Source organism: Arthrobacter sp. 210 2 (genome assembly GCF_059093025.1).
On the sequence record NZ_JBNHIE010000008.1, the window covers coordinates 170019 to 227689 of the forward strand.

A 57671-nucleotide genomic window follows, 5' to 3' on the forward strand; every position below is an offset into this window, starting at 1 on the left:
TCCTGGAGGTTCCGTTGCCCTCGAGGGCGGACCAGAACCGGCGGTACATGGTCCGCAGCCTTGCGGGAAGCGTCGCCGGGGGCCGGACGGACGTGGCCGTGGACCCGGGGCCCTGTTTGCGGGCCTGCTGTTTTTCTGGCTGGGGCCGGGTGGGCGTACTGACCATTGTTACTCCTCGCCGGTCTGGGCCTGCCCTTCCACCAGCTCGCGGACAGCTTCGATGAAAGTGTCGCCACGGTGAGCATAGGAAGAGAACTGATCCATGGACGCAGCTGCCGGAGCCATCAGCACAGTGTCGCCGGGTTCGGCCACCTGGGCTGCTGACGCTACGGCCAGGGACATCACCCGTTCTCCTGATATGGAAGAACCGGCATCGACGGCGCCAGGACCTGCAGCAGTCTGCACCCCTTCAGTGTCACCCGGCAGCGCCGTGATGACCGGGACATCCGGCGCGTGTCGCTGGAGGGCACCGGCCAGCACCCCCGGGTCAGTGCCGATCAGCACGACGGCCTTGAGCCGGTGGGCATGCTCCCGCACCAGGTCGTCGTAGGTGACGCCCTTGGACAGGCCCCCGGCAATCCAGACCACATTGGTGAAGGCGGCCAGGGAGGCGGCCGCTGCATGCGGGTTGGTTGCCTTTGAGTCGTTGACCCAGAGCACGCTGTTGTGGCGCGCCACGGGCTGGATGCGGTGGTCGCCGGGAATGTAGTCCCGGATGCCCTGCCGGACCGCGGAGGCCTCCACGCCGTAGGCCCGGACCAGTCCGGCAGCAGCGAGGGCGTTCGCCACCATATGGCGTGGAGCAAAGGCGCCGAGGTCGTTCATGGCGGCGAGTTCGGCCGCGCTGTCCCTGCGCTCTTCGATGAACGCGCGGTCAACGAGGAGCCCCTCCACCACACCGAGCATGCTGATGGCGGGAGTCACCGTGGTGAACCCGACCGCACGGCATCCTTCCACGACGTCGGCGTTTTCCACCATGCGCTCGGTTTCAAACTGCTCCGCATTGTAGATGCAGGCCTTTTGGGTGCGTTCGTAGACCTTGGCCTTGTCCGCGAGGTACGACTCATAGGAGCCGTGCCAGTCAACGTGGTCCTCCGCGACGTTCAGGCAGACACTCGCCACCGGTGACAGGGATTCCGCCCAGTGCAGCTGGAAGCTGGAGAGCTCCACCGCGAAGACGTCGTACTCCACGGGATCCCGGATCGCATCCAGAATCGGCGTGCCCACGTTTCCAACCGCGATGGCTTTCAGGCCGGCAGCGCGGAGCATGGATTCGGTGAGGCCCACGGTAGTGGTTTTTCCGTTCGTGCCGGTAATGGCCAGCCAATCGGCGGTTTTCCGGCCTTCCCTGGTCCGCACCCGCCAGGCCAGTTCAACATCGCCCCACACCGGGATGTGGGCACGGGCGGCGGCGGCGAGGAGTGCCTGGTCGGGGCGCCAGCCGGGGGACGTGACGATCAGTTCCGGCAGTTCGCCGTCGATCCGGGGTATCCGGGCCACGGCGTCCTCCCCCAGCAGGACGTCTGCGGCGCCCACGATCTTCAGCGTGTCCGCGTGCGCCCTCGCGGTGTCGCTGGTGGCGGCGTCGACGACCACCACGCGCGCACCCAGTTCGATCAGAGTGTCTGCCGCGGCGAAGCCGGACACGCCGATGCCGGTGACTGCCACGCGCAGCCCTGCCCAGTCGGAGTCCCAGGAGACAAGGTTCTTGAGGCGGGGGGAAACGGTCACAGCAGCACAACCCATTCAGCGTAGAAAATGCCCAGGCCCACGGCCACGAAAAGTCCGCCCAGGATCCAGAACCGGACCACCACGGTGACTTCAGCCCAGCCCTTCAGTTCAAAGTGGTGCTGCAGCGGCGCCATCTTGAAGACGCGTTTGCCGCCGGTGACCTTGAAGTAGCCCACCTGGATGATGACGGACAGGGTGATCAGGACAAAGAGGCCGCCGATGATTCCAAGCAGCAGTTCGGTCCTGGACAGGATGGCGAAACCGGCGATGGCACCACCGATGGCGAGGGATCCGGTGTCTCCCATGAAGATCTTGGCCGGTGAAGTGTTCCACCAGAGGAAACCCACCAGTGCGGCGCTCATGATGGCGGCCAGCAGGGCAAGGTCCAGGGGATCCCGGACGGAGTAGCACCCGCTGCCGGCTTCCCGTGGCGACCCGCAGGCCTGGTTGCTCTGCCAGATTCCCATGAGGGTGTATGCGCCGAAAACCATCACCGAGGCGCCGGCGGCGAGGCCGTCGAGGCCGTCCGTCAGGTTCACGCCGTTGGTGGCTGCAGTCACGATGAGGTTGGACCAGATGACGAACAGGATGGCGCCAAGGACGGTTCCGCCGAAGGCCAGGTCCAGCCACGGCAGGTCGCGGACCAGGGATATTTTGTAGGAGGCAGGCGTGACGCCGTCCTCGTTGGGGAAGTTCAGGGCCAGCACGGCAAAGATGATGCCCACGGCCGCCTGCAGGATGAGCTTCGCCTTGGCGTCGAGCCCCAGGCTGCGCTGCCGTGAAATCTTGATGAAGTCGTCCAGGAAGCCAACAAGCCCCATGCCCACCATCAGGAACAGCAGGATGAGCGCGGACGCGGAAGGCCCGGGCGAATCCGGGTTCATCATCAGCATGATGAGGTGCGTCAGGCCGTAGCTCAGGAGCACGGCCCCCACCACCACGGTCCCGCCCATGGTGGGCGTGCCGCGTTTGGTGTGGTGGGAGGTGGGACCATCGTCCCGGATGAACTGGCCGTAGCCGCGGCGGACCAGGAGCCGGATGAAAAGCGGGGTGCCCACCAGGGCGCACAGGAGTGCCAGCCCGGCGCCGATCAAAAGTGCAATCACAGCAGAGTGCTCCTTTCATCGGCGGGTTGCGGGGTTTGTGGGGGTAATGCTATCCGATCACCCAAATGCCGAAGTCCCACGCTGTTGGAGGACTTGAACAGCACCAGGTCTCCGGGCTGGAGTTCGGCATTGAGAAGTTCGTAAGCCTCATCGGCGGTTTCCGTGAAGATGCATTCGTCTCCCCAGGACCCTTCCTGGACGGCCGAGACGTAGAGGGCTCGGGCCTCCCGGCCTACCACCACCAGCCGGGAAATGTTGAGGCGGACCACCTGCGTGCCCACCGCCGTGTGTTCGCGGATGGAATCTTCGCCGAGTTCCAGCATGGCGCCCAGGACAGCCCAGGTGCGCCGGCCGCGGCCCAGGTCCGCCAGGGTCCGAAGTGCGGCCCTCATGGATTCCGGGTTGGCGTTGTACGCGTCGTTGATGATGGTGACGCCGTCGGCGCGCTCGGTCCGCTCCATCCGCCAGCGGCTGGCAGCTGCCTGGCGGCCCAGGGCGGCGGCGATGTCGGCGCCGGGAACCCCGGCAGCGAAGGCAGCTGCTGCTGCCGCGAGCAGGTTGCCGGTGTGGTGGGCGCCGATGAGGCGGCTGCGGACGTGGTGGGGCCCATCCCCGCCAGGCAGCAGGAGGTCGAATTCAGGGTTTCCTTCGCCGTTGGTGTCGGCGTTGAGCGCCTGCACCGCCGCGTCGCCGCGTCCCTCCGCGGAGAATCCGAGGACCGCTGCTGTGGTGCGGCCGCGCATGGCAGCCACCCTGTCGTCGTCGTGGTTAATGATGGCTGTTCCTGTGGCGGCCAGGCCTTCCACAAGTTCGCCCTTGGCCCGGGCGATGTTTTCCACTCCCCCGAATTCGCCTGCATGGGCTGTGCCGACGGCGAGGACCACCCCGATGTCCGGTTTGACCATGTCGGCCAGGTACTTGATGTGTCCCACACCGGTGGCACCCATCTCGATCACCAGGTAACGCGTCTCCGCGTCCGCCAGGAAGACCGTGAGGGGCACCCCGACTTCGCCGTTGTACGAACCCTGCGGGGCCACGGTCTTGCCCTGGGTGGAAAATATTCCTGCCAGCAGGTCCTTGGTGGTGGTCTTGCCGGCTGAACCGGTGATGCCTACCACGGTGAGTTCCCCGCCGGTTTCTGCCCGGGCGTCGCGGATCCGGCGCACTGCCTCGGCAGCCAGCGCACCCATGGCCAGGACGGCATCAGGTACCAGGACGGACGGGTACGGCGTTCCGTCAGGTGCTGCCACCGGCCGCTCCACCAGGGCCAGGACAGCCCCGGCTGCGAAGGCAGCAGCAATGAAGTCGTGGCCGTCCGCGTGCTCGCCCGGTTTTGCGACGTAGAGCGAGCCCGGTGTGGCTTCGCGTGAATCCGTTACCACCGAAAGGGGCGTGATTCCGGGATCGGCGTCCAGGCGCCCGCTGGTGATTTCGGCGATTTCCGCCGCAGTAAGTGCAATCATCTCGGTCTAGGACTCTATCCGGTCGGCTGGGAGAACGTTGAATCCCCTGGCTGTCAAGGCGCTGCGCAGTTCCACCCTGTCATCGAGGGCAAGGTTGACCCCCTTCACTTCCTGCCAGACCTCGTGCCCCCGGCCTGCCACGAGGATGGTGTCCTTGGGCTGCGCCAGTTCCACGGCGCGGCGGATCGCTTCATCCCGGGGGAACACCTCCAGCACGTCGCAGGGAAGGGCATCCTTGTCCCGGGCTTCCTGCGCACCGGCCAGGACGTCGGCACGGATGGCGGCCGCATCCTCATCGTGGGGATCGTCGTCGGTGATGATGACGGTGTCGGCAAGGCGGGCTGCGATGGCACCCATGGCCGGCCGTTTGCCCTGGTCGCGCTGGCCCGTGGCACCAAAAACCACGATCAGCCGGGAGCCGGCCTCGGGGGAACGGACAGCCTCCAGCGCCCGGGCGAGGGCGTCGGTGTTGTGGGCGAAGTCCACCACCGCCGCGGGCTGCTCTGATACCAGTTGCATGCGTCCCGGCACGGCAACGGTGAAGGGGTCGGCGGCATCGAGTGCCTCCTGCAGGGTTGCAGCATCCACGCCGGAAACGAGCACCATGATGACTGCCAGGGCGGCATTGGCGACGTTGAAACTGCCGGGGAGGCCGGTATGGACGTTGAGTTCAGTGCCGCCAGGCCCCGTGAGCGTAAACGCCGTACCCAGCCCGCGCGGCGCCGTTGCCGTCACTGTCCAGTCCGCGCCCGTTCCCGCAGCCGTGCCGAGGGTGGTGACCGGCACGCTGCCGCTGCCGGCAAGCTTGCGGCCCCACTCGTCGTCGACCGTTACCACTGCCTTGCGCGCCCGGCCTGGCGTGAAAAGCTCGGCCTTCGTGGCGAAATATTCGTCCATGGTGTGGTGCAGGTCAAGGTGGTCCTGGGTGAGGTTGGTGAAGCCGGCGACGTCGAACATCACCCCGTCCACGCGCTGGAACGAGATGGCGTGGGAGGACACCTCCATGGCCGCCGCAGCCAGTCCCCTCTCCTTCATCAGCGCGAGCAGTCCGTGGACGTCAGGAGACTCCGGGGTGGTGAGCACGCTCGGTATGGGCTCGCCGCCGGCGAGGATTTCTATCGTGCCAATCAGTCCGGCCGGCTTGCCCAAGGCCCTCAGCAGGGAGTTGATGAAGTAGGTGGTGGTGGTTTTACCGTTGGTGCCGGTGACCCCAAACATTTGCAGTGCACCGGCACCGCTGCCGTAGACCATGGCTGACAGCGGACCCACCACGTTCCGCGGAGATTCCACAACGAGCACCGGCACGGAGGTGTCGGCCGACAATGCCAGCAGGCGGGCGCCGGCATCGTCCGTCAAAACCGCAACTGCCCCGGCCCCGATCGCCTGCGCAGCAAAATCGGCGCCGTGCCGGACGGCGCCGGGAAGGGCGACATACAGATCCCCGGGCTCCACCGTGCGGGAATTCAAGGACACCCCGGTGACCAACGCGTCCGCAGCAGCCCCGGGAACAGCGACGCCGATTGCGTCGCCAATGCTGTCCAGGCGGACCGCCTTTACGGCAGAGGGCCTGAACCGGACCTTGCTGGCAGGAGCCGCGGGCGCGGTACTGCTCTCGGACGCGTTGAATTCTGACAAGGGATCTCCGATGGTGCTAGTGAATCGTGCCCGGCATGGATAAGCGGTAACAGCAGAAGCTGTTACGCCGTTGGTGCCGGGGTGTTACTTGGCGAACTGGGGCAGCCTGGCCGGTTCGCCGGTGGACGGCTGGACGTTGTAGGTCCGCAGTGCCTGGCTCATGACCGACCGGAAGACCGGCCCCTGGGTAATCCCGTAGATGCTGCCCTTGGGCCGCTGGAGTACCACCTCCACAATAAACCGCGGATCATCCATCGGTGCCATGCCCACGATGGAGGCGGTGTACCCGCAGAAGCCTGCGCCGTCGTCGCACGGTGACTCCGAGGTGCCCGTCTTGGCGCCCACCCGGTACCCGTCAATGGCCGCGTCCTTGATCTGGCCTTCGGTGACGGCGCTTTCCAGGACGTCCTGGACCTGTTGGGCTGTGCTGTCCGAAACAACCTGCCGGGATGGTGCGGCCGGAACCTTCTCCTCGGTCCCGTCAGCGGAAATATAGGAATCGATCAGGCGCGGCTGGAGCATCACGCCGTTGTTGGCGATGGACTGGAACGCCCGCACGGTCTGGAGGGTGGACTGTGAGACGCCCTGGCCGAACAGGACCGTGTATTCCTGCCGCCCGTCCCACTGCTCCCAGGGCGTCAGGATGCCGGACGCGGTGGCCGGCAATCCGATGTCAGGGGCCTCGCCGATGCCGAATTTCTTCAGCCAGTCGTAGCGCTGTTCCTTGCTCAGCCGCTGCCCGGCCATCACCGTGCCCGTGTTCATCGAATATCCCAGGATGCCTGCGAGGGTCCGCTCCTCCGTCCCGTGGGCGAACGAGTCGCTGAAGGTCTGGCCGTCCACCGTGTAGGAAGGCCCGAGCGTGAAGGTATCGAGGGGACCTGCTTTGCCCTCTTCGATCAGGGCGGCCACCGTCATCATCTTCTGAACGGAGCCGGGCTCGTAGGCGGCGGTAACGGCACGGACGCCGCGGTCCTTGGCTGCCACCCGGCCGGGGTCGTTGGGGTCCGGTGAGTTGGTGTCTGCCATGGCAACGAGGTCGCCGGTCTTGGCATCCATGACAATGATCACGCCCCACTCGGCACCCAGTTTGTCCGACTGGCTTTGGATGGCCTGCTGCGCAAAGTACTGGAGGTCGGAGTTGATGGTGAGTTTGACGTCCTTGCCGTCTTCCGGCGGGGTCAGCTCGTCCACACCCACGGGGATCCTCAGGCCGTCGGCGCCGATCTCGAACAGCCGTTCGCCGTCCTTGCCCTTCAGGAGTTCGTCCTGTGTTTGTTCGATGCCTGCCTGGCCGGTGGTGCCATCCTTCAGGAAGCCGATGATGCCCCCGGCTACGGACCCGTTCGGGTAGACACGTTTGCTGACGCCCTCCGTGACGATGCCCGGAATCTGAAGCTTCGAAATCCTGTCCTCAACATCGGGCTTCACATCCTTGGCCACGATGTAATAGCGCGAGTCACCCGTGACGGCGTCAACGATGGCGTCCTTCTCCATGCCAAGAACCGCTGCCAGCTCCGTGAGCCCCTGGTCGCGGGAAACGTCCACCAGTTTCTCTTTGGCCTCGTCAAGGCGCTTGAACGTTTCCGTCTTGGTGTTGAGCCTCTGGTCCACCACCACGTTGTAGCGGATCACACTGTTGGCCAGGACTGTGCCGCTGGAGTCCAGGATGCTGCCGCGTTCGGCGGGCAGGACTGTCTGGGTCATACGCTTGTCCAGCGCAGCTGCCGCCATTCCTCCGACGTCCAGGCCCTGGACAAGGAACAGCTTGCCGCCCACCACCAGCAGGAGCGTGAGCATAATTCCCAGCCCCAGGCGCAACCGCTTCGTGGCGTTGGGCACCCTGCTGTTTACTGCCTTGCCGGTCCTTTGCGCCACCGTGGAATTCCTTGCTGTTCGACCCTGTTGCCTGCCAGACCTGCCTCTTACTGCCCCGGCACCTTCTGCTGGGGCACGGGAACGGTGCCGCCGTGAAGTTCAGCCGCCGGCACGTCTGCCGGAGGAGCGGCGGGTGCTGCGGCTGCCGGGGTACCGCCGGCAGGAGTGTCAGCGGCGGGAGCTCCAGCCGCCGGCGCTCCAGCAGCAGGGGCTGCGGCGGCTGCGTCCTGCGCAGGCTTGCGGTTTTCGAGCGGTTCGCCCTTACTTGCAGGCGGGACCACGATCAGCTGCCCGGCCACCGCCGGGGCAGGGATGACCGCGCCCTCGGAGCCGCCCTTAACCGCCGGCGTCGCCTTGCCAGTGACGGAAAGGGTGGACAGGTCGATCTGGCCTTTAACCGTCGATGCCACCATTCCCAGGTCCTTGGCCTTCGCGGCCAGGTTCTGCGGCGCCTCGAAGTTCTGGACCTGCTGGGTAAGGTCCTGGTTCTGCTTGGTCAAGGTGCTCTGCCGGGCGCGCAGTTCCACCAGCTGGTACTGCGCGGTGGAGACCGAGATGTTCAAGACGAGCACAGCGATCAGGGCCAGCGCCAGCATGGCGAAGCAGAGGACAACGAAGGGCGCGCGCCGCTTCTGCGGAACGCTGCGTACCACCGAGAGCGGTGTGCGGCTTTTCCGGCCTTCACCTGGTGCACCGGCAGGGAGAGTCCTGCTGGCCGCCGAACTGCCTGCAGCGACGGGAAAGGTCTTGACGGCAGCGGTGCTCATGCAGCTCTCCTGGCTCTGATTCGTTCTGCCGCACGCAGCCTGGCTGAGGCTGCGCGCGGGTTTTCGGCGATTTCGACGGCGGTGGGCACCTCGGTGCCTTTGGTCAGCGTTTTGAGTTCCGCCTTATGTTCCTCCAGCTCCACCGGGAAGCCGAGCGGGGCTGAGGACTTGGAACGGGCCTGCAGAACGCTCTTGACGATTTTGTCCTCCAGCGAGTGGTAGGACATCACCACGATGCGGCCGCCGAGTGCCATGGAGTCCACGGCTGCAGGTACTGCCCGTTCCAGCACGTCGAGTTCTTCGTTGACCTCGATCCGCAACGCCTGGAAGGTCCTCTTGGCCGGATGGCCGCCGGACTTGGCTGCTCCGGCCGGTACCACGGATCGGATCTGTTCCACCAGCTCGCCCGTGGTGGTGAAGGGCTTGACGGCCCGTGTGGCGACGATCCTGTTCGCGATGCGTCCGGCGAACTTTTCCTCGCCCCACTTGCGGATGATCCTGACCAGTTCCTCTTCGCTGTAGTTGTTCACCACGTCAGCGGCGGTCTGGCCGCGGCTGGTGTCCATGCGCATGTCAAGGGGCGCATCGAAGGAGTAGGCGAAGCCGCGTCCGCGTTCATCCAGCTGGAGCGAGGAGACACCAAGGTCCATGAGGATTCCGTGGACCTCCGGCACGCCGAGATCGGCGAGGACGTCCTCGATTTCGTCGTAGACGGCGTGGACCAGGTCGGTACGGGCACGAAAGGGCGCCAGACGTTCTCCGGCCAGCGCCAGGGCTTCCTCATCCCGGTCTATGCCGATGAGATGGAGGTCGGGGAATCGCTGGAGCATTGCTTCAGAGTGTCCGCCCATTCCCAGGGTTGCATCGATTGCCACCGGAGTTTCGCCGCGGAGCCTTGCCGCCTCGAATCCGGGGGCCAACAAATTAATGCACCGGTCCCTAAGAACCGGCACATGGCGTTCGGACGTGGGCTTTGGTTGTTCGTTCACGCCTCGTCCTTTCTCGCCGTCGTGGTGTACCGTGCATGCTTCTGGGACCAGATCCCCATCCGCGCCTATCGTCCCGCCCGCCTGGCTCCGGGGAAGTGAGCCAGGTTGGCCAGCCGATGGGCCGGCTGGAGATCTCGTCCAAGAAGCTTCCTGTTGGCCGTTCCGGCATTCAGAGAATGCCCGGAATGGGGTCATCAGTTTCCGAGAAGGCTGTTTCCTTCTCAGCAAGGTATTCCGTCCAAGCCTGGGCATCCCAGATCTCGGCCCGGGATCCTGCACCGATCACGGCCAGCTCCCTGCCGAGGCCTGCGTACTCCCGGAGCGCCGGTGGAATGGTCACGCGCCCCTGCTTGTCAGGTACCTCATCAGAGGCTCCAGAGAGAAATACGCGGATGTAGTCACGTGCCTGCTTGGAGGATATTGGTGCCTCCCGCATTTGCTCATGGACCCGTGCAAATTCCTTCTCGCTGAAGACGTAGATGCAACGTTCCTGGCCCCTCGTGAGTACCAGCCCGCTGGCAAGCTCCTCGCGGAACTTCGCGGGGAGAATGATCCGTCCCTTTTCATCCAGACGTGGCGAGTGAGTGCCCAGGAACACTGGTCCACCGCCTGTCCGCCGTCAGGAACTGCACATCCCCTAATGTTGCAACCACCCTCTTATGTCCTCCACATTACTCCACTTTCCCCCACAGTCAACGCAAAAGGCTCCTTTCCAGCGGATGACTGTGGGTGGAAATGCCTGAAAAGCCGCGGAATTGCGCTTGTGGTGGGAAGTGGAGGAGTTTGCCATGATTGGGCTCCCCGAAATCCGAATATCGCTACGCAACCAAAATGCGGCATGTTCCCGGAAGGGGTATTGCGGCAGGGCGGGGAGGAAAGTGGAGATTAAATGCGAAAAGACCCGCCGCAGCGGGTCTTTTCGTCGCGCTCCCCCATCAGGGGTGCAAAGTGGAGGGGCGGTAATGCCGCCGGGCCGTTACGGCTCGCCCCGGCGCCTCTCGTCCCAGCGCTCCTCCAGGCTGCTCATGAATGAGCTTCGCTGCTTGCCGGGCTTGCCGTTGCCGCCCTTGGCGCCAGGTTTTGACGCCGCCGAACTGCGCATCGTTGCAAAGTAGACTCCGCCACCCATCACGATGAACCCGAGTACCCCAACGAAGATGTTTTGCAGCGTCACACCAACCAATAACAGGAAGACACCCGCCAAGGCGCAGAGGACACCGATCACCACATGCCGCGTGGACCATGAACGTCCGGGATCGGACCCCATGGAATTCGCGAACTTCGGGTCGTCCTCGTGAAGCTGCTTCTCCAGCTGCTCAAGCAGCTTCTGTTCGTGCTCCGACAGCGGCATCACGACCTCCTTTTATAGGCCAACGTCCGGGCTGATTCCCAGCCACAACTTCTGCACCGTTAACGACCGTTATGCCTAAGAGGTTCCCGCCTCGCCAGCATTGGCAAAAGCTGAAACCTGGCATGCAGTCGCCGGAGCGGGAGCATGTCCAAGAGGGTCCGGCAGTAAGTCCAGTCACTCGAAACTATGTACCTCTAAGGATAGTTTGTTCAGGGCCGTTCTGAAAGACGGCAATCACGTTCGAAGAAGCCTCCAGGCCTTATGTTTTAGGGCTTACCCGGCGCCGCTTCCGGGTTCCATGAGCCGTGCCGGCAGGACGGACTTATTACCGAATTTGCGCGTGACTTCATCAAGCGCCTGCTCTGCCGCACGCCAGTTGTCGTCGCGCCTGTCGATGCTTAATTGGAGTGAGGTCCGGGCAGCGTCCTCGAGTTGCTCTGCCCTGACCCCTACCAGGCGCACCGGCATGGCACGGGCGCCCACCGAATCCAGCAACTGGAGGACCACCGCATAGATGAGCTGGGCGCTGTCCACCGGAGTCTGGACAGTCCGGCTTCGCGTGATGGTGGAAAAATCGGCAAAGCGCAGCTTCAGGGCAATGGTCCGCGCCACCATTCCCGAACTGCGCAGCCGTGTGGCCGTCCGGTGCGAGAGACGAAGCAATTCCCGGTGCAACAGGGCGTCGTCCGCCGTATCCACGGCGAAGGTCTCTTCAGCCCCGATGCTCTTCTCCAGCCGCACGGGGGTCACCGGACGCGGGTCAATGCCCCAGGAGAGCTGGTGAACGTGCTCTCCGGTAGCGCCAAGCATTTTCCGGAGGGCTGAGACCGGTGTTGCCGCTACGTCCGCCACCGTCCTGATGCCCATCTTCGCCAGGGCCTCTGCCGTTTTCGCACCGACGCCCCAGAGCGCCCCCACCGGCAGGCTGTGAAGGTAAGGCACGGTCTGGTCGGGCCCGATCATGAGCAGGCCGTCGGGCTTGCAGCGGGTGGACGCGATCTTCGCCACGAACTTCGTCTCAGCGATGCCCACAGATGCCGTGATGCCCAGTTCCGAAGCAACCCGCCGGCGGATCAGTTCACCGATTCCCCTGGGCGGACCCAGCCTCCGGATGGCGCCGCTGACGTCCAGGAACGCTTCGTCCACGCTCAGCGGTTCGACGAGTTCGGTGATCGATTCGAAAATGGCCATCAGCTGGCCGGACACCTCGTAATACAGTGAATGGCGCGGTTCGATAATGACGGCCTGGGGGCACATCCGGGTGGCAACCGCCATGGGCATAGCGGATTTGACGCCAAAAGCCCTGGCTTCGTAGGACGCGGACAACACTACGGAACGCTCTGCCGGGAACCCGACAATCACCGGTTTGCCGTGGAGTTCAGGACGCGTCCGCAGCTCCACTGAAACGAAAAAGGCATCCATGTCCACATGCATGATGCACTTGCGCCGGCGGCCCGGAAGGCGCGCTGCGGCTGGCTGGTTCGTACCGTCGGGCCCCACGGCTGCAATCCTATCCGTTGGTACTGACTAAACTGGAGGCTGAATCCGGCATCAACACCAGGAGGAAAGTCCCTGTGACGGTCTTTGGAAACCTTAAGCCTGCAGGCTTGGCCACTCTCGCTGCCGGTGCAGCCCTGGCCCTGGCTGCCTGCAGCCCCACCCCGTCACAGGCGCCCCAATCCAGCTCTTCGGCTTCCACCCCGGCAACGTCGCAGGCCACCATAACCGCGTCGGCCAGCCCCTCCGCCTCACCCAATACGTCCGCCACTGTCGGTGCCGTGGTGGAAGGCTTCCCCCAGCAGCTGCTGCCCCTCATGCCGGGAGCCACCGTAGTTTCGAGCAGCTTCGACAAAGCATCGGCGCCGGCAACGGCCGCCCTGGTGGCCACCGTGACGGCGCCCACCGCAGCCGTTGTCGATTTCTACACCGCGTCGCTTGAAGCCCAGGGGTTCAAGGCGGTTCCCGGTGAGGCGGTGGGAGCAGTGGCGTCGAAGGACTTCGTGCGGGGCGACAACGAGACAGTCAACCTCTCCGTTGTGGAAGCCGCGGGCGTGGCCACGTTCACCATCGGAGCCAACGTGGCAGCTGAGTCTGCAAAGTGACCGCCGCCGAGCAACTGAGGCACGAACAGGCAGACTTTGTGGCGGCAGTGGCCGGCGAACTGACCGGCTTCCTGACCTCACGGCAGTCCGTGATGTCTGCCATCTCCCCCGACATCGACCCCATCATGGGCTCCATCTCAAACCTTGTAACCGGAGGCAAGCGCCTCCGGGCGCTCATGTGCTACTGGGGCTGGCGCGGGGCCGGCGGCGAGCCCACGGCCACGGAGGTGGTGACTGCCGGTGCCGCCCTCGAGCTGTTCCAGGCGGCAGCCCTGATCCATGACGACATCATTGACCGCTCCGACACCAGGCGCGGAGGACCGAGCGTCCATCGCCGTTTCAGCCAGCTGCACGGTGCACAGGGCTGGGCGCTGGACAGCGAGCGGTTCGGCCAGGCGGCAGCAATCCTCGCCGGCGACCTCTGCCTGTCCTTCAGCGAAGAGGCGTTCACGGACATTGGGGAACGTGCAGCATCCGGCAGCAGGGCGCGGCTGATCTTCAACCTCATGCGGGCCGAGGTCATGGCAGGTCAATACCTGGACATCCTTGAGGAAGTCGCGGGCCCGGTCCGTGACCGGGCGGGCGCCGTCAGCCGCGCCCAGTCGATCATCCGGTTCAAAAGCGCCAAGTACTCCACCGAGCACCCGCTGGCCTTGGGCGGAGCACTGGCGGGCGCTTCGAACGAGCTCCTGCGCGGCTACTCAGCGTTCGCGCTCCCGTTGGGCGAGGCTTTCCAGCTTCGCGACGACGTGCTGGGCGTTTTCGGCGACCCGCTCACCACGGGCAAGCCTGCAGGGGACGATTTACGCGAAGGCAAGAGGACGGTATTGGTCGCCCTTGCACTGGACCAGGCCTCAGCCCCTGAATCCGCATTTATTGATTCCCGGCTGGGAAGCCCGGACCTTTCGGACGAAGACATCCTTGAGATCCGGCGGATCATTGAGGAATCCGGCGCCCTGCAGGCCACGGAGGTCCTTATTAACGGGTTCGGTTCGGCGGCCTACGAAGCCCTCGAGGCCCTTCCGCTCGATGAATTGCCAAAAACCGCCCTCCGGAGGCTGGCTGAGGCCACCGTCAGCCGAGCCTCCTAGAAGCGGCTACCAGGCCAGGGTCTGCGCCCGGCGTCGGATCTCGGTTTTGCGGCCCTCGCGCAGCGCGTCGATGGGGCGGCCGCGTAAGGATTCGTCTGCCGTAAACAGCCAGACGATAAGGTCCTCATCCGAATACCCTGCGTCCGACAGCACCACGATGGTGCCCTTAAGGCTGTCCACTACCTGGCCATCCTGAATGAATTCCGCGGGAACGGACCTGATGTTCCGCTCCCCTACCCGCAATGCCGCCAGGGCCCGTTCATCCAAAAGGCTATGAACCTTGGTGATGGAAACATCCAGGAGGCGGGCGACGTCGGGCAGGGGCAACCACTCGCCCACGAGGTTTTCTACGTTATTACTCACGGATCAAGGTTGCCATGGGGTGCGCCCCGCCGCCTAGTCGATGCAATCCCTGTGCGCAGTTGACCTGCAAACACTCCGTAAATCTTTCTTTGCCGGGAATCCCGGAATTCTTGTGCTAATCCCGAATTCGTGAGAGATTCACATTGTTCACGCTCGTAACAGTAATAACTCGAGTAACAGTAGTATCAGGAATATCAGCGGCATCCCCGTCCGCGCCCGCAGTTGAGAAGAGGATTCTTTCCATGACGATGTCCCGCTCGCCCAAGCAGCCCCCCAGGCCGAGTCTGCCGGTGCTTGCCGCCACAACCGCCGCGCTGCCGGCGGTCGTGTTGTCATCCTTGGCCCTCGCCCAGCCTGCTGCCGCAGAACAGCCGGCCCGGTCCATTCCTGCAACCCTGGCTGCGGCCATGAAGGCACAGGCTGCACAAGCGGCTCCGGCTGTCATCCCTGCATCGTCGGTATCCACCACCATTCCTGCTGCCTTCAAGCCTGCCCAGCCTTCTGCTCCCGCGGAGTACACCATCGCCCGCGGCGACACCATCAGCGGCATTGCCGGGAAGTTTGGCCTGAAGACCTCTGAAGTCCTCAAGCTGAACAACCTCCAGCCGAACACCCTCATTTATCCCGGGCAGAAGATCAAACTTTCCGGTGCCCCTGCCGCGGCGCCCGCGGCCGCACCAGCACCGGCGGCAGCACCTGCGCCTGCCGAGGGTGCAACCTACACCGTGAAGGCCGGCGACACCCTTGGAGCCATCGCGGCGCGGCACAACGTGAGCCTTGCCGATGTGTTCAGCTGGAACAACCTTTCCATGCGCTCCATCATTTATCCCGGGCAGAAGATCAAGGTGGGCGGAGGACAGGCCGCCCCCGCACCGGCTGCGGCGCCGGCCCCCGCACCAGCCCCTGCACTGGCCAACACCTCTGCCACCCCCGCACCGGCTACCGGTTCCTACACTGTCAAAGCCGGCGACACACTCTCCGCCATTGCCTCGCGCCACGGGGTCAAGCTCTCCGAGCTGCTCTCCGCCAACCGGATGAGCATGACCACGGTCATCTTCCCGGGCAACAAGCTGGTTATTCCCGGTGGCTCGGGCCAGCCGGCAGCCCCGCAGCCCGCCGCGTCCGTCACTCCGCTTGTGCCGAGTTCATTCCTCGGGTTCAGCTACCCCGCGGCCGTAGTCAGTTCCGCGAACGAGAACAAGGCCCTCCTGAACGCTGCGCCGGTTCCCTCCCGTGCAGAAATGCGGAATATCGTGGCGGACACGGCACGCCGGATGGGAGTGGATCCATCGCTTGCCCTCGCCTTTGCCCACCAGGAGTCCGGTTTCGACCAGCGCGCCGTCTCGCCGGCGAACGCCATCGGCACCATGCAGGTCATCCCGAGCTCGGGACAGTGGGCCTCGGATCTTGTGGGCCGCAAGCTGAACCTGCTGGATCCGTACGACAATGCAACCGCGGGCGTCGCTATCATCCGCCAGCTCCTGGCCACCAGCAAGGACGAGGAAACTGCGATCGCCGGCTACTACCAGGGCCAATACTCGGTGAGCAAGTACGGCATGTACGACGACACCAAGGCCTACGTTGCGGCCATCAAGGCACACCAGAAGAACTTCGGCTAGTCCCTGCGCCCTGGCTGACCGGGGCGGTGGGAACAGTCCAGAACGGGTCCGAACCGGCTACAGGTTCGGACCCGTTTCGTTGCGGGACTAGGATCGAAGGGTGCAGGAACACGTGTCTGACCCTTTTGTAGGAACGCTGGTGGACAACCGGTACGCCGTCCGCTCCCGGCTGGCACGCGGTGGTATGTCCACTGTCTACCTGGCGGTGGACCAGCGGCTGGAACGGGACGTCGCGCTGAAAGTGCTTCACCCGCACCTCTCCGCCGATGAAAATTTTATCGCCAGGCTGGGGCGCGAAGCGAAAGCCGCTGCACGGCTGTCCCATCCGCACGTCGTGGGCGTCCTGGACCAGGGCAATGACGGCACCACGGCTTACCTGGTCATGGAATACATCAAGGGCCACACCCTCCGTGACGTCATCAACAGCAAAGGTGCCCTGCCGCCGCGTCTGGCACTTGCCCTCATTGACCCCGTTGTCGAGGGCCTTGCCGCGGCCCACGCCGCCGGCTTCATCCACCGGGACGTCAAGCCCGAAAATGTCCTGATTTCGGATGACGGCAGGATCAAGATCGGCGACTTTGGACTGGCGAGGGCGGTCACGACGTCCACGAGCTCCGGAACCCTCATGGGAACGGTCGCCTACGTTTCTCCTGAGCTGGTCCTGGGAAAACCGGCGGACGCCCGGAGCGACGTCTACTCCGTGGGCATCATGCTGTTCGAGATGCTCACCGGACAACAGCCGTTCGACGGTGAGGTCCCCATCCAGGTCGCCTACCAGCATGTGAACGGAACAGTGGGCCCGCCCTCGGCCCTGGTGCCGGGTTTGGCAGGCGAAGTGGACGAGCTGGTGCAATGGTGCACTGCCAACGATCCGGAGAACCGGCCGGTGGACGGAAATGCACTGCTGCACGAGCTGCGCCACATCCGGACCCACCTGACAGACGCCGAGCTGGATCTGCAGCCGCCGGCGGCCCCGGACCCTGCCGGCTCCCCTCACCGGACCGAGTTCATCGCGCGGACCAGCAATCCAACAACCATCATGCCCTCCGGCCGGCCGGCCGTGCCACCCTACGTTCCGCTCCAGAGGCAGCAGCACGCGGACCGGAACCCCGGCAACGCAGCCGCCCATGGGAGCCACATCCTCACGCCACCCGGCGAAGACGCCGAAGAGGCCTGGGCTCCCCCGACGCCGTTGCCCAGCAAGCGGGCACAGCGTAAAGCGGAGAAGGAAGAGGAGAAGGCCCGCGCCCGCGCTGCGGCCACCCCGGCCAGGACGCTGCGCGAAGGCAATCCCCGCCGGCGTGGGGTGCTCTGGGTGGTTGTCCTGGTCCTGGCCGCCTTGCTGGCCACGGGAGCAGGATGGTTCTTCGGCATGGGACCGGGGGCCGCTGCCACTATTCCCGAGGTGGCAAACAAGACCGTCGCCCAGGCCCAGCAGGTGCTCAGCGATGCCGGCTTCAGGTCCACCACCAGCGACGTTTTCGACGAGAACGTCCCCACCGGTCTGGTGGTGGGCAGCGAGCCGGGGGCAGGGACGGAGATCCGTAAATTCCAGCCGGTATCCCTGTTCGTCTCGAAGGGACCCCAGCTCTTCCCCCTGCCGCAACTGACCGGCGGGACGCTGGACGAAGCCAAGAACGCACTTAATGCGGCCGGCATGGCACTGGGCACGGTCACGGAAGAGTTCAACGAGGAGGCGCCGGCCGGCGTCGTCCTCTTCCAGGACCCGGCGTCCGGCACGCCCGCCCGGCGCGGGACTCCGGTGGGCATGGCGGTCTCCAAGGGACCTGAGCCCATTCCCGTCCCCTCGGTGGTGGGCCAGGACGAGAAGGATGCCGAAGACGCCATCGAGGCGGCCGGCCTGCGCGCCGAGGTGGCACGCGAAGAGGTGTTCGACAGGAACATTCCCGAGGGCGCGGTTGTCAGCCAGTCACCGGCCAGCGGCACGCTGACCCGTGGCGGCACGGTCACCCTGACCATCTCGAAGGGCCCGAGGATGGTGGAAGTGCCCAGCTACATCGGCCGGCAGGCCACCGAGGCCCGTCGGGCACTGGAGGCCCTGGGTTTCCAAGTGCGGGTCAACGAGGTGCTGGGCGGGTTCTTTGGAACCGTCCGCGACCAGGATCCGGTGGATACCGAGGTTCCCGAAGGTTCCGTGATCACCCTGACGGTGGTGTAGGCGGAAACCCGCCCACACCACGGTGCAGGATCAGTGCTTGGCGAGGGCGCCGGCCACCAGGAAAGCCATTTCCAGGGACTGCATGTGGTTCAGCCGCGGATCGCAGACTGATTCGTAGCGGTCAAGGAAGGCGTCCTGGTCGATTGGATCGGCGCCTCCAAGGCATTCGGCGACGTCGTCGCCGGTCATTTCGACGTGCAGGCCGCCGGGGACCGTTCCCAGGGCGTGGTGCACCTCGAAGAAGCCGCGCACCTCGTCGATGACGTCGTCGAAGTTCCGTGTCTTGTAGCCGTTGGGGGACGTGACGGTGTTGCCGTGCATGGGGTCCGTAACCCACAGCACCTGGGCGCCGGAAGCGGTGACCTTCTCGACGACGGCGGGCAGCTTCTCGCGGATGTTGCCGGCACCCATGCGGGTGATGAAGGTCAGGCGGCCGGGTTCGCGCTCCGGGTCCAGCCGGTCGATCAGGCGGAGGGCATCATCACCGGTGGTGGACGGGCCCAGCTTGACCCCGATGGGGTTCCTGACGCGGGACAGGAAGTCCACGTGGGCGTGGTCCAGTTCCCTGGTCCGCTCCCCGATCCACAGGAAGTGGGCGGAGGTGTCGTACGGGAAGCCGGTGCGGGAGTCGATCCGGGTCAGCGCCCGCTCGTAGTCCAGCAGCAGCGCTTCGTGGCTGGCGAAGAATTCAACGCGCTTGAGGGCCTCGAAGTCTGCGCCACAGGAAGCCATGAACTTGATGGCGCGGTCGATGTCCCGGGCCAGCGACTCGTAGCGGGCGTGGGCGGGGTTCTCGGTGAAGCCCTTGTTCCACTGGTGCACAGAGCGCAGGTCGGCGAACCCGCCCTGGGTGAAGGCCCGGATCAGGTTCAGGGTGGAAGCGGAGGTGTGGTACGCGCGGAGCATGCGCGCGGCGTCGTGGCCGCGGGACTCCGGCGTGAAGTCGTACCCGTTGACGATGTCGCCGCGGTAGGCGGGAAGGGTGACGCCGTCCCGGGTTTCGTCATTGGACGACCGCGGCTTGGCGAACTGCCCGGCCATCCGGCCCATCTTGATGACGGGCATGGCGGCACCGTACGTGAGCACCACCGCCATCTGGAGGATGGTCTTCACCCGGGCGCTGATCTTGTCCGCCGTGGCGGCCTCGAAGGTTTCGGCGCAGTCGCCGCCCTGCAGGAGGAACGCCTTGCCCTGGGCTGCCGCCGCGAGCCGCTCGCGCAGCACGTCCACCTCGCCGGCGAACACCAGCGGGGGAAGCGCGGAAAGTTCCTTCACCGAGGCGTCGAAGACTTCCCTGTCCTGCCAGCTGGGCTGCTGGGAGATGGGAAGGTCCCGCCAGTCGTCAAGTCCGGGATAGTTGGCCGCGCCGCTCTGGGCGGTGCTGGACAGCGAAAAGGCGGGTTTTGCAGATAGCTCAGTCACCCTCTAAGACTAACGGCAGCGCAGGTTTGCTGGACACCACACCGTCACGGTGACTGAAGCGGGCGTCACAACAGCCGCGCGGCGAAGGCTGCTCCGGTTATCCGGCAGCGGCAGCGCCGCCGTCGTCCTTCGTGGCGCGTTCACCGGTGGCGCCGGAATCCGCGGCCCCTTCCGCTGGCTCCGGCGAAGCCAGGGGTTCGGCGGCTGCCGCCGGTTCCACCGGTTTGCCGGCCAACCGAAGCTTCACGACGGCCGCGTACTCGTCCACGTATTCCTGCCCGGAGAGCCGCATGAGTTCGAACATGATCTGGTCCGTGACTTTCCGTTGGACGTCACGGTCCTCGGCCTGGTCCCGGTAGGTGCTGAAGTCCAGCGGTTCACCAAAGATCATGCCGATCCGGCGGATGTTGGGCAGCCGTTTCCCGATGGGCTGGACCTTGTCGGTGCCGATCATGGCGACCGGGATGACCGGGACTCCGGCCTGCAGCGCCAGCCGGGCCACGCCCACCTTGCCCCGGTACAGCCTGGAATCGGGGCTGCGCGTGCCTTCGGGATAGATGCCCAGCAGCCCGCCGTGGTTCAGGACGTCCATTCCGGCGCTGAGGGAGGCGGCGGACGCTGCACCACCGGAGCGGTCCATGGGCAGCTGGTTGGTCAGGCGGAAGAACATGGCCGTCAGCCTGCCCTTGATCCCGGTGCCCGTGAAGTACTCGGACTTGGCCAGGAAGACCACGGGACGGCGGACCATCAGCGGCATAAAGATCGAGTCGGAAAACGACAGGTGGTTGGAAGCGATGATCGCTGCCCCCTGCGCCGGGATGTTGTCCAGCCCCTTGACCCAGGGACGGAAAAGAAGCTTCAGAACCGGCCCCAGGAAGATCCTTTTCATGACCCAATAGAACACGTGGTGAACCTCTCCGGAAGGCGGCCCTCAGGCTCCGCGCCGGGCCTGGTCAGCAGTCCAATGCAACCCTACTCTAGTGAGATTTGTCCGGAACAGTGACACGATGGAGTCATGACTGAAAGCAGCATCCCGCCCCGTCCTGCCGCTTTCAGCTATCCGGGCCATGGGGCGAACGCACGTATTGGCGTCGCCATCTGCCACGGCTTCACGGGCAGTCCACTCAGCGTGATGCCCTGGGCGGAGCACCTTGCGGGGCAGGGTTACGCCGTGACCGTCCCGCTGTTGCCCGGGCACGGAACCGACTGGCGCCAGCTCGCCCGCACGCGCTGGACCGAGTGGTACCGCAGCTACGAAACAGCTTTCCTGGAACTCCAGTCGCAGACCGACACGTGTTTCGTGGCGGGGCTGTCCATGGGCGGGGCGGTGGCCCTGTTGACCGCGTCCCGGCACAGCGTGGCAGGGGTCTCAGTGGTCAACCCCGGCCTGAGTTTCTATGACCGCCGGGTCCGGGTCATCGGGGTCCTCAAATACTTTCAACGGACCACCATCCCCCTCCAGGAAGAACAGACGACGGCGCCGGCCACCGAGGATGGTGACTACACCCGCACTCCGCTCTCGGCAGTGCATGAGCTCAAGAAGCTCTTCGGGGCGGCCATCCGTGGCCTGCCGGGCGTCACGGCACCGGTGCAGGTGTTCAAATCGCTGACTGACGCCGTGGTTCCGCCAACCTCCCTTGAGATGCTTCGACAACGGCTTCCTGCGGGGCTTGAAGAAGTGGTTGGCCTTGATAGCAGCGGCCATGTGGCTACGCTGGACGTTGACGCGCCGGAGATCTTTGCCAGGTCCAGCGCATTCATCCGCGCCCATTCCCGCCAGACCAGCACTTCGGAGACGCCATGACCTCCAGCCCGGACCACAGTCCCTTCAGCAGCATGTCCAGCGGTGAAGGGCCGCGGACGGGCGTGGTCCTTTCGCACGGTTTCACCGGAAGCCCGCATGGACTCCGTGCATGGGCCCATGCCTTTGCCGCGGCCGGTTTCGCGGTCCGGATGCCGCTGCTGCCCGGCCACGGGACCAGCTGGCAGGACCTCTCCCGGACACGGTGGCAGCAGTGGCACGGCGCCCTGGACGACGCTTACCTCGAACTCGAGGCTGAATGCGACCACGTCTTCGCCGCCGGGTTGAGCATGGGCGGTGCGCTGGCGTTGCGGATTGCGGCCACCAGGCCGGTCAGCGGCGTGGTGCTGGTAAACCCCGGGCTGGTCATCGACGATCCCCGCGCCCCGCTGGCCGGGATCCTGAAGCTGGTCATGAAGACCACCCCTGCCATCGCAAACGACATCCTCAAAGCGGGAATGGACGAAGGCGCGTACCTGCGCACGCCGGTGGCCGCCGCCCACGAGTTGAATAAAATGTTCAAGGACACTGTGCGGCTTCTCCCCCGGGTTACCGCTCCCGTCCAGGTGTACCGGTCCACGGTGGACCACGTTGTCTCCGATACGAGCATCGCTGCGCTGCGGCGTGGGTTGACGCATGCGCCCCTGGAACTGGTGAGGCTCAACAACAGCTACCACGTGGCCACGATGGACAACGACGCCGACCAGATTTTCCAGGGCTCGGTGGACTTCATCCGCCGCGTGCTTCCTGCCGCCGAACCCTCCGGGACAACAACGCCGGCAGCGGCAGGCCAGGAGGCCCGGCATGACCAGGCATGACTCCGGATCCCCCGATTCCCAGGACCAGGGCGCGAACCAGGACGATGCCGTCTGGCTGGACCTGGTGGCGCGCCTGGAAGCAAACTCCCCGTCCCCTGGCCCGCGCCATTCAGCACCGGATTCCCGCCCCGGAACAACGGACGCCGGCGCGCCGGCCGGACCGGGCAGCCCCGCCGACCGGCCGGGAAGGGCTTCGTTCCGGGACTTCGATCCCCTGGGCTTGGCCGGGGCAGCGCCGGCCGAACTGTCCGCAGCGGAACGTGAGGCGTCCGGCGCCGGGACAGGCGAGGACGGCGCCGATGCAGCTGACGCTCCGGCGGGTCCGCGGGATTATGGGGTGGACGACGACGAGGGCGCCTTCGTGCCCGAGGAACCTCCCAGCCTGTCGGGCACGGATCCGCTGACCATGCTCGCCTGGCTGGCTGCCGTGGGCGGGCCGGTGGCACTGCTGCTCTCGGCTATGTTTTGGCGTTCCGCGCCGCTGCTGGCCGTCGTGGGAATCGTGGCTGCGTTTGTGCTGGGAACGGTGTACCTGATCATGAAGCTTCCCCAGGAAAAAGACGAGGACGACGACGGCGCCAGAGTTTAGCGTTCGCCCGGCACCTTCCGGGCGGCACGCTCCCTGCCGGACCCGTCCGGCAGGCGGACCGCTGCGTCAGCTGCGGACCCTGCTGCTGACCCGTGACAGGTCCGCCGCACCAATCAGTCCGGCGTTCGGTCCGAGGGCGGCAAGCTGGATTCCCGCGGCCGGGCGGAAGCCGCGTCCGGTCAGGTTCCGGGCGAACGCCTTTTGCGCCGGTTCCACCAGCAGGTCTCCGGCCGAGCACAATCCGCCGCCAATAACGAACAACCCCGGGTCGAGCGCTGCGGCCAGGTTGGCGAGTCCGAGGCCAAGCCATTCCCCCACTTCCTCAATAAGCTCCCGCGAGGCGGCGTCACCAGCCAACGCCAGTTCGGTCACGATGGCACCGGTGATGGTCTCGGCGCGCCCGCCCACTGCTCCCAGCAGGTCCTGGGCCATTGGGGAGTTGCTGCGGGCCAGGATCCTCGCTTCGCGGCCCAGTGCGTTGCCCGATGCGTACTGCTCCCAGCACCCGCGGTTGCCGCACTCGCAGCGGTGCCCGCCGGGCATGATGACCTGGTGTCCGAACTCGCCGGCTACCCCAAACCGCCCGCGCTCCACCCTGCCGTCCATGACCATCGCGCCGCCGATTCCCGTTCCCAGCGTGATGCAAACCAGCCGGTCTTCGCCCTGCCCTGCCCCGAAACGCCATTCGGCCCAGGCGGCTGCGTCGGCGTCGTTGGCCAGCAGCACGGGGCGCCGCAGGAGGTGTTGCAGGTTTGCCCTCAGGGGCTCATTGCGCCAGGCCAGGTGCGGGCTGAAAAGCACCGTGCCGCCGTCGAGGTCCATCCAGCCGGCGGCGCCAATGCCCACCGAGCGGATCCGGTGCCCGCTGCCCAGCTCCTCAACCAGGTCCACGATGACCCGCTCCACTGCCCGCGGGTCGGTGCCCGGCGTGGAGCGGCGTGCCTCGCTCAGGATCGTGCCGTCGGCGTCCACCACTCCGGCCGCCACTTTGGTGCCGCCGATATCGATTCCGATCGCAAGGCCCTTCCGGCCAAGGCGCATCTGTTCACGAAAGCCGTCACCCTGCCTCCTTCCGGCCCGGTAGGAGGCAGACCGCCGCCTCCACGCTGCGGGCCTGCTGAGGGGGCCGGCCTGCTCGCCGGAGGATTGTGCGTACATAGTTCCCAATTCTAGGTTTTCCGCCGCCCCGGCGCCCGGACCCCCGTGGCGGTTGCGGCCGGAGAGCGATTGACGGCAAAGTTACCCGCCAGTAACTTTAGATACTGCACGGTCCCGCGGCGGCGTACTAGTCTTTAGGCATACCCCCTGAGCGGGACTTCGGATATCAAAGGAGCTATAGTGCGCGAATTCAGTGTTCCGCCTCTTGTTGTCGTTCCACCGGAAACCAATATCACCGACCTGGTGCTGCGGCAGGCGGACAAGGCCAGCAACCCGGCTCTGTTCTCGCGGCTGGACGCAAACGGCGCCTGGCAGGACGTTTCTGCCACCGAATTCCTTGCTGATGTCAAAGCCCTGGCAAAAGGCCTCATCGCCAGCGGCGTCGGTGCCGGCGACCGCGTGGGCATCATGTCCCGTACGCGCTACGAATGGGCGTTGGTGGACTTCGCCATCTGGTTCGCCGGCGGCGTCTCGGTTCCCATCTACGAAACCTCTTCGCCCTCGCAGGTGGCCTGGAATCTTGGCGATTCAGGCGCCGTTGCCGCCTTCGGCGAGGCAGCCCACCACGAAAATGTCATCCGGCAGGCCGTGACGGCCGAAGGACTCACGGCACTCCAGCATGTCTGGCAGTTGGAGGGCGGCGGACTTGACGCCCTCCGGGAAGCCGGGAGCGGCGTCAGTGATGACGATCTGGAAACCCGCCGCACCTCGGCGAAGCTGGCAGATATCGCCACCATCATCTACACGTCCGGAACCACGGGCCGGCCCAAGGGCTGCGAACTGACCCACGGCAACTTCGTGGAGCTTTCGGACAATGCACTCGCGATCATCGGCGAAATCGTCCATGAGAACGCCAAGACCATCATGTTCCTGCCCCTGGCACATGTCTTCGCCCGGTTCATCTCCGTCCTGGCCATGGCAGCCGGAACCACCGTGGCGCACACGCCTGATATCAAGAACCTGCTCTCCGACCTGCAGAGCTACGAGCCCACCTTCATCCTTGCCGTGCCGCGGGTGTTCGAGAAGGTGTACAACTCGGCCCTGACCAAAGCCGAGGACGGCGGCAAGGGCGCCATCTTCCACAAGGCGGCCGATACCGCCATCGCCTTCTCCAAGGCGCGGCAGGCCGGCCACGTGGGGCTGGGACTGAAGCTGCGCCATGCCCTGTTCGACAAGCTGGTCTACGGCAAGCTGCGGGCCGCGATGGGCGGCCACGTTGCCCATGCGGTCTCCGGCGGCGGTCCTCTTGGTGAACGGCTGGGCCACTTTTTCCAGGGCATCGGGCTCCAGGTGCTGGAAGGCTACGGCCTGACCGAAACCACCGCTCCCATCTCGGTCAACACCCCGTCCCGGATCAAGATTGGTTCGGTTGGCAAGCCCCTGCCCGGCAATGCCGTCAGAATTGCCGAGGACGGCGAGATCCTGGCCAAGGGCGCGTGCGTCATGCGCGGCTACTACAAGCGTGAGGACCTGACGGCGGAGACATTCTCCGACGGCTGGTTCCGCACCGGGGATATTGGCCGGCTGGATGACGACGGCTTCCTGTGGATCACCGGCCGCAAGAAGGAGATCATCGTCACCGCCGGCGGCAAGAACGTGATCCCGGCGCTGCTGGAGGACCAGATCCGTGCCGATGCGCTCGTATCGCAGGTCCTGGTGGTTGGCGACAACCGGCCGTTCATCGGCGCCCTGGTCACGCTGGACCAGGAGGCCCTGCCGGGCTGGCTCCAGCGGCACAACCTTCCGGCCGACACCTCCCTGGCCGACGCTGCAGCAAACCCGGTGGTCAAGGCAGCAGTGCAGGACCTGATCACCGCCGCCAACAACTCCGTCTCCCAGGCCGAGGCCATCAAGTCGTTCCGGATCGTGGCGGCCGACTTCACCGAAGCATCCGGGCACCTGACCCCCTCCATGAAGGTGAAGCGCGCACAGGTGATGAAGGACTTCGAGACCGTCATCGAGGAGATGTACGGGGCACCCCGCTCCTGATCCGCAAACGATGAAAGGGTCCTCCTGGCGGAGGACCCTTTCATTGTTTTGACTGGCTTTTGGCTATTGCTCCACGACCAGCAGCAGGTCTCCGCCCTGCACCTGCTCCACCGCGGAGATGGCGAGGCGGGAAACCTTGCCGCCCACCGGCGTCGTGATGGATGCCTCCATCTTCATGGCCTCGATGGTGGCCACCGTGTCGCCGGCGTTGACGGTGTCACCGGTCTTGACGGTGACGGTGACGGCGCCGGCGAACGGTGCAGCCACGTGGCCCGGCTGCGCCGGATCTGCCTTCTCTGCGGCCTTGACGTTGCTCACCACGGAACGGTCGCGCACCACCACGGGCCGGGACTGGCCGTTGAGGGTACACATCACGGTCCGCATGCCCTTTTCGTCCGGCTCGGAGACCGCCTCCAGGGAAGCGATCAGCCGCACGCCACGTTCCAGCGTGATCTCGTGCTCCTGGCCCCGCTGGAGCCCGTACAGGTAGTCACGGGTATCCAGGACCGAGATGTTGCCGTAGGTTTCGACACTCTTGAGGTAGTCCTTGGTGGGGCCCTCGAACAGCAGCCGGTTCAGCGTGTGCTGGCGGGTCTTGGAGTCGGACTTCAGCGCAGCGCTGTCTTCGGCGCTGAGCTCGACGTCGCGGACCTTCACGCTCCTGCCCTGCAGGGCCTTGGTGCGGAAGGGTTCCGGCCAGCCTCCGGGAGGGTCGCCCAGCTCGCCGGACAGGAACCCGATCACGGAATCGGGGATGTCGTAGTTCTGAGGGTTCTCGTTGAAGTCCGCCGGGTCTGCATTCAGGCCCACCAGGTGCAGGGCAAGGTCGCCCACCACCTTGGAGGACGGTGTCACCTTCACCAGGCGCCCAAGGATCCGGTCAGCTGCCGTATACATGTCCTCGATGGCCTCGAAGCGCTCCCCCAGCCCCAGCGCCATGGCCTGCTGGCGCAGGTTGGACAGCTGGCCGCCCGGGATCTCGTGCTGGTAGACCCGGCCGGTGGGGCCCGGAAGGCCCGACTCGAACGGCGCGTAGACGCGGCGGACAGCCTCCCAGTACGGTTCCAGCGAACTGACCGCAGCCAGGCTGAGGCCGGTGTCCCGTGGCGTGTGTTCCAGCGCTGCGACCAACGCCGACGCCGAGACCTGGCTGGTGGTTCCGGCCAGGGAAGCGGAGGCAACATCCACGGCGTCCACACCGGCGTCCACGGCAGCCAGCAAGGTGGCCAGCTGGCCGCCCGCGGTGTCGTGGGTGTGCAGGTGGACCGGCAGGTCGAAGCGGTCCCGAAGGGCGGCAACGAGCTTGGCTGCGGCAGCGGGCCGCAGCAGGCCTGCCATGTCCTTGATGGCAAGGATGTGCGCGCCGGCGTCGACGATCTTCTGCGCGAGCTCGAGGTAGTAGTCCAGCGTGTAGAGCGTCTCGTTGGGGTCCAGCATGTCGCCTGTGTAGCAGAGCGCCACTTCGGCGACGGCGGTGCCCGTTGCCCGGACGGCGCGGATGGCCGGCGCCATCTGGCTGACATCGTTGAGCGCGTCGAAAATGCGGAAGATATCGATGCCGGTTGCGGCGGCCTCATTGACGAAGGCCTCGGTGACCTCTTCCGGGTACGGCGTGTAGCCCACGGTGTTGCGGCCGCGGAGCAGCATCTGCAGGCACACGTTCGGAAGTGCGGTGCGCAGCGCCGCCAAGCGGTCCCACGGGTCTTCGCCCAGGAAGCGCAGCGCGACGTCGTAGGTGGCGCCGCCCCATGCCTCGACGGACAAGAGTTCCGGCAGGAGAGCGGTGACGGCAGGGCCTGCGGCCACAAGGTCGCGGGTACGGACACGGGTGGCCAGGAGCGACTGGTGCGCGTCCCGGAAAGTGGTGTCGGTAACCGCGACGGCGTTCTGCTCACGAAGAGCCTTGGCGAAGCCTTCGGGCCCCAGCTCCAGGAGCCGCTGCCGGGAGCCGGGCGCGGCCTGCTTGCCCTTGACGGACGGAAGCTTGTCGGCCGGGTTGGAGTGAACCGTCAGTTCGCCGTTGGGCTTGTTGACGGTGACCTCGGCCAGCCAGGTGAGGAGCTTGGTACCGCGGTCCGCGGAAACCCTCGCCTTCAGCAGCTGCGGGCGTTCATCGATGAAGTTGGTGGCGACGTCTCCTGCGATGAAATCGGCATCGTCCAGCACCGCCTGCAGGAAAGAGATGTTGGTGGAGACACCGCGGATACGGAACTCTGCAAGGGCGCGGCGGGCCCGTGCCACGGCTGCCGGGTAGTCCCGGCCGCGGCAGGTCAGCTTGACCAGCATCGAGTCGAAGTGGGGGCTGATCTCGGCACCCGAGTAAACCGTGCCGCCGTCGAGCCGTACGCCCGCACCGCCGGCGGACCGGTAGCCGGTGATCTTTCCAACGTCGGGGCGGAAGCCGTTCGCGGGGTCCTCGGTGGTGATGCGGCTCTGCAGCGCGGCGCCGCGCAGCTTGACGGTGTCCTGGGAGAGCCCAAGGTCAGCCAGCGTTTCACCGGCGGCAATCCTCATCTGTGCCTGCACCAGGTCAACGTCCGTAACTTCTTCGGTGACGGTATGCTCCACCTGGATGCGCGGGTTCATTTCAATGAACACGTGCTGGCCTGCCCGCTCACCCACGGTATCCACGAGGAACTCGACGGTGCCCGCGTTAACGTAGTTCAGCGCCTGGGCAAACTTAACGGCGTCCCGGTAGAGGGCCTGCCGGATGTTCTCGTCCAGGTTCGGGGCGGGGGCGATCTCGATGACCTTCTGGTGCCGCCGCTGGATGGAGCAGTCCCGCTCGAACAGGTGCATGACGTTGCCCTCGGCGTCGGCCAGGATCTGCACCTCGATGTGGCGGGGGCGCAGGACAGCCTGCTCCAGGAACATGGTGGGATCGCCAAACGCAGCATCCGCTTCACGCATGGCGGACTTCAGTGCCTCGGGGAGCGCTTCGCGGGTATCAACCCGGCGCATGCCGCGGCCACCGCCGCCGGCCACTGCCTTGGCGAAAATGGGGAAACCGATCTCGTCCGCCGCTGCCAGCAGCTCGTCGAGGTCCTTCGACGGCGCACTGGACTTCAGGACGGGAACACCCGCATCACGGGCAGCCTTAAGGGCCGCCACCTTGTTGCCGGCGAGCTCCAGCACCTCAGCAGGAGGGCCGACAAAGGTGATGCCGGCTTCCTTGGCCGCACGTGCCAGATCGGGGTTTTCCGAAAGGAAACCGTAGCCGGGGTAGATGGCGTCCGCGCCGGACTCCTTGGCCACGCGGATCACCTCGGCAACGTCCAGGTATGCCCGGACGGGATGCCCTTCCTCGCCAATCAGGTAGGCCTCGTCCGCCTTCTGGCGGTGGATCGAGTTCCTGTCCTCATTTGGAAAAACGGCAACGGTCTTGGCGCCCAGCTCGTAGCCGGCGCGGAAGGCCCTGATCGCGATTTCGCCGCGGTTGGCCACCAGAACTTTGGAAAACATACTTCTCCTGCATCATTGCGGGTGGATCGGTGAGTGGTCACAGTGTCTAGGACCTCCAAGGACAAACACAAATCTTTGTGGCCACCATCACAGATTTCCCCGTCATGTCCCGATCGCTTTCCCCAGGCCCGGCGGAAAGCGCCCCCGGCAGCACAGCCGATGCCATACCGACTCCCCGTAAAGCAGGATTCGCCGACGCATCCACATATGATGAGTAGGGCGGCAGGACCGTCCGGCTTCGGCTCTGCCGGAGCAAACATTACTCCCAACACGGCATCCGGCGTTAGGTTTTGGTCTCTCAAGTGCAAGTAGTCAGCATCAGCAGCCTTAAGGGTGGAGTCGGCAAGACTTCCGTCACCACAGGATTGGCGTCTGCGGCGCTGGCCGCGGGCGTCCGCACACTGGTGGTGGACCTCGACCCCCATGCGGACGCAACCACCGCCCTCGGCGTCCAGCCGGGCGACCAGCTGGACATCGGCAGGATGCTGAAAAGCCCCCGCCGCGCCAAGCTGGCCGACAACGTGGTAGGCAGCAGCTGGACAGCGCGGGCCCACACCAACGGTTCCGGACCCGCCGTCCTGGACGTCGCCGTCGGCTCCGCCTACACGGGAATCTACGACCGCCCCGACCTCGGCCGCCGTGACCTGCGGCGCCTCTCCACCGTCCTGGCGGGTGCCGACAATTACGACCTTGTCCTGATCGACTGCCCGCCGTCGCTCAACGGGCTGACCCGGATGGCGTGGTCCGCCAGCGACAAAGTGGCGCTCGTGGCCGAGCCGGGGCTCTTCTCCGTGGCCGGAACGGAACGCACCATGCGCGCCATTCAGCTGTTCCGCCAGGAGTTCGCCCCCAACCTCTCCCCTGCCGGCATCGTGGCCAACCGGGTCCGGACGGGTTCCTCCGAGCACACGTACCGGCTCGCCGAGATGGAGTCCATGTTTGGCGAACTCCTCCTGAGCCCCCGTATCCCGGAGCAGGCGAACTGGCAGCAGATCCAGGGCGCTGCGCATCCGGTGCACCATTGGCCGGGCGACTCGGCCAAGTCTGCGGCTGCACTCTTTGACGAGCTGCTGGCCAACATGATGGCTGTGGGCAGCGGGCTGCGCAGCCGCACGCGGTAGGAATTCCAGACTTAACGGCAGAAGCCGCCCTCCGGAGGGAGAGCGGCTTCTGCCGTATATACGGTCAGCTGATCTTGCGTGCTGCCCGCCGCTTGCTCAATTCGTCGTCCGGAAAGGACTGCTCCGCGGCGTGTTCGCTGGGCAGTGAGGCGAGGCTGCCTTCAACTTCGCGCCACACCCGGCCCACGGCGATGCCGAAGACTCCTTGTCCGCCCTGGACGAGGTCGATGACCTCATCGGCCGAGGTGCACTCGTAGACACTTGCGCCGTCGCTCATCAGCGTGATCTGCGCGAGGTCCTCCACACCGCGTTCGCGCAGGTGCTCAACGGCCGTGCGGATCTGCTGAAGGGAAACGCCAGTGTCCAGGAGGCGCTTGACCACCTTGAGGACAAGGATGTCGCGGAAGCCGTACAGCCGCTGCGATCCGGAACCGGCGGCGCCGCGCACAGCGGGTTCCACGAGTCCGGTACGTGCCCAGTAGTCCAACTGCCGGTAGGTGATGCCTGCCGCCTTGCAGGCAGTGGGTCCGCGGTAGCCGGCGTCCTCATCCAGTACCGGGAGGTCCTCGGTAAACAGGAGGCCCTGGGCACCACTCGCGGGCACAGCAACACCAGCCGTGGGCTGTTTAAGCCCGCCTGCTTCGCCTTTGGGACTCACCTGGATCCTCCTTGTCGTACGCTCCCGGGGAACACCTGCAGCAGCCTTGGCATGAAGACCATGCATGTAATTTTCGCGGGGCGCACTTTCCAGTGTGACTTGCGCGGCTGCCGTAAGCAATGGGAACTTGATACTTCGACGTTAGGCCCGGCAGGTCCCAAGGTCAAAGACCCCGGGGCCTTTGGCAGGGCGTGTCGAAACTTTCATCCTCAACTTTAACCTTAACGTGACCTCAGCCGTCGAAGTCCTCGGGCTCCACGTCGTCCAGGAACTCCCGGAAGCGGCGCAGCTCGCGCTCTTCGTCCACCGTGGGGCCGGGTTCGGTGTCCTCACCCTCGTCGTGCTCGGTGATCCGCACCCCGGCCTCTTCCATCACTGAATCGGCGCACCAGATCCGGCACTTCGCGCGGAGGGCTATCGCCAGCGCATCGGATGCCCTGGAGCTCACCGTGGTGCCGTTTTCAAACTGCAGCTGCCCATAAAAGATGTTGTCTTCGACAGCCACGATGTTGACGCTGACCACGGAGTGGCCCAGGGATTCCACCACATCCACCAGGAGGTCATGGGTCATGGGGCGGGGCGGGACAACGCCCTGCTGCGCCAGCGCAATGGCGCTGGCTTCCGGAGTGCCGATCCAAATGGGGACATGGCGTTCCCCGTGCATCTCCCGCAGCAGGACCAGCGGCTGGTTGGAAGGCAGTTCGATCCGAACGCCTACAATCTCGACTTCAATCATCAGATGTCCATGCGTGAGATGTGGTCCTGCACCAGAGCCCGGTGCAGGGTGAGGCAGAGGTCGCTGATTTCACGGGCGGCCTCGGCGGCCCGTGCTTGGGAGGCAGAGTCCTTGCGGGAAGCAAGCGGCGCCACCGCGCGTTCCACCAGGCCGAATTCCCGTTCCGCCGCGGCCTGGAAAGGCCGCAGGTGGCGGGGTTCCAGCCCATGGCCCTCAAGCTGTACACAGGCGCGCGCCACCTGGAGGGCATGTTCGTCGAACTGGCCGTTGCTGTGGCTGATCAGTCCGAAGTCCAGGAGCGCCTGCAGCAGGGGCACACTGGCGCCGGACTCCGTGCGCAGCTGCTCCTCCGTGAGCCTGCGCCCGCGGTTCTGCAGCTCGGCCGCCAGTTCGTCGGAGACGATGCGCGGGGACACCACGACGCCGGGCGGAAGGTTCTCCGGCCGCTCTCCCCTGTCGATGGCGTCAAGGTAGTCCTTGATGACTTTCAGGGGGAGGTACTGGTCCCGCTGCAGGGCCAGCACGAAGCGCAGCCGTTCCACGTCGCCGTCGGAATACTGCCGGTAACCCGCAGGCGTACGCCGCGGGTTAATCAGCCCCTTTTCTTCGAGGAAGCGGATCTTGGACGCAGTCATGCCCGGGAAGTCGCCGCTGAGCTGCGCGAGGACTTCGCCGATGTTGAGGACCTGCGGTCCCCGGCGTTCCGGTTGTGCCATTGCCACAGGCAGCGGTCCCCGGTTCAGCCGCGGCCTGCAGCACTGGCAGGGCTCAGGTAGAAGGTGAGGCGGAACTTGCCGATCTGGACTTCGCTGCCGTTCTTGAGTTCAACGCTGTCAACGCGGTCATGGTTGACGTAGGTGCCGTTCAGGCTGTTCTTGTCCACGACTTCAAAACTCCGGGCAGTCCGGCGGAACTCCACATGCCGGCGGGATACCGTGACGTCATCGAGGAAGATATCGGCGTCCGGGTGGCGGCCGGCCGTGGTGACGTCGGAGTCGAGCAGGAAGCGGGCGCCGGCGTTCGGCCCGCTGTGCGCAACGAGAAGGGCAGATCCGGCCGGCAGTGCCTCAACGGAGCTGCGCTCATCGGAGGAAAGCTTGGGGGCGATGGTGGGTTCATCGGTGACCGGAGTGAGATGGATGGAGGTGGTCTCCGACGCCTTAGCCGCACCCGAGCCGTATTCCCCATCGGCAGGGTTCTGTCTGTGGCCAGCCATGGATTCCTCCTCTTCCCGCTGCAGCCCCTGGGCCTGCAGCCAACGTTTACCCTCCGGCCCGCTCAGCAGGTCCGGCGCCGGCTCCCCATCCGGCCGCTGACGTGCGAAGACGTCCTGCCTGCGACGCGGGGCCGGACCGGATGTACCGGTTAGCTTTAGCCTACCTGTTGTTCGTACTCGGATGCACTGAGCAACGAGTCAACGGCGTCAGCTTCGGCGAGTTTGACCTCAATCAACCAGCCGTCGCCGTACGGATCAGTGTTGATCAGGGCCGAATCAGTGTCCAGGGACTCGTTACGGGCCACTACTTCGCCGGAAACCGGGGCGTAGATATCGCTGACGCTCTTGGTGGACTCCACTTCACCCACCACTTCGTTTGCCGTAATCTTGGTGCCGATTTCCGGCATCTGGGCGTAAACAACATCTCCAAGCGCGTCCTGGGCGAAGTCGGTAATGCCCACGCGGACCACGCCGTCGGCATTGGGGGCAGTTACCCACTCATGTTCAGCGGTGTAGGACAGGTCTTCGGGAATGTTGCTCATCGGGGGCCTTTCATCGGGTCAAACACCTGGGTCATTGGGGCCCGGAACAGGCCGCCGCTGAAAGTATAGGCACATCTGCCGGGGCGTTCAGCGGGGATTCTGACAAGATGGGTCGCATGAGCGCGCGCATTGATGCCGGATGCCCGGGGCCAGGCAGGTAAGCCATGCCGGAACTTCCCGAAGTGGCCGGTCTGGCCGGGTTTTTGAACGAACAGCTGCAGGGCTCTGTCCTTGCCAAACTGCAGATTGCATCCTTCGCCGTGCTCAAGACCGCTGATCCGCCCTTCACGGCGCTGGAGGGCCGCACGGTGACCGGCGTGCAGCGGTTCGGAAAGTTCATCAGCATCGACACCGGTGGCATCTCCTTTGTGTTCCATCTGGCCAAGGCAGGGTGGATCCGCTTCACGGACTCCCCCACAGCCGGACAGTTGAAGATGGGCAACGGCCACATCGCGGCCCGGCTCGTTTTCGCGGGGGCGGAAGGTGACCGGGGTTTTGACCTTACGGAAGCCGGGACGAAAAAGAGCCTGGCCATTTATGTGGTGCGGGATCCGCAGGAAGTTCCGGGCATCGCCGCGCTGGGGCCGGACCCCTTCGCTGAAGCGTTCGACGTCGGCATGCTGGCGGAGATCCTCGGCGGCAGCTCGCAGCAGATCAAGGGGCTCCTGCGGAGCCAGAGCGTGATCGCCGGAATCGGCAACGCGTACAGCGACGAGATCCTGCATGCGGCCCGGATTTCGCCCTTCGCCCCGGCCAAGTCCCTGGACCGGGAGACGGTGCAGGTCCTGTACGACGCCATTCATGACATTCTCGGCACTGCGCTGGCCGAAGCCAGCGGCAAGCCGCCCAAGGACCTCAAGGACGTGAAGCGAAGCCACATGCGCGTCCATGCCAGGACAGGCCAGCCCTGCCCGGTATGCGGGGACACGGTCCGGGAGGTCTCCTTTGCGGACACGGCGCTGCAGTACTGCCCCACGTGCCAGACCAAGGGGAAGATTTTGGCGGACCGGCGGACCTCGAAGTTCCTGAAATAGAAACAGCGCACCCCCCCTTTTTTGCCGGAGCCTCCCCTATTACAGTCACAGGTCTTCACACCCGGGGTACGCCTCACTATCGTGGAAAACACGACGCCCCAGCACATCAAACGGGCGGACGGAACTGATTACGTGAGGGTCCAGAAACCGGCGCTCATTCCTCACACAGAGTGCCTATCTGGGCCTTTTCCATGTGTTCAGTCATCACCACAGCGCACCTCTGGATGTAAGCCGGGGGAATTTCTAGGTTTACGTCCTGACTGCGCTGGCATCCTCAAGCACGGTGCTTCACGCGCACTTTACGGGCTTGAGCCTCCGCCGCAGACAGGCGGGTCAACACTGTAACGGACAACGTCCTACGACGGACGTTTCCCCTGCATGCCCTCCTGTTCCTGCGGGTCATCGATCATTCGATCACAGTAGGAAAGTGCAATGAACAAAGTATCCCGCCTTCTCGGCTCCGCCACCCTGGCCACAGGCCTGATTTTCGGAGGATCAGCCGGTGTCGCTTATGCCGGCGACAATAACGGAGACCGCCATGGGTCGTCTCACAGCAGGGACCACAACAACGACCGCGACCGTGACCGTGACCGAAAGTGTCACAACCACGATGCCCGCCATCATCACAATCATTACTCACATCATCGTGATGGCCGGTATGACAGGGACTGCGACCACCGTCACCAGCGCGTGTACTACAAGGATCATCGCGGAGACTGGAAGTACGTTGTGATCGTAGTATTCGTCAACCGCTGATTGCCAAGCGTTGGGGGTGTATCGCGCGACTCGCCCAACAACGGCTGAAATGCCAAAAGCCGCTTTCCGGTATTCCCGGAAAGCGGCTTTTTTGGTCGGGCTGACAGGATTTGAACCTGCGACCCCTTGACCCCCAGTCAAGTGCGCTACCAAGCTGCGCTACAGCCCGTTAGTTCCGCCGTTCTCCGCTGTGCTTCATCCAAGGATTCCTCCGAGGATTTCCACCAGCAGTCCGGCCGAACCACCTAGAAGAGCTTACACGATCCAAGAGGGTGCCTGTGACACTTTCCGGGATTCCGGGCCCTGGTGTGTCGCAATTAACGCTTCTTGCCGCGCTTTTCCCGCACACGCATGCTGACTTCGATGGGTGTGCCCTCGAAGCCGAAGGTTTCCCGCAGCCGGCGGGTGATGAACCGGCGGTAGCCGGGGTCCAGGAAACCGGTGGTGAACAGCACGAACTTGGGCGGACGGCTCGAGGCCTGCGTGCCGAAGAGGATGCGGGGCTGCTTTCCGCCGCGGACCGGGTGCGGATGCGCGGCCACCAATTCGCCCAGGAAGGCGTTCAGGCGGCCGGTGGCGATGCGCTTGTCCCAGTTCTCCAGGGCCAGGTCCAGCGCCGGCACCAGGCGGTCCTTATGCCAGCCCGTCTTTGCCGAGATGTTGACGCGCGGCGCCCACTCCACGTGCGCCAGGTCCTGCTCGATTTCGCGCTCGAGGTAGCGGCGGCGTTCGTCGTCGAGCAGGTCCCACTTGTTGAACGCCAGGACCATGGCACGGCCGGACTCGATGGCCAGCTGGAGGATCCGGACGTCCTGCTCGCTGAGGACCTCATCAACGGCGAGAAGCACGACGGCGACCTCCGCCTTTTCGAGCGCGGCCTGCGTCCGCAGCGAGGCGTAGTAGTCAGCGCCCTGCGCCATGTGCTGGCGGCGGCGGATGCCGGCGGTGTCCACGAAGCGCCAGGTGCGGCCACCCAGTTCGATGAATTCGTCCACGGGGTCGCGGGTGGTTCCGGCAGTGTTGTCCACCACCACGCGCTCAGTCCCGGCCAGCTTGTTCAGCAGCGAGGACTTGCCCACGTTCGGGCGTCCGATCAGTGCGATGCGGCGCGGACCGCCGGAGCGTTCCAGCCCCTCAATGGTCGAGAATTCGGGCAGCACGTCCATGACGTGGTCCAGCAGGTCCGCCACCCCGCGGCCATGGAGCGCCGAGACCGGGTACGGCTCGCCGAAGCCCAGGCCCCACAAAGCGGCGGAGTCCGCCTCCTGGGCGAAGTCGTCCACCTTGTTGGCCACCATGATGACCGGCTTCTTGCTGCGGCGCAGCATCTTCATCACGCCTTCATCGGTAGCCGTGGCACCGACGGCCGAGTCGACGACGAAGAGGACGGCGTCAGCGAGTTCAACGGCCATCTCGGCCTGCTCGGCAACCCGGGCGTGGATACCGCGGGCATCGTGCTCCCAGCCGCCGGTATCCACCAGGGCGAAGTTGCGGCCGTTCCAGCTCGCCGAGTACATGACGCGGTCGCGGGTCACGCCGGGGGTGTCCTCCACCACGGCTTCGCGGCGGCCCAGGATGCGGTTGACCAGGGTGGACTTGCCCACGTTGGGGCGCCCGATGATGGCCAGCACAGGATCGAGCTTGACGGGGCCGTCGAAGTCCTCGTCGCCGTATTCCCCGCTGAGCAGCGCGGCGTCGTCCTCGTCGAGGTCGTAGTCCTCCAGGCCTGCCCGGAGGGAGGCCGCGCGGAGCTCAGCCTCGTCGTCGTCAATGGCCGCCAGCCGTTCGGCAACCTGGTCGGTGCCCGTGGGCGTGTATTCGTCTTCGCCGGCGCCGGAATGGCCGGGGGTTTGAGTCGTATCGCTCATTGCACTGTCCTTAGTGGTCATCTGCCGGCGTCCCGGCTACTGCTGTTAAGTCTTTGGAGGTTTCAGCGAAGGGCAGGGGCTGCCCGCTGAGTTGGATGGCATCCCGGACGTGCCCGGCCAGCGCTGCGCGGATCTCCTGCGCCGCCCTGTCCATTGAAGCACGGCCGCTTTCCCCGGCCCGGCGGCCTAAAGTAAGGGCGGTTCCGAAGCTGACATGGAACCGCCTGCCGGGCCGCGGCACAAAGTCAAGGTGCTCGTCCCCGGCCCGGGTCCCCAGGATGGCCACGGGTACTACCGGCGCTCCGGAATTCAGGGCGAGCCAGGCGACCCCGCCGTTGATATCGGAGGCTTCACCGCTCCCCCGGGTTCCTTCAGGGAGGATTCCGACGCAACGGCCGGCGGCGAGGAGGTCCTTGCTGCGCTGCAGCGCAGCCCGGTCACCCTGCCGGTTCACGGGCAGCTGCCCGGAAGCGGTTAGCACCCTGCCCAGGAATCCCTTGAACATCTCCTGCTTGACCAGGATGTGCATGGGCCGCGGCGAAGCGCCGAACATCACGGGCCCGTCCAGGAAACTGATGTGGTTGCCGGCGAAGATCACCGGTCCCCCGGTGGGGACGTTGGCCTTTCCGGTCACCGATGTCCGGTAGACGAGATGGTCCAGGGCCCAGCCCACAGGCCGGCTCCAGGCCATGGTCCAGCCGGAGGGCACGCCGGGCCTGCCGTCAGTCACGGTTGAGGACCTTGGTGACAATGACGAGGGCAGCGTCCACGGTCTGCTCGAAGTCAAGGTCCGAGGAGTCCAGCGTTACTACGCCATCGGCAGCCTGCGTGAAGTTCACCACCGTGGAGTCCTTGGCGTCGCGGTGCGTCACCTGGGCAGCCAGTTGCTCCGCATTCTGCGTGCCGCCAAGCTGGATGCCGCGCCGGCGCAGCCGGGCTTCTTCGCTGGCCGTCAGCAGCATGCGCACTTCCGCTCCGGGCGCGACGACGGTGGTAATGTCCCTGCCTTCCACCACCATGCGGCGGTGGTGCTTTTCGATCAGCGCCCGTTGCCGGCGGATGAGCTCAGTCCGGGCGCCCAGGGTGGTGGCGACGGCGCTGACCGCCGAGGAGATGGCAGGCTCGCGGATGGCATCGGTGACGTCGACACCGTCCACGCGGACAAATTCCTCCCGCGGGCTGGTGCTGAGGTCCAGCACCAGGTCCCGGGAAGCCTGCTCAACAGCGGCGGCGTCGTCCAGGTCGATGCCATTGGTGACGCAATACCAGGTAAGGGCCCGGTACATTGCCCCGGTGTCCAGGTAGGCGATCCGGAGCCGCCGGGCCACTTCCTTGCTGACGCTGGATTTGCCGGAACCCGAAGGTCCGTCGATGGCAACAACCAGCGGCCTGCCGACGCGCAGGGCGGGCATGGTGTCGAGGAGTTCTTGTGTCATTACTGAAGTACCCGCCATCCGCGGTCGTTTAATGCTTCGATCAGGTGGTCGTGCTTGTTCGGCAACACTGACAATTCCACCATGCCCACGTTCTGTCCGGATGAATGGTCGAGCCGCAGGTCTTCAACGTTCACCCCGACTTCACCAATTTCGGTCAGCAGCCGTGCAATCTGGCCGGGCCTGTCGTCCACCAGCACGGTGAGCCAGGAATACGCCTGCGGCGGACCGCCGTGCTTGCCCGGAATACGGGCCTGGCCCGCGTTGCCCTCGCTGATGAGCTGGGCAAGGTCCAGCCTGGCGCCCGGAGCGGTGGGCTGTTCCAGGGTTCCGATGAGGCGGTTCAGGTCCTCGCGCACGCCGTAGAGGATCTCCACCACCTTGGAGGCGTTCCCGCCGAGGATCTGCACCCATAAGGTGGGGTCGCTGGCCGCGATCCGTGTGACATCCCGCAGCCCGTTGCCCGCGAGGGACAACGCATGCAAGGGTGTTCCCTGCAGCCTGCTGGCCAGCAGCGAGGACATCACCTGGGGCAGGTGGGAGACCAGCGCGACGGCTTCGTCGTGTTCGTCGGCCGTGAACTGGGACACCACTGCGCCCAGGTCGTTGCCCAGCGACCGGGCCGTCTGAAGGGCGGCAGCCGAGGTTTCCTCAGACGGGCAGACCACCCATGGCATGGAGGTGAACAGCTCACCGCGGGCGGCAACCGGGCCGGACTTTTCCCGCCCTGCCATCGGATGCGTTCCAACGTAGCGCGAGAGGTCCACGCCACTGCCGCGGAGCCGGGCCAGGATATCTGCCTTGACGCTGGCAATATCCACCACCACCGAGTCCGGATAGTCAGCCAGTGCCTCCCGGACGACGTCGGCTGTGACGTCCGGCGGCGCGGCGACGACCACCAGCTGCGGCCGGCTGCTGCCCAGTTCCGGCAGCGGCCGTCCTGCGCCGATGTCAACAGCTACCGCCTGGTTTGTGGGCGAAGGGTCGGAGAGGAACACCGGCACACCGCGCCCCCGCAGGCCCAGCCCGATGCTGGTCCCGAGGAGCCCGGTACCGATGACCACCACCGGACCATCCAGGTGGCCACGGCCCTGGCTTTTGAAGGCGGACATGCCTTAGAGCCCTACGGATGCCAGCAGGTGGCCGACTTCCTGCTTGCCGAGGTTGCGGATGCTGCCCTGGCGCTGGTCACCCAGGCCAATCGGCCCCACCTTGACGCGGACCAGGCGCAGGACCGGGAAGCCGACGGCGTCGAACAGGCGGCGGACGATGCGGTTCTTGCCGGAGTGCAGCACTACCTCGATCAGGACGTGGCCCGGAGTGGAGTCGACAAGCCGGAAGGAGTCAACGGACGCAAAACCGTCCTCCAGCTCCACACCCTCCTTGAGCTGCGCCCCGATTCCCTGCGGGAACGGCCCACGGACCTGGACCAGGTAGGTCTTGGGGACTTCGTAGGAAGGGTGCGTCAGGCGGTTGGCCAGTTCGCCGTCGTTCGTCAGCAGCAAAAGCCCTTCGGTGGCGACGTCCAGGCGGCCCACGTGGAAGAGCCGTTCGCCCTTGTTCTTGTTGTTCTTCAGGAAGTCGCTGATGCAGGGACGCCCCTCGGGATCCTCCATGGTGGAAACAACGCCCTTCGGCTTGTTGAACACCATGTAGACGAGGTTCTCGTCCAGCTGGATCCGCAGCCCGTCAACGTGGATGACAGCCGTCTTGGGGTCCACGCGGACACCGAGCTCAGTGACAACCTGTCCGTCCACTTCCACGCGGCCTTCGGCAATCATCTCTTCGCAGACGCGGCGGGACGCAACTCCGGCCGAGGCCATCACCTTTTGCAGGCGCACGCCGTCGGCGTCATGGAGTTCCGACTGGGGCACGTCGCCACGGGGTCCCTTCTTCCGGGACGGCCTGCGGACGGGGCCAAGGTTCTGGCCGAAGCGTTCGCTGCCGAAGGCACGGGAAGCGGCCGCTCCGGGAGCGCCGGTGCGGGGCTTCGGCTTGAGGGCGCCCGGAGTACCCGGGGCTTTCTTGGCTCCCGGCTTTCGGGCTGCCGGCTTCCGGGATGAGGGCTTGGCCGCCCTGGCATCCGCACCGCGGCCCTGCTGGGGCCCATCCGAAGCCAAATCCGGATCGATAAAGCGCTCCTCGCGCGGCTTGGGTGCGCGTTGCGGCCCGCCGCTGCCGAACCCGCCGGCCCGCTTGGGGGCACCGCTGCGGAACCCGCCCGCTGAATTGCCACCCTGGGAGGTGTTGCGTTGGGAATTGTTGCGTCCCGAACTGTTACGTGGTGAACCCTGGCGTCCCGCCTGTGTCATGACCCGTCCTTCAATGTTTTGGCTGTCAAAGGTTGTCACAGACAACCCTAGCCAGCCGTGCAGAATTACTCTGCCCTGATAAATATTTGTGTGCACGCCGGAAGTTCCGGCCTACATCCTGTCGGCGTCGTAGAACTCTGCGATGCCTTCCAGCCCCGGCAGATGCGGGGACAGGTGAGGCAAGTCCGCCACTGAGCTGATTCCCATCCGTTCCAGGAAGTATGACGTGGTCCGGTAAAGGATGGCGCCTGACTCGGGATCGGTTCCCGCGTCCTCAATCAGCCCGCGTTGGGCAAGTGTCCGTACGACAGAGTCAACGTTGACCCCGCGAATCGCAGACACCCGTGCCCGGGAAACCGGCTGCCGGTACGCAATGACCGCGAGCGTTTCCAATGCTGCCTGGGTGAGCCTGGCCGTCTGCCCCTCGAGCACATACTTGCCCACAATGTCGGCAAAGTCTGCACGGGAGTAGATGCGCCAGCCACCGGCGATGTTCCGCAATTCAAAACCCCGGGGGGTGGAGCCGAAACCAGCAACGCTGGCCGTTTCCACATCCGGGGCTTTAACAGTATAGCCGCTATACTCACGCTCCAGTTCTGCGAGCAGTGACCTGACCGTATCAACGGTCAGGTCAAGCCCCGCAGCCAGCTCCTCCTCCGTGGCCGGCTGGTCCAGGACCATCAGCACCGCCTCAAGGGCGGCCTTCGCCCCGCCCGGCAGGCTGTGGACATCCGTTGTGCCGTCCGGCAATTGCCCGTTCACAGGTGCTCCTCGTATTCCTCACTCAGGTTGTCCGCCGACCAGTCCCCGGTTCCCGCAGTCCAATGCACGGCCAGGTCCGCCAGCGGCGAAAGCTGGTCGAAGGAGACCGCCTTGTCCCGGAACAGTTCCAGGAGCGCCAGGAACCGGGCCACCACCACCAGGGTGGAATCGGCGTCGGAAATCAGCGCCCGGAAAGTCAGCGGGGATTCCTGCTGCAGGCGCAGTCCCATAATTTCCGCCTGTTCCTTGACGCTCACGTTGCTGCCGTGCAGGTGGGCCAGCCCCACCTGGGTGGGCTGTGGAGCCTTCGGCCGCAGCGCCGCCTCTGCCAGGGCGGCGAACTGTTCCGGGGTGTGCTTCCAGACGAGTTCGGGCAGCATCGCGGCGAAGTGTTCCTCCAGCGCCACCTGGCGGGGAAAGCGGCGGCCTTCCTGGTGGAGGGTTTCGCCCAGGAGGCCGGCCACGTGCTTGAAGGCTTTGTACTGGAGAAGCCGCGCGAACAGGAGGTCCCGGGCCTCGAGCAGTGCGATATCCTCGTCGTCCTCCACTTCGCCGGCCGGAAGCAGGCGGGCGGCCTTGAGGTCCAACAGCGTCGCGGCGATGACCAGGAACTCGCTGGCCTCGTCCAGTGCCCATTCCTCACCGAGCTTCTGCAGCTTGCGGATGTACTTGATGAACTCGTCCGTGACGGTGGCGATCGCCACCTCAGTGATGTCCAGCTGGTGCTTGGCGATCAGTCCCAGCAGGAGGTCGAACGGACCGGTGAAGTTGGCCAGCCGCACCTCGAAGCCGGGCTTGGTTTCGGCCACGGCGTGGCTAGGGTGCGCCGCCGCGCGAGATCAGCTCTTTGGCCAGCCGGCGGTATGCGTCGGCGCCCACGTGGTTTCCGGCGTAGCTGGTGATGGGCTCAGCGGCCACGGTTGCGTCAGCAAACTTGATGGACCGTTTGATGACGGTTTCGAAGACCTTGTCCCCGAAAGCCTCCACCAGGCGGGTGATGACTTCGCGGCTGTGGAGCGTCCGCGCGTCATACATGGTGGCGAGGACGCCGTCCACCTGCAGCCGCGGGTTGAGCCGGTCCTGCACCTTGTCGATGGTTTCCACGAGCAACGCCACCGCGCGCAGGGCGAAGAATTCACAAATCAGCGGAATGATCACGCCGTGCGCCGCGGTGAGGGCGTTGACGGTCAGGAGGCCCAGGGACGGCTGGCAGTCGATGAGGACAACGTCGTAGTCGTCTTCAACCTTCTTCAGCGCCCGGTCCAGCACCTGTTCGCGGGCTACTTCATTGACCAGCTGCACTTCCGCGGCGGAGAGGTCGATGTTGGCCGGCAGGAGGTCCACGTTCTCCACGCCGGTCTGGTGGATGGCATCGCGGATGTCCACCTTGCGGTCCATCAGCACGTTGTAGACGGTGAGGTCGAGCTCGTGGGGGTTGACGCCCAGGCCGGCCGAGAGGGCACCCTGGGGATCGAAGTCCACCAGCAGAACGCGGCGGCCGTATTCGGCCAGTGCCGCGGCAAGGTTGATGGTGGAGGTGGTTTTTCCGACGCCGCCCTTTTGGTTCACCATGGCGATGACGCGGGCCGGACCGTGGGAGGACAGCGGCGCGGGTTCCGGGAACTCGCGGTATGGGCGCCCCGTGGGACCCATCACCGCGTTTTCCAGGTCGAATTCCGTGCCCTCCAGAGTTGCTGAACCCTGTTCGCTGCTCACGTATCTATCCACACTTTCGATGACGGTGATTTCCTGCCGCTGGATGGCCAGCGCCGTTCGTTCTTGATCCCAAGGTTACAGCGACCGACACGGTATTCAACGGAACTTGACTTTTCGCGGATGTTGAGCCTTGACCTTCTAGTTGAGGTCGAAGGTTTCCCGTCCAGGTACAGAAAACCGCCCCCGCGGCGTTGTCTGCGGGGGCGGTTTCCAGAAGGCGGGCCAAGAGGTCAGGCGTTGACCGGAACGGTGCGGGCTTCGGCTTGCTCGGGAGCGGCTTCACCGTGGTGGTGGGCCAGCATGGTTGCTTCGTCGAAGGGCTCCTGGCCGGAGAGGACGCTGTTGACCTGGTCGCCGTCGATCTCCTTGACCCAGGTGCCGATCAGGATGGTGGCGACGGCGTTGCCGGTGAAGTTGGTCAGGGCACGTGCTTCGGACATGAACCGATCGATGCCGACAATCATGCCCACGCCGCCCAGCAGTTCGGGCTTGTGGGCCTGCAGGCCTGCCGCAAGGGTGGCCAGGCCGGCGCCGGTGACGCCTGCAGCGCCCTTGGAAGCGATGATCATGAAGATCAGCAGGGAGATCTGTGCCCCGAGGTCCAGCGGTGTGCCCATGGCGTTGGCCACGAAGAGGGACGCCATGGTCAGGTAGATGGCGGTGCCGTCAAGGTTGAAGGAGTAGCCGGTGGGTACGGTCACGCCGACGACGGGCTTGGAGACGCCGAGGTGTTCCATCTTGGCGATCAGGCGGGGCAGGGCGGCTTCGGAGGATGAGGTGGAGAAAATGAGGAGGTATTCCCGGCCAAGGTACTTCATGAGCTTGAAGATGTTGACGCCGGTGACCACCTTGAGCAGGCCGCCGAGGATGATCACGATGAACAGTGCGCAGGTGATGTAGAAGGCGGCCATCAGCGTGAACATGCTGACGATGGCCTGGAAGCCGGTAGCTCCCACGACGGCGGCGATGGCACCGAAGGCACCCACCGGGGCAAGCCACATGATCATGATCAGGATGCGGAAGACGAGGACCTGGCCATGGCCGATGGCCTTGAGGATGGGGGCGCCCTGCGGGCCCATCTTCTGGAGGGCAAACCCTACGAGGATGGCAGCAAACAACGTGGGGAGGACCGGAATGTCGCCCGGGATGATTCCGAGCAGGAAGGCGACGGTGCTGTCTACTTCCGCCTTCTTGTTGGGATCGTAAGGGGCAAGCTTCAGGCCTTCACCGGGGTGGATCAGGTTGCCGACAACCAGGCCAATGCCGAGCGCGAACGTGGACATGAGGACGAAGTAACCCAGGGCCAGGCCGCCCACCTTGCCCACGGTTGCCGCCTTGGCGATGGAGCCGATGCCCAGGACGATGGTGCAGAAAATGACCGGGGCGATCATCATCTTGATGAGCTTGATGAACCCGTCGCCGAGCGGCTTGAGGGACTTGCCAACCTCAGGGAACATCAGTCCCACCAGGGCGCCCAGGATGACGGCGGCGATGACGGCGATGTACAGGTAATGCGATTTGTCGATGCCCTTGCGCCGCGTCTTCACGGTGTCGAGCGACTCTCCTCGTTGAGAAGCCATGATGTTGTCTCCTTATGGATAATCTGGTAGACGCTGCGGGCACATTCTCTGGGCTCAACACGTCCTGCGGTGTGATATCCATCATTGGGCACGCCGTGACCCAGCTCACCGTTGCGTTCATATTGGTCGTGGCGCAGATAACCGTCGTGGAAGATGCGCGGGAAGGTACAGATGATCCACCGCTGGAGTATCGCCCGACGGCTCTTCGTGGCGAACCTGCTGATCGTGGTGGTGTTTATCGCGATCGTCGGATCCGCCACCTATGTCGACGCCCGTGACCGCACCTACGACGAGGCCGGTTTGCGGATGGCAGGAATTGCGGACGCAATTGCTGCCAGCCCCTTCGTGCTGCAGGCGGCGGATTCCGACGATCCTTCGTCCCTCCTGCAGCCCTATGCCATGGACGTCATGGCACGTGCCGACGTCGACTTCATCACCATCATGGCTCCGGACCGGACGCGGTGGACCCATCCCCGGAGTGAGGAGCTCGGCCGCCCCTATATCGGTTCCATTGACGCCGCACTGCGCGGCGATGAATTCACCGAGGTCACCGCGGGCACCCTCGGCCCGTCCGTGCGGACCATCGTTCCGGTCAAGGACGCCGGCGGTGCAGTCAGGGCGCTGGTGGCGGTGGGCGTCACGGTGGGGACGGTGGACGTCGCCTTCGCCGCACGCCTGCCTGCCCTGCTGGCCATCGGGCTTGCCCTGCTGGTGGGCGGGTCCCTGGCGTCCTGGCTGCTGGGCAGGTACCTTCGCCGGGTCACCCGGGGCTGGGGGCCGGAGCAGCTGTCGCAGCTCTTCGCCTACTACGAGTCCGTGCTGCATTCAGTCCGCGAAGGGCTGATCCTTATCGACACCAAAGGCAAAGTGGTGATGTACAACGACCAGGCCGCCGAGCTGCTGGGCCTGGATGAGACGGGCAGCAAGGACCCCACCCGTCCGCCGTCGCTCGCAGAACTGCCCCTCGACGAGGAGCTCCGCTACCTGTTTGAATCCGGCCGCAGCGCAAAGGACGAAATTGTCCTCTCCGGATCCCGGGTCCTGGTGGTGAACCAGGGGCCGGCGAAGGGGCCGGAAACAGCAGGCAGCCGGGGCAGGACCCCGGTGTACGGCACAGTGGCCACCCTTCGGGACCGGACCGAAATCGAGGCCCTGGGCAACGAGCTGGAAACGATGCGGACCCTTTCCGACGCCCTGCGGGCGCAGACCCACGAACACGCAAACCGGCTCCACACCATGGTTTCGCTTTTGGAGCTGGGCCGCACCCGGGAGGCCCTGGATTTTGCCACCAAGGACCTGGAGCTCAGCCAGCAGCTGACGGACAACATGGTCAGCTCGGTGGACGAGCCGGTGTTGGGTGCGTTGGTCATGGGGAAGGTGGCGGAAGCCCATGAGCGGGGAGTCCAGCTGGATGTCGCCACCCTGGGATCGGGCACGGTGGAGGGCATCGCCGTGCAGGACCTGGTGACCATCCTCGGAAACCTGCTGGACAACGCCATCGACGCCGCCGCGGAGGGAACGCCTCCCCGGCGGGTGGAGCTGACGGTGGAATCCGACGAGGAAGGCCTCGACATCGCCGTCCACGATTCCGGCGCACCGATTGATCCAGGCTCGGTGGAGAACATCCTCCGGCACGGATACAGTACAAAGCCCGCCGGGCCGGGCGGGCGGGGCATCGGGCTTGCCCTGGTCCGCCAGGCTGTACAGCGGCTGGGAGGTACATTGACCATCAACGGACGGCGCGGCGCCAAGTTCGACGTGTTCCTGCCCGCAGCATTGCCCCCAGAGGCACCATTGTCCCCGGAGAAGGAGCATGGAGCGTGAGTGACATAAGGGTCCTCGTCGTTGAGGACGAGGCCATCGCGTCCGCCGCGCACGCAGCCTACGTGGGGCGTGTTCCGGGTTTCGAGCTCGCCGGGACCGCCCCGGACGGCCAGTCCGCGCTTCGGCTGCTGAACGAGTTTTCGGCAGCAGGCAAACCCGTGGAGCTGGTCCTGCTGGACATGAACCTGCCCGATCTCCACGGGCTGGACATTGCCCGGCGGATGCGCTCGGCCGGCATTCTTGCCGACATCATCGCCATCACCGCCGTCAGGGAGCTGGCCATTGTGCGCAGCGCCGTGGCTATCGGAGTGGTGCAGTACCTCATCAAGCCGTTTACGTTCGCCACCTTTGCGGACAAGCTGGAAAGCTACCGGCAGTTCCGCCAGCAACTTGCAGGCCCGGGCACAGCGTCGGGAAAGTCCGCCACATCCCAGAGCGAAGTGGACCAGGCGTTCGCCAGCCTGCGGGCCCCCTCCGAACTTCCCCTGCCCAAGGGGCTCTCGGCCTCCACGCTGGGCTCGGTCCAGGACTTCGTGAGGCAGCAGCACGACGCCGTGTCCGCCACCGAGGTGATGGATGCGCTGGGGATGTCCCGGGTGACCGCACGCCGGTACCTGGAGTATCTTGCCGACGCTGGCACCGTGTCGCGGACTGCGCGGTACGGCACGCCGGGCAGGCCGGAAAATGAGTACCGCTGGAGCGGACGGTAGCCGACGAGCTGTATACACCAGCCGCCGGCCTTGGGCCCTTTTCGCTTCAAGGGCTTCCTTTTCCCCATTGCTTGTATACACTGAGGGGGAAAGCCGAGGGAATGGAGCTGCAGTGCGGGCAAGCGAACGCGCCTACAGGGCACTGCGCGACGACATCGTGGAGTGGCGGCTTCCGCCCGGCACGCTGCTGGCCGAAGTGGAACAGTCAGGGCGCCTTGGGGTTTCACGCACGCCGCTCCGGGAAGCGCTGGGCCGCCTCACGGCAGAAGGCCTGACGACGGCGGGCGGGCGCGGCGTGATGGTCACCGCCATCTCCCTGGCTGACATCGATGAACTCTTCGAACTCCGGGAGACACTGGAAGGAAGGGCTGCGGCGCTTGCCGCAGAGCGCGGCGAACCTGCCACATTCCGGCGGCTGCAGGCCGCCCTGTTGGCTGCCCCGGCGCTCGTCACCGGCGACACGCCCGCCGTCGAGGACTACTACGGCCTGGTCAGTGACCTGGATGCGGCCATAGACTCGGCAATTTCCAACTCCTACCTGGTGCAGGCCATGCGGAGTTTGAGGGTGCATCTGGTCCGCATTCGGCGCATGGCAGCTGACAACGCAGCCCGGCTGACGGCAGCGGCAGCCGAACACGCGGCCATCGCCGAGGCCATCGCGGACCGCAACCCCCGGCTCGCGCAGGCCGCCACCACGCTGCATCTGCATCGCAGCCTTTCCCACATCAAAGCCACCTCCACTTCCCTGCACAACACGTCCACATCCCCCTAAAGGAGCACCATGGTTCAGGAACACCACGTCCGCGTGTACAAGAGCGAGGAAAACCTTCCCCGCGAGGACCAGCTGGCCCACAAGATCGCCGTGGTCGCCGCCGACCCCGTGGAGGTCACCGCCGAGGTGACCGACATGGTGATCAACCGGATCATCGATAACGCCTCGGTGGCCATCGCATCGCTGAATCGTCCGCCGATCGTGGCCGCACGGGCCCAGGCGCTGTCCCACGCACCCAGCACGGGCGGCAAGGGCGCGAAGGTCTTTGGCATCGGGGAACGGGTCTCCCCCGAATGGGCCGCGTGGGCGAACGGCGTTGCCGTTCGGGAACTGGACTACCACGACACCTTCCTCGCCGCCGACTACTCGCACCCGGGCGACAACATTCCCCCGATCCTGGCCGTCGCGCAGCACGTGGGTTCCAGCGGCCTCGACCTGCTGCGTGGGATCGCCACCGGGTATGAAATCCAGGTGAACCTGGTCAAGGCGATCTGCCTGCACAAGCACAAGATCGATCACGTCGCACACCTTGGCCCGTCCGCCGCGGCGGGGATTGGCACATTGCTGGGGCTCGACGTCGAGACGATCTTCCAGTCCGTGGGCCAGGCGCTGCACACCACCACGGCAACGCGGCAGTCGCGCAAGGGCGAGATCTCCACCTGGAAGGCGCACGCCCCTGCGTTCGCCGGGAAGATGGCCGTCGAAGCCGCGGACCGTGCGATGCGCGGCCAGACCTCGCCCGTGCCGATCTATGAAGGCGAAGACGGCGTGATCGCCTGGCTGCTCGACGGCCCCGACGCCTCCTACCAGGTCCCGCTCCCCACTCCCGGGGAAGCCAAGCGGGCCATCCTGGACACCTACACCAAGGAACACTCCGCCGAGTACCAGGCCCAGGCCTGGATCGACCTGGCACGGAAGCTTCACCGAGAGCACCCGGAGGCCACCGACCCGGGCAACGTGAAGTCGGTGCTGATTAAGACCAGCCACCACACCCACTACGTCATCGGCTCCGGCGCCAACGATCCCCAGAAGTACTCGCCCACAGCATCCCGTGAGACGCTGGACCACTCCATCCCCTACATCTTCACCGTCGCTTTGCAGGACGGGGCCTGGCACCACGTCGATTCCTACTCCCCCGAACGTGCCGCCCGCCCGGACACCGTGGACCTCTGGCAAAAGGTGTCCACCGAGGAAGATGCGGAATGGACGCGCCGCTACCACTCCCTGGACATCAATGAAAAAGCCTTCGGCGGCTCGGTTGAGATCACCCTCACCGACGGCACCGTGATCACCGACGAAATCGCCGTGGCTGACGCGCACCCGCTCGGCGCCCGGCCGTTCGGACGGGAGCAGTACGTCAACAAGTTCCGCACCCTCGCCGCAGGGCTCGTGGAGGAAGCCGAAATTGATCGGTTCCTCGCCGCCGTCGAACGCCTCCCGGAACTCGCCGCCGGGGAACTGGACCAGCTGAACATCACCGCCGCGCCCGGCGTCATCGACCTGAACGCCGCACCCAAGGGACTGTTCTAAATGCTGTACTCAACCACCACCCCGGAGCAGAAGCGCATTCGGTTCCGCGAACTCCTGGCGTCAGGGACCATCGCGCAGTTCCCGGGCGCGTTCAACCCGCTCTCCGCGAGGCTGATCCAGGAGAAAGGCTTCGCGGGGGTCTACATCTCCGGCGCCGTCCTGGCCAACGACCTGGGCCTCCCGGACATCGGCCTGACCACCCTGACCGAAGTTGCCACCAGGGCTGGGCAGATCGCCCGGATGACCGACCTGCCCGCGATCGTGGACGCCGACACCGGCTTCGGCGAACCCATGAACGTGGCCCGCACCGTCCAGGAAATCGAAAACGCGGGCCTGGCGGGCCTGCACATCGAGGACCAGTTCAACCCCAAACGCTGCGGCCACCTGGACGGCAAAAACGTCGTGGACCTGGACACCGCCACCAAACGCATCCGCGCCGCCGCCGACGCCCGCCGCGACCCGAACTTCCTCATCATGGCCCGGACCGACATCCGGGCGGTGGACGGGCTCCAGGCAGCCCAGGATCGCGCCAAAGCCCTGGTGGACGCCGGCGCGGACGCCATCTTCCCCGAAGCCATGAAGGACCTCACCGAGTTCCAGGCCATCCGCGACGCCGTGGACGTGCCCATCCTGGCCAACATGACCGAATTCGGCAAAAGCGACCTCTTCACCACAGAGCAGCTCCAGGGCGTGGGCGTCAACATGGTCATCTACCCCGTCACCCTCCTCCGTAGTGCCATGGGCGCCGCCGAGCGTACGCTGGACTCGATCAGGTCAGAGGGAACGCAGGAAGCACAGGTTGGCAGCATGCTGACGCGTGCACGGCTGTACGAGCTGGTGGACTACGAGGGCTACAACCGGTTCGACACAGGGGTCTTCAATTTCCAGGTCCCCGGAACGCACTAACGACCCGCCGGCTCCGGCCGGCTTCAACAGGCGACAGGAACAAAGGAGTTTCAGCATGGCTGAACAGGACATCAAAAAGGGTCTCGCCGGCGTCGTGGTGGACTACACCTCCGTCTCCAAGGTCAACCCGGACACGAACTCACTGCTGTACCGCGGCTACCCGGTCCAGGAGCTGGCCGCCCGCTGCAGCTTCGAAGAGGTGGCCTACCTGCTCTGGAACGGGGAACTGCCCACCCCGGACCAGCTGGCGGAATTCACGGCCAGGGAACGCGCGGGCCGTGCCCTGGACCCCGTGGTGAAACAGGTCATCGACGCGCTTCCAACCACCGCCCACCCCATGGACGTGTGCCGGACCGCGGCGTCCGTGCTGGGCGCCCGGCACCCGCTGGCCGAAGACTCCTCCCGGGAGGCGAACATGGCCAAGGCGATCGACCTTTTCTCGGCGATGCCCGCCGTCGTCTCCTACGACCAGCGTCGCCGCCACGGCCAGGACGCCGTCGAACCACGCGACGACCTGGGCTACTCCGCCAACTTCCTCTGGATGGCCTTCGGCGAAGAGCAGGTTCCGGAGGTTGTGGAGGCCTTCAACGTGTCGATGATCCTCTACGCCGAACACTCCTTCAACGCCTCCACCTTCACCGCCCGGGTTGTCACCTCCACCCTCTCGGACCTCCACTCGGCCGTAACCGCAGCCATCGGCGCCCTGAAAGGCCCCCTGCACGGCGGAGCCAATGAAGCCGTCATGCACACCTTCGACGAAATCGGCATCCGCCCTCAGGAATCGCTGGAGGAGGCAGCCGCCCGCGCCAGGGCGTGGATGGAAGATGCACTGGCGCAGAAGAAGAAGGTCATGGGCTTTGGCCACCGCGTCTACAAGCACGGCGACTCCCGCGTGCCCACCATGAAGGCGGCGCTCGACAAGATGATCGCGCACTTCGGCCGGCCCGAACTCCTGGGCCTGTACAACGGCCTGGAGCAGGCGATGGACGAGGCCAAAGCCATCAAACCCAACCTCGACTACCCTGCCGGACCCACCTACCACCTCATGGGCTTCGACACGGCAACCTTCACGCCGCTGTTCGTTGCCAGCCGCATCACGGGCTGGACGGCACACATCATGGAGCAGCTGGACTCCAACTCGCTGATCCGGCCGCTGAGCGAATACGTCGGCCCGGAGGAACGGCACCTGCCGTAGGGCCTTTCGGGAGTACGACGGCGGGACGGCCACGGAGGTGATGGTCCCGCCGTCGGGCGTTTACTGCCTAAGGCAGGATGCTCACCGAGGAAGCGACCGTTTCGTTGTCGTCGTTCAGGGTGACCACCACGTTGACCTTGCCGCCTTCCAGGACCACCGGCAGCCAGTGGTCGGCGTCCTGCCACATGCGTTCAACGGGCAGGGTGTCGGTCCGGAACCACTCCGGCAGGACTTCGTCGCTGTCCGTCGGTTCACCCTGCCACGTCCTGGCAGTGAAGAGACTGGTGCTCATATTCCATTCCGGCTTCGCGGGGAAAACAAAGTTCACCGCCCCGGCATCCGTAAGGTCCTCAACCCGCACGCAAACACCGGTTTCCTCCATGACTTCACGGACGGCCGCTTCGCCGTCGCTCTCCCCCGGTTCCACATGCCCGCCGATCCCCACGATCTTTCCCGTGCCGAAGCCTGTCCGTTTGAGGCCCAGGAGCACCTCCGGGCCGGACTCCCCGTCGCGGAGCAGGAAACAGAGAGTCACCCTTGCTGCAGTCATGCGCCCAAGCCTATGGGGTGGGAGAGTTGTCCGCGAAGAAGCCGCAGGGGCGTTGACTATGCCAAGCTCTACGTGTGACTCCAGAAACCGGACCCGGGATACGGCCGGCCCGCATTTCGACCCTTGATGCCCGCCTGCCGGAGTGGCTGGTGCGCAACCCTTTGTACTGGGGCTGGGCCTGGGCCGGTTTTTGGACACTGCTGATTGTCATCGACGAATTCGTGGACCTGGCAGGCTGGACCTGGTACCTGCTGGTGGCCGCGGCTGCCCTGCCCACGCTTGTCAGCACCCTGGCCGTTTTGCATGTGACTCCCCGCCGTCACGTGCGGCCTGCGCGGGAGTCGGTTTTAGGCCTGTTCTTCGTCCGTTTCCTGGCGCTCGTTGCGGCCTTCATTGTGTGGGCCATATCGGTGGTGCTGAGTGCCTCCATCTCCACCACCATCCAAGCCCTGGCTGGCGATTCCGAGCGTGAGGTGACCGCTTTGGGTTTCACCTTGATGGCAGCCCTGTTCCCGATTGTGGTGGCTGTCCTGTGGCTGGCGTTCGTTGCCCGGTGCGCCTGGTTCCTGCGGAGGCTTCGCGGCTGGCGGCAGGTCCCTGCGTTCTCGCGGGTGCCGAAATCATTCCTGCGTGGCCGCGCCCGGCTGCACCGGGTGGTGATCGGCCTGGCGCATCCGGGACTGATGCTGCTCGCGGGGATGGGCACGTCGGTGCTGGCATTCCTCCTGGGCCCGGTGGAACTGACCATCGAGGCGCTGCCCTAGCTGTCCCGGTGCACTGCATCCAGGCAGCTGTGCCCAGGCAATGTCAGCCGAGTGCGCGCGGATGTGCAGCGGCGTAGATCTCCCGCAGCGTATCGGCTGTGACCAGGGTGTACACCTGCGTGGTGGTCACCGAGGCGTGTCCCAACAGTTCCTGGACCACCCGGACGTCCGCGCCGCCTTCAAGCAGGTGCGTGGCGAAGGAATGCCGCAGGGTGTGGGGTGAGACGTCCTTGGTGATGTTGGCCTTGTCGGCGGCGGTCTTCAGGATGGTCCACGCACTCTGCCGGCTGATCCTGCCGCCGCGGGCGTTCAGGAAGAGTGCGGGTGTCCCCTTCCCCTTGGCCGCCAGCAGCGGGCGGCCGCGCACCAGGTAGGCATCCAGCGCCCTGGCCCCGTAGGACCCGAGGGGCACAAGCCGCTCCTTGGACCCCTTGCCGAAGAGCCGGACGATGGCTGGCCCCGATTCAGGTTCGGCCAGGGAGATGTCATCAACGTCCAGGCCAACGGCCTCACTGATGCGCGCTCCGGTGGAGTACAGGAATTCCAGCAGGGCGCGGTCCCGCAGCCCGGTTGCCGTGTCCGTTCCGGCGGCCTCCAGGATCCTGGTTACCTCGTCAACGGTGATGGCTTTCGGCAGCCTCTTACCGGCCATGGGCGGATGGACCTCGCTGGCGGGGTCCGAGGGCGTAAAGCCTTCCAGGGCCCAGAACTTATGCAGCCCGCGGACGGCCACCACTGTCCTCGCCGCCGACCTGACGCCGAGGGTCGAGCCGCCGTCGGACCCGTCCGACAGGGCACGGACGTATCCGGTTACGTGGTGGCGTGTGATGTCCTCGGGCCGCCGGCATCCCGCAGCATCGAGGTAGCGGGAGTACCGGGCAAGGTCTCGGCGGTAGGCGGAAAGCGTGTTGGCGGCCAGCCCCCGCTCCACACCCATGTGCTGCAGGTAGTCGGTGATGCCACGGTCGATGGCGGTAGGGGCGGCTGCGGGCACGTCCCCTGCCGCATCAACCGGGGGTACCGCTTCAGCCGAGGGAGCTGGAACCATCAGCGCTGGCTGGGGTGCGCCGGCCAGGGTGCATCGGCAGGACGGAGGTTCGTGTAGTTGTCCGCCCGCGCGGCCGCCGCTGCAAGGATTCCGACGACGGCGGAGGGGTTGTGGAGGCGCCCCTCCAGCACGGACGCCACGGCGTCATCGAGGCTGATCCAGTGGAACTCGATCTCCGCTTCCTCATCCGTCCGCTCGTGGCGTTCATGATGGGGCACTTCGGTCAGGTCGCGGGCCAAGTAGATTCTGATCGCTTCACTGGAGGACCCGGGCGAGTTGAAGAAATCGGCAAGCACGTTCCAGGTGCCGGCGGCGAGGTCTGCCTCTTCGGCAAGTTCCCGGGCGGCGCCGACCACAAAATCCTCGCCCTCGATGTCCAGCAGGCCGGCCGGGATCTCCCAAAGTTCCATGCCCACCGGGTGCCGGTACTGCTTGAGCAGGAGGATCTCGCCGTCGCCGTTCATGGGCAGGACTGCCACGGCACCGGGGTGGTCGATGTAGTCGCGGGTCAGGGCCTCGCCCGTCTCCTGCAACTGGAAACTGTCGCTGACGACATCCCAGATCCGGCCTTCATAGACCTTCTCCGTAGACAAAAGACGGCGCGGGCTCGGTGCATCCGAAACCTTGACTACATGGGAGGCTTCAGGTGTACCGGGCATCGCGCCGTCCTTTTTCTGTTGTGGGAACTACTTAGCGGCTACCGTACCGGACTGCGCGGCCTCGGAAGCAGCGGCCGGTACCGTGTCGGCACCGCTCTGGTGGTCGAGGGCAGCCTTCACCAGGCCGGCAAACAGCGGGTGCGGGCGGGTAGGCCGCGAGCTCAGCTCGGGGTGCGCCTGCGTGGCCACATAGTAGGGGTGGACATCCGCGGGCAGTTCGACGAACTCCACGAGCTTGCCATCCGGGGAGGTCCCTGAGAAGACCAGGCCTTGGGCGGCAATCTGGTCGCGGTACTTGTTGTTGACCTCGTAGCGGTGGCGGTGGCGTTCGCTGACGGTGGTCTTGCCGTAGGTTCCGGCAATCACGGAGCCTGCGTCGAGCTTGGCTTCGTAGAGGCCCAGGCGCATGGTGCCGCCAAGGTCGCCGCGGCCTTCAACGAATTCCAGCTGCTCTTCCATGGTGGCGATCACCGGGTACTTGGAATCCGGCTCGAACTCGCTGGAGGAGGCGCCTTCCATGCCGACCACGTTGCGGGCGTACTCGATCACCATGCACTGCAGGCCGAGGCAAAGGCCCAGGACGGGCAGCTTGGTTTCGCGGGCGAACTTCAGCGCGCCCAGCTTGCCCTCGAGGCCGCGGATGCCGAAGCCGCCGGGAACACAGATGGCGTTGACGCCCTCAAGTGCCTTGATGGCACCCTCACGCGTTTCGCATTCGTCGGACGGGACCCAACGGATCTTGACCTTGGTGTCGTTGGCGAAGCCGCCGGCGCGCAGGGCCTCGGTCACGGAAAGGTAGGCGTCCGGCAGGTCGATGTACTTGCCCACGAGGGCGATTTCCACGTGGTGCTTGGGGTTGTGAACGGCTTCGAGCAGCTTGTCCCAGCTGGTCCAGTCCACGTCCTTGAACGGCAGGTCCAGGGCGCGCACGATGTACGAGTCCAGGCCCTGGCTGTGCAGGGTCTTGGGGATGTCGTAGATGCTGGGGGCGTCGGCTGCGTTCACTACGGCGTCGATGTCGACGTCGCACATGCGGCCGATCTTCTCGCGCATGGCGTCCGGCACTTCGCGGTCCGAGCGGATGACGATGGCCTCGGGCTGGATGCCGATGGAGCGCAGTGCAGCAACGGAATGCTGGGTGGGCTTGGTCTTCAGCTCCTGGGACGGTCCGATGTACGGGACCAGGGACACGTGGAGGAAGAACACGTTGGTCCGGCCGATGTCCTGGCGCACCTGGCGGGCGGATTCGAGGAACGGCTGGGACTCGATGTCACCCACGGTGCCGCCGATTTCGGTGATGATGACGTCCGGGGCGTTCTTGCCTTCGGCAGGCAGGCGCATGCGGCGCTTGATTTCATCGGTGATGTGCGGGATGACCTGGACGGTGTCCCCGAGGTACTCGCCGCGGCGTTCCTTGGCGATGACCGTGGAGTAGACCTGGCCGGTGGTCACGTTCGCCGAACCCTCGAGGTTTTCGTCGAGGAAGCGCTCGTAGTGCCCGATGTCCAGGTCGGTTTCCGCGCCGTCGTCGGTGACGAAGACTTCGCCGTGCTGGAAGGGGTTCATCGTGCCCGGATCCACGTTCAGGTAGGGATCGAGCTTCTGCATAGTTACAGACAGGCCGCGTGCCCGCAGCAGATGACCGAGGCTCGAAGCCGTCAGTCCCTTACCGAGCGAGGACGCCACACCACCGGTTACGAAGATGTGTTTGGTCGTCTTGGACGAGCCCGGGAACCGGGAATTTACACGGGAATTTGATCGCTGCACCACGGAATTCGAGCCTATCATCAATTGAGCCTTCCACGGGTCTGGAAACTGTTTCCCCAAATGCTCCAGTGTGCAGGCCCGGAGGCCCGATGATCAAGGGTCCGGGGCTTGCCAATGGATCCCTACGGCTGCGCCGGACGGACAGTTCCGGTGCTGTCAGGCCCGCTGCGGCAGCAGTTTCGCGTCATCCAGCAGCTCCTGGGCGTGGGCCTGCGCGGACTCCGAATCCTCCTGGCCGGCCAGCATGCGGGCCAGTTCGCGGACCCGCTCGGGGCCGTCAAGGAGGCGCACATCACTGGAGGTGAACCCGGTGGCGGTGCCGCCGTCGGCTCCCCTGACGGATGTTTTGGTGACGGTGATGTGCTGGTCCGCGAACGCAGCAACCTGGGGCAGGTGCGTGACCACCAACACCTGCACGTGGCGGGCCAGCATGGCCAGCCGGCGGCCGATCTCGACGGCGGCGCGGCCGCCCACACCGGCGTCCACCTCGTCAAAGACGAACGTGGGGACGGGATCCACCGCAGCGAGCACCACCTCGATGGCGAGCATCACGCGGGACAGCTCACCGCCGGACGCGCCCTTCCCCAGCGGCCGGGCCGGCGCGCCGGAGTGCGGCTGCAGCAGGAAGCCGATCTCGTCCGCACCGTGCGGCCCCAGCTGGCCCGAGGGCTCAAGGGTGATCACCAGGGTGGCGTCGGC

Annotated in this window: 53 protein-coding genes and 1 tRNA gene (2 of these 54 cut by a window edge); 18 read left to right on the forward strand and 36 right to left on the reverse strand. The window is 65.5% G+C overall.

Annotated elements, in window-relative coordinates:
* From ftsW to dinB, 11 genes are all read right to left on the reverse strand, one after another.
* On the reverse strand, positions 1-166 hold the 5' end (the start) of the coding sequence (gene ftsW, locus AC5RWA_RS15790; RefSeq protein WP_494058257.1) for a putative lipid II flippase FtsW. 1175 nt of this gene lie to the left of the window's left edge; the window shows 166 of its 1341 coding nt (coding positions 1-166); its start codon is at positions 164-166; its stop codon lies off the left edge, out of view.
* Between the two features lie 2 nt (positions 167-168).
* Positions 169-1746: a UDP-N-acetylmuramoyl-L-alanine--D-glutamate ligase gene (gene murD, locus AC5RWA_RS15795; protein WP_494058258.1), complete on the reverse strand. Its 1578-nt coding sequence runs from the start codon at positions 1744-1746 to the stop codon at positions 169-171.
* On the reverse strand, positions 1728-2837 hold the full coding sequence (gene mraY / locus AC5RWA_RS15800) for a phospho-N-acetylmuramoyl-pentapeptide-transferase (protein ID WP_079597170.1): 1110 nt from the start codon (positions 2835-2837) through the stop codon (positions 1728-1730). Before mraY ends, murD begins: the two co-directional genes overlap by 19 nt.
* Entirely contained in the window at positions 2834-4300 is a 1467-nt protein-coding gene (locus AC5RWA_RS15805; RefSeq protein WP_494058259.1) for a UDP-N-acetylmuramoyl-tripeptide--D-alanyl-D-alanine ligase, read from the reverse strand. Before AC5RWA_RS15805 ends, mraY begins: the two co-directional genes overlap by 4 nt.
* 6 nt (positions 4301-4306) lie before the next feature.
* Positions 4307-5935 (reverse strand): UDP-N-acetylmuramoyl-L-alanyl-D-glutamate--2,6-diaminopimelate ligase, encoded by a 1629-nt coding sequence (locus tag AC5RWA_RS15810; RefSeq protein WP_494058260.1) that lies wholly within the window; start codon positions 5933-5935, stop codon positions 4307-4309.
* A gap of 84 nt (positions 5936-6019) precedes the next feature.
* Entirely contained in the window at positions 6020-7813 is a 1794-nt protein-coding gene (locus tag AC5RWA_RS15815; protein ID WP_079597173.1) for a peptidoglycan D,D-transpeptidase FtsI family protein, read from the reverse strand.
* 47 nt (positions 7814-7860) lie between these two features.
* On the reverse strand, positions 7861-8580 hold the full coding sequence (ftsL, locus tag AC5RWA_RS15820) for a cell division protein FtsL (RefSeq protein WP_079597174.1): 720 nt from the start codon (positions 8578-8580) through the stop codon (positions 7861-7863).
* On the reverse strand, positions 8577-9569 hold the full coding sequence (rsmH, locus tag AC5RWA_RS15825) for a 16S rRNA (cytosine(1402)-N(4))-methyltransferase RsmH (RefSeq protein WP_115524660.1): 993 nt from the start codon (positions 9567-9569) through the stop codon (positions 8577-8579). The genes ftsL and rsmH overlap by 4 nt, the downstream gene beginning before the upstream one ends.
* Before the next feature lie 169 nt (positions 9570-9738).
* Entirely contained in the window at positions 9739-10167 is a 429-nt protein-coding gene (gene mraZ / locus AC5RWA_RS15830) for a division/cell wall cluster transcriptional repressor MraZ (protein WP_102977276.1), read from the reverse strand.
* 378 nt (positions 10168-10545) lie between these two features.
* Entirely contained in the window at positions 10546-10920 is a 375-nt protein-coding gene (locus AC5RWA_RS15835) for an SCO2097 family morphological protein (RefSeq protein ID WP_079597177.1), read from the reverse strand.
* A gap of 273 nt (positions 10921-11193) precedes the next feature.
* Positions 11194-12420, reverse strand: coding sequence for a DNA polymerase IV (gene dinB / locus AC5RWA_RS15840; RefSeq protein ID WP_079597178.1), 1227 nt, complete (start codon positions 12418-12420; stop codon positions 11194-11196).
* A 74-nt stretch (positions 12421-12494) separates the two neighbouring features.
* Here dinB and AC5RWA_RS15845 point away from each other — a divergent pair, with 74 nt between their 5' ends.
* The gene (locus tag AC5RWA_RS15845) at positions 12495-13022 is read left to right on the forward strand and encodes a hypothetical protein (RefSeq protein ID WP_115524661.1); all 528 of its coding nucleotides are present in this window, start codon (positions 12495-12497) and stop codon (positions 13020-13022) included.
* Positions 13019-14113, forward strand: coding sequence for a polyprenyl synthetase family protein (locus tag AC5RWA_RS15850; RefSeq protein WP_115524662.1), 1095 nt, complete (start codon positions 13019-13021; stop codon positions 14111-14113). The genes AC5RWA_RS15845 and AC5RWA_RS15850 overlap by 4 nt, the downstream gene beginning before the upstream one ends.
* Positions 14114-14119: 6 nt before the next feature.
* Here the strand turns inward: AC5RWA_RS15850 and AC5RWA_RS15855 are convergent, their stop codons facing one another.
* On the reverse strand, positions 14120-14452 hold the full coding sequence (locus AC5RWA_RS15855; RefSeq protein ID WP_079597181.1) for an Rv2175c family DNA-binding protein: 333 nt from the start codon (positions 14450-14452) through the stop codon (positions 14120-14122).
* Between the two features lie 266 nt (positions 14453-14718).
* Here AC5RWA_RS15855 and AC5RWA_RS15860 point away from each other — a divergent pair, with 266 nt between their 5' ends.
* Both AC5RWA_RS15860 and pknB read left to right on the forward strand, forming a co-directional pair.
* A complete protein-coding gene (locus AC5RWA_RS15860) occupies positions 14719-16095 on the forward strand; it encodes a LysM peptidoglycan-binding domain-containing protein (RefSeq protein WP_494058261.1) in 1377 nt (458 codons plus the stop codon).
* Positions 16096-16195: 100 nt separating this feature from the next.
* Positions 16196-18274 carry a Stk1 family PASTA domain-containing Ser/Thr kinase gene (pknB, locus tag AC5RWA_RS15865; RefSeq protein WP_494058262.1) on the forward strand — a complete coding sequence of 693 codons (2079 nt, stop codon included), beginning with the start codon at positions 16196-16198 and terminating at the stop codon, positions 18272-18274.
* Between the two features lie 30 nt (positions 18275-18304).
* Here pknB and AC5RWA_RS15870 read toward each other — a convergent pair whose 3' ends face one another.
* Entirely contained in the window at positions 18305-19696 is a 1392-nt protein-coding gene (locus AC5RWA_RS15870; RefSeq protein ID WP_115524665.1) for a class II 3-deoxy-7-phosphoheptulonate synthase, read from the reverse strand.
* Between the two features lie 97 nt (positions 19697-19793).
* Positions 19794-20600 (reverse strand): lysophospholipid acyltransferase family protein, encoded by an 807-nt coding sequence (locus tag AC5RWA_RS15875; RefSeq protein ID WP_494058263.1) that lies wholly within the window; start codon positions 20598-20600, stop codon positions 19794-19796.
* A 111-nt stretch (positions 20601-20711) separates the two neighbouring features.
* Here AC5RWA_RS15875 and AC5RWA_RS15880 point away from each other — a divergent pair, with 111 nt between their 5' ends.
* The 3 genes from AC5RWA_RS15880 to AC5RWA_RS15890 are packed head-to-tail and all read left to right on the forward strand — an operon-like array spanning position 20712 to position 22904.
* Positions 20712-21500 carry an alpha/beta hydrolase gene (locus tag AC5RWA_RS15880; protein WP_079597186.1) on the forward strand — a complete coding sequence of 263 codons (789 nt, stop codon included), beginning with the start codon at positions 20712-20714 and terminating at the stop codon, positions 21498-21500.
* The gene (locus AC5RWA_RS15885; protein ID WP_115524667.1) at positions 21497-22315 is read left to right on the forward strand and encodes an alpha/beta hydrolase; all 819 of its coding nucleotides are present in this window, start codon (positions 21497-21499) and stop codon (positions 22313-22315) included. Before AC5RWA_RS15880 ends, AC5RWA_RS15885 begins: the two co-directional genes overlap by 4 nt.
* A complete protein-coding gene (locus tag AC5RWA_RS15890; RefSeq protein ID WP_494058264.1) occupies positions 22302-22904 on the forward strand; it encodes a hypothetical protein in 603 nt (200 codons plus the stop codon). Before AC5RWA_RS15885 ends, AC5RWA_RS15890 begins: the two co-directional genes overlap by 14 nt.
* 66 nt (positions 22905-22970) lie before the next feature.
* Here the strand turns inward: AC5RWA_RS15890 and AC5RWA_RS15895 are convergent, their stop codons facing one another.
* Positions 22971-23945 (reverse strand): ROK family glucokinase, encoded by a 975-nt coding sequence (locus AC5RWA_RS15895; RefSeq protein ID WP_254865551.1) that lies wholly within the window; start codon positions 23943-23945, stop codon positions 22971-22973.
* 297 nt (positions 23946-24242) lie between these two features.
* Here AC5RWA_RS15895 and AC5RWA_RS15900 point away from each other — a divergent pair, with 297 nt between their 5' ends.
* Positions 24243-26051 carry an AMP-dependent synthetase/ligase gene (locus AC5RWA_RS15900; RefSeq protein ID WP_079597190.1) on the forward strand — a complete coding sequence of 603 codons (1809 nt, stop codon included), beginning with the start codon at positions 24243-24245 and terminating at the stop codon, positions 26049-26051.
* 63 nt (positions 26052-26114) lie between these two features.
* Here the strand turns inward: AC5RWA_RS15900 and AC5RWA_RS15905 are convergent, their stop codons facing one another.
* On the reverse strand, positions 26115-29513 hold the full coding sequence (locus AC5RWA_RS15905; RefSeq protein ID WP_275727258.1) for a pyruvate carboxylase: 3399 nt from the start codon (positions 29511-29513) through the stop codon (positions 26115-26117).
* A 302-nt stretch (positions 29514-29815) separates the two neighbouring features.
* Between AC5RWA_RS15905 and AC5RWA_RS15910 the strand changes: the two genes are divergently transcribed.
* The gene (locus tag AC5RWA_RS15910) at positions 29816-30634 is read left to right on the forward strand and encodes a ParA family protein (RefSeq protein ID WP_275727256.1); all 819 of its coding nucleotides are present in this window, start codon (positions 29816-29818) and stop codon (positions 30632-30634) included.
* A gap of 64 nt (positions 30635-30698) precedes the next feature.
* Here AC5RWA_RS15910 and AC5RWA_RS15915 read toward each other — a convergent pair whose 3' ends face one another.
* The 5 genes from AC5RWA_RS15915 to gcvH all read right to left on the reverse strand — a co-directional run bounded on the left by AC5RWA_RS15915 (position 30699) and on the right by gcvH (position 33786).
* Positions 30699-31292 carry a MerR family transcriptional regulator gene (locus tag AC5RWA_RS15915; protein ID WP_009358601.1) on the reverse strand — a complete coding sequence of 198 codons (594 nt, stop codon included), beginning with the start codon at positions 31290-31292 and terminating at the stop codon, positions 30699-30701.
* A gap of 232 nt (positions 31293-31524) precedes the next feature.
* The gene (locus AC5RWA_RS15920; RefSeq protein ID WP_079597193.1) at positions 31525-32028 is read right to left on the reverse strand and encodes a bifunctional nuclease family protein; all 504 of its coding nucleotides are present in this window, start codon (positions 32026-32028) and stop codon (positions 31525-31527) included.
* The gene (gene ftsR / locus AC5RWA_RS15925; protein ID WP_079597194.1) at positions 32028-32744 is read right to left on the reverse strand and encodes a transcriptional regulator FtsR; all 717 of its coding nucleotides are present in this window, start codon (positions 32742-32744) and stop codon (positions 32028-32030) included. Before ftsR ends, AC5RWA_RS15920 begins: the two co-directional genes overlap by 1 nt.
* 23 nt (positions 32745-32767) lie before the next feature.
* Complete coding sequence (locus tag AC5RWA_RS15930) at positions 32768-33244, reverse strand: FHA domain-containing protein (RefSeq protein ID WP_079597195.1); 477 nt, start codon at positions 33242-33244, stop codon at positions 32768-32770.
* 155 nt (positions 33245-33399) lie between these two features.
* Positions 33400-33786, reverse strand: a complete 387-nt coding sequence (gene gcvH, locus AC5RWA_RS15935; RefSeq protein WP_079597196.1) for a glycine cleavage system protein GcvH — start codon at positions 33784-33786, stop codon at positions 33400-33402.
* A gap of 164 nt (positions 33787-33950) precedes the next feature.
* On the opposite strand from gcvH, the gene AC5RWA_RS15940 reads away from it, so the two are divergent.
* Together AC5RWA_RS15940 and AC5RWA_RS15945 are read left to right on the forward strand one after the other, a co-directional pair.
* Positions 33951-34820 (forward strand): Fpg/Nei family DNA glycosylase, encoded by an 870-nt coding sequence (locus AC5RWA_RS15940; protein WP_494058265.1) that lies wholly within the window; start codon positions 33951-33953, stop codon positions 34818-34820.
* Between the two features lie 432 nt (positions 34821-35252).
* On the forward strand, positions 35253-35576 hold the full coding sequence (locus tag AC5RWA_RS15945; RefSeq protein ID WP_494058266.1) for a hypothetical protein: 324 nt from the start codon (positions 35253-35255) through the stop codon (positions 35574-35576).
* A gap of 92 nt (positions 35577-35668) precedes the next feature.
* Here AC5RWA_RS15945 and AC5RWA_RS15950 read toward each other — a convergent pair.
* The 10 genes from AC5RWA_RS15950 to AC5RWA_RS15995 all read right to left on the reverse strand — a co-directional run bounded on the left by AC5RWA_RS15950 (position 35669) and on the right by AC5RWA_RS15995 (position 45247).
* Positions 35669-35745 (reverse strand) — tRNA-Pro (locus tag AC5RWA_RS15950).
* Positions 35746-35893: 148 nt separating this feature from the next.
* Complete coding sequence (gene der / locus AC5RWA_RS15955) at positions 35894-37444, reverse strand: ribosome biogenesis GTPase Der (protein WP_494058267.1); 1551 nt, start codon at positions 37442-37444, stop codon at positions 35894-35896.
* A gap of 10 nt (positions 37445-37454) precedes the next feature.
* Positions 37455-38135, reverse strand: coding sequence for a lysophospholipid acyltransferase family protein (locus AC5RWA_RS15960; protein ID WP_494058280.1), 681 nt, complete (start codon positions 38133-38135; stop codon positions 37455-37457).
* Between the two features lie 31 nt (positions 38136-38166).
* Positions 38167-38880, reverse strand: coding sequence for a (d)CMP kinase (cmk, locus tag AC5RWA_RS15965; protein ID WP_275730345.1), 714 nt, complete (start codon positions 38878-38880; stop codon positions 38167-38169).
* On the reverse strand, positions 38880-39989 hold the full coding sequence (locus AC5RWA_RS15970) for a prephenate dehydrogenase (RefSeq protein WP_079597202.1): 1110 nt from the start codon (positions 39987-39989) through the stop codon (positions 38880-38882). The genes cmk and AC5RWA_RS15970 overlap by 1 nt, the downstream gene beginning before the upstream one ends.
* 3 nt (positions 39990-39992) lie before the next feature.
* Positions 39993-41189, reverse strand: a complete 1197-nt coding sequence (locus tag AC5RWA_RS15975; RefSeq protein ID WP_079597203.1) for a pseudouridine synthase — start codon at positions 41187-41189, stop codon at positions 39993-39995.
* A 111-nt stretch (positions 41190-41300) separates the two neighbouring features.
* Positions 41301-41951: an SMC-Scp complex subunit ScpB gene (gene scpB / locus AC5RWA_RS15980; protein WP_494058268.1), complete on the reverse strand. Its 651-nt coding sequence runs from the start codon at positions 41949-41951 to the stop codon at positions 41301-41303.
* Entirely contained in the window at positions 41948-42760 is an 813-nt protein-coding gene (locus AC5RWA_RS15985) for a segregation and condensation protein A (RefSeq protein ID WP_275724650.1), read from the reverse strand. The genes scpB and AC5RWA_RS15985 overlap by 4 nt, the downstream gene beginning before the upstream one ends.
* Positions 42761-42767: 7 nt before the next feature.
* The gene (locus tag AC5RWA_RS15990; RefSeq protein WP_079597205.1) at positions 42768-43667 is read right to left on the reverse strand and encodes a ParA family protein; all 900 of its coding nucleotides are present in this window, start codon (positions 43665-43667) and stop codon (positions 42768-42770) included.
* Between the two features lie 230 nt (positions 43668-43897).
* Positions 43898-45247, reverse strand: a complete 1350-nt coding sequence (locus AC5RWA_RS15995) for a cation:dicarboxylate symporter family transporter (protein WP_079597206.1) — start codon at positions 45245-45247, stop codon at positions 43898-43900.
* 171 nt (positions 45248-45418) lie between these two features.
* Here AC5RWA_RS15995 and AC5RWA_RS16000 point away from each other — a divergent pair, with 171 nt between their 5' ends.
* The 6 genes from AC5RWA_RS16000 (at position 45419) to AC5RWA_RS16025 (ending at position 52184) form a co-directional block, all read left to right on the forward strand.
* A complete protein-coding gene (locus tag AC5RWA_RS16000; RefSeq protein WP_494058281.1) occupies positions 45419-47071 on the forward strand; it encodes a sensor histidine kinase in 1653 nt (550 codons plus the stop codon).
* Positions 47068-47781, forward strand: a complete 714-nt coding sequence (locus AC5RWA_RS16005) for a response regulator (protein ID WP_079597208.1) — start codon at positions 47068-47070, stop codon at positions 47779-47781. The genes AC5RWA_RS16000 and AC5RWA_RS16005 overlap by 4 nt, the downstream gene beginning before the upstream one ends.
* A gap of 112 nt (positions 47782-47893) precedes the next feature.
* Complete coding sequence (locus AC5RWA_RS16010) at positions 47894-48553, forward strand: GntR family transcriptional regulator (protein WP_079597209.1); 660 nt, start codon at positions 47894-47896, stop codon at positions 48551-48553.
* Between the two features lie 9 nt (positions 48554-48562).
* Positions 48563-50083, forward strand: coding sequence for an MmgE/PrpD family protein (locus AC5RWA_RS16015; protein ID WP_494058269.1), 1521 nt, complete (start codon positions 48563-48565; stop codon positions 50081-50083).
* The gene (gene prpB, locus AC5RWA_RS16020; RefSeq protein ID WP_494058270.1) at positions 50084-50989 is read left to right on the forward strand and encodes a methylisocitrate lyase; all 906 of its coding nucleotides are present in this window, start codon (positions 50084-50086) and stop codon (positions 50987-50989) included. It abuts the gene before it with no gap.
* 55 nt (positions 50990-51044) lie between these two features.
* The gene (locus tag AC5RWA_RS16025) at positions 51045-52184 is read left to right on the forward strand and encodes a bifunctional 2-methylcitrate synthase/citrate synthase (protein WP_494058271.1); all 1140 of its coding nucleotides are present in this window, start codon (positions 51045-51047) and stop codon (positions 52182-52184) included.
* A 67-nt stretch (positions 52185-52251) separates the two neighbouring features.
* On the opposite strand, the gene AC5RWA_RS16030 is transcribed toward AC5RWA_RS16025, so the two are convergent.
* Positions 52252-52734: an 8-oxo-dGTP diphosphatase gene (locus AC5RWA_RS16030; RefSeq protein ID WP_115524686.1), complete on the reverse strand. Its 483-nt coding sequence runs from the start codon at positions 52732-52734 to the stop codon at positions 52252-52254.
* A 74-nt stretch (positions 52735-52808) separates the two neighbouring features.
* Between AC5RWA_RS16030 and AC5RWA_RS16035 the strand changes: the two genes are divergently transcribed.
* Positions 52809-53498 carry a hypothetical protein gene (locus tag AC5RWA_RS16035; protein WP_494058272.1) on the forward strand — a complete coding sequence of 230 codons (690 nt, stop codon included), beginning with the start codon at positions 52809-52811 and terminating at the stop codon, positions 53496-53498.
* Between the two features lie 43 nt (positions 53499-53541).
* On the opposite strand, the gene xerD is transcribed toward AC5RWA_RS16035, so the two are convergent.
* From xerD to recN, 4 genes are all read right to left on the reverse strand, one after another.
* Positions 53542-54546, reverse strand: a complete 1005-nt coding sequence (gene xerD, locus AC5RWA_RS16040; protein ID WP_494058273.1) for a site-specific tyrosine recombinase XerD — start codon at positions 54544-54546, stop codon at positions 53542-53544.
* Positions 54546-55205, reverse strand: a complete 660-nt coding sequence (locus tag AC5RWA_RS16045; protein ID WP_079597216.1) for an NUDIX domain-containing protein — start codon at positions 55203-55205, stop codon at positions 54546-54548. The genes xerD and AC5RWA_RS16045 overlap by 1 nt, the downstream gene beginning before the upstream one ends.
* 27 nt (positions 55206-55232) lie before the next feature.
* Positions 55233-56993, reverse strand: a complete 1761-nt coding sequence (gene pyrG, locus AC5RWA_RS16050) for a CTP synthase (protein ID WP_079597217.1) — start codon at positions 56991-56993, stop codon at positions 55233-55235.
* Between the two features lie 135 nt (positions 56994-57128).
* Positions 57129-57671 carry the 3' end of a DNA repair protein RecN gene (gene recN, locus AC5RWA_RS16055; protein WP_115524690.1) on the reverse strand. The gene runs 1197 nt beyond the window's last position, so the window shows 543 of its 1740 coding nt (coding positions 1198-1740); its start codon lies beyond the right edge, outside the window; the stop codon is at positions 57129-57131.

What these genes read in the sequence shown, in the direction of transcription:
- murD (WP_494058258.1), bottom strand. Translation starts at nt 1,746, where the DNA reads ATGGGTTGTGCTGCTGTGACCGTTTCCCCCCGCCTCAAGAACCTTGTC.
- AC5RWA_RS15805 (WP_494058259.1), bottom strand. Translation starts at nt 4,300, where the DNA reads ATGATTGCACTTACTGCGGCGGAAATCGCCGAAATCACCAGCGGGCGC.
- ftsL (WP_079597174.1), bottom strand. Translation starts at nt 8,580, where the DNA reads ATGAGCACCGCTGCCGTCAAGACCTTTCCCGTCGCTGCAGGCAGTTCG.
- AC5RWA_RS15835 (WP_079597177.1), bottom strand. Translation starts at nt 10,920, where the DNA reads ATGCCGCTGTCGGAGCACGAACAGAAGCTGCTTGAGCAGCTGGAGAAG.
- AC5RWA_RS15860 (WP_494058261.1), top strand. Translation starts at nt 14,719, where the DNA reads ATGACGATGTCCCGCTCGCCCAAGCAGCCCCCCAGGCCGAGTCTGCCG.
- AC5RWA_RS15880 (WP_079597186.1), top strand. Translation starts at nt 20,712, where the DNA reads ATGACTGAAAGCAGCATCCCGCCCCGTCCTGCCGCTTTCAGCTATCCG.
- AC5RWA_RS15885 (WP_115524667.1), top strand. Translation starts at nt 21,497, where the DNA reads ATGACCTCCAGCCCGGACCACAGTCCCTTCAGCAGCATGTCCAGCGGT.
- AC5RWA_RS15890 (WP_494058264.1), top strand. Translation starts at nt 22,302, where the DNA reads ATGACCAGGCATGACTCCGGATCCCCCGATTCCCAGGACCAGGGCGCG.
- AC5RWA_RS15895 (WP_254865551.1), bottom strand. Translation starts at nt 23,945, where the DNA reads ATGCGCCTTGGCCGGAAGGGCCTTGCGATCGGAATCGATATCGGCGGC.
- AC5RWA_RS15905 (WP_275727258.1), bottom strand. Translation starts at nt 29,513, where the DNA reads ATGTTTTCCAAAGTTCTGGTGGCCAACCGCGGCGAAATCGCGATCAGG.
- AC5RWA_RS15920 (WP_079597193.1), bottom strand. Translation starts at nt 32,028, where the DNA reads ATGATTGAAGTCGAGATTGTAGGCGTTCGGATCGAACTGCCTTCCAAC.
- ftsR (WP_079597194.1), bottom strand. Translation starts at nt 32,744, where the DNA reads ATGGCACAACCGGAACGCCGGGGACCGCAGGTCCTCAACATCGGCGAA.
- AC5RWA_RS15930 (WP_079597195.1), bottom strand. Translation starts at nt 33,244, where the DNA reads ATGGCTGGCCACAGACAGAACCCTGCCGATGGGGAATACGGCTCGGGT.
- gcvH (WP_079597196.1), bottom strand. Translation starts at nt 33,786, where the DNA reads ATGAGCAACATTCCCGAAGACCTGTCCTACACCGCTGAACATGAGTGG.
- AC5RWA_RS15940 (WP_494058265.1), top strand. Translation starts at nt 33,951, where the DNA reads ATGCCGGAACTTCCCGAAGTGGCCGGTCTGGCCGGGTTTTTGAACGAA.
- AC5RWA_RS15945 (WP_494058266.1), top strand. Translation starts at nt 35,253, where the DNA reads ATGAACAAAGTATCCCGCCTTCTCGGCTCCGCCACCCTGGCCACAGGC.
- der (WP_494058267.1), bottom strand. Translation starts at nt 37,444, where the DNA reads ATGAGCGATACGACTCAAACCCCCGGCCATTCCGGCGCCGGCGAAGAC.
- AC5RWA_RS15960 (WP_494058280.1), bottom strand. Translation starts at nt 38,135, where the DNA reads ATGGCCTGGAGCCGGCCTGTGGGCTGGGCCCTGGACCATCTCGTCTAC.
- cmk (WP_275730345.1), bottom strand. Translation starts at nt 38,880, where the DNA reads ATGACACAAGAACTCCTCGACACCATGCCCGCCCTGCGCGTCGGCAGG.
- AC5RWA_RS15970 (WP_079597202.1), bottom strand. Translation starts at nt 39,989, where the DNA reads ATGTCCGCCTTCAAAAGCCAGGGCCGTGGCCACCTGGATGGTCCGGTG.
- AC5RWA_RS15975 (WP_079597203.1), bottom strand. Translation starts at nt 41,189, where the DNA reads ATGACACAGGCGGGACGCCAGGGTTCACCACGTAACAGTTCGGGACGC.
- AC5RWA_RS15995 (WP_079597206.1), bottom strand. Translation starts at nt 45,247, where the DNA reads ATGGCTTCTCAACGAGGAGAGTCGCTCGACACCGTGAAGACGCGGCGC.
- AC5RWA_RS16000 (WP_494058281.1), top strand. Translation starts at nt 45,419, where the DNA reads ATGATCCACCGCTGGAGTATCGCCCGACGGCTCTTCGTGGCGAACCTG.
- AC5RWA_RS16015 (WP_494058269.1), top strand. Translation starts at nt 48,563, where the DNA reads ATGGTTCAGGAACACCACGTCCGCGTGTACAAGAGCGAGGAAAACCTT.
- prpB (WP_494058270.1), top strand. Translation starts at nt 50,084, where the DNA reads ATGCTGTACTCAACCACCACCCCGGAGCAGAAGCGCATTCGGTTCCGC.
- AC5RWA_RS16025 (WP_494058271.1), top strand. Translation starts at nt 51,045, where the DNA reads ATGGCTGAACAGGACATCAAAAAGGGTCTCGCCGGCGTCGTGGTGGAC.
- AC5RWA_RS16030 (WP_115524686.1), bottom strand. Translation starts at nt 52,734, where the DNA reads ATGACTGCAGCAAGGGTGACTCTCTGTTTCCTGCTCCGCGACGGGGAG.
- xerD (WP_494058273.1), bottom strand. Translation starts at nt 54,546, where the DNA reads ATGGTTCCAGCTCCCTCGGCTGAAGCGGTACCCCCGGTTGATGCGGCA.
- AC5RWA_RS16045 (WP_079597216.1), bottom strand. Translation starts at nt 55,205, where the DNA reads ATGCCCGGTACACCTGAAGCCTCCCATGTAGTCAAGGTTTCGGATGCA.
- pyrG (WP_079597217.1), bottom strand. Translation starts at nt 56,993, where the DNA reads ATGATAGGCTCGAATTCCGTGGTGCAGCGATCAAATTCCCGTGTAAAT.